The following is a 57,671-nucleotide window of genomic DNA, read 5'->3' as shown; positions in this document are numbered from 1 at the left end:
AGGTTCAGCGTGGTGGTCGAGGCGTCGTAGACCTGTCGCATCCGGCGCGGGTCCGGCCGCCGCGCCGCCGCGCTGAACTCCAGCCCGTTGACCGCGTCGCCCCGGTAGGCGGGCAGGGTGACACCGTCGCGGGTCTCGGTCGGCGCCGAGCGGGGCTTGGCGTACTGGCCGGCCATCCGGCCCACCTTGACCACCGGAACGGACGCCGCGTACGTGAGCACCACGGCCATCTGGAGCAGGGTGCGCAGGGTCGCGCCGACCGACTCGGCGGAGGTCTGCCGGAAGGTCTCCGCGCAGTCCCCGCCCTGGAGCAGGAACGCCTCGCCGCGGGCCACCGCCGTCAGCCGGTCCCGGAGCCGGTCGCACTCCTCGGCGAACACCAGCGGGGCGGCGGTGCGCAGTTCGGCGACCACCGCGTCCCGGGCCGCCTCGTCCGGCCACCGCGGCTGCTGCTCCGGCGGCGGGATCGCCGGCGAACCGGTACGGCTCTTCGGTGCGGATGCGTTCATTGCAGCCCCCAGAACGGGATCGAATTCATTATGGCGCGGCGCCCGGTGAGCTCGGATACAACCCGCCCGTGGCGGCCGGGTCAAGAAAGGTACGAGTGGCCCGTACCGGCGCCCGCCAATTGGTCTGGATCCCCTTGCGGCGCGGCTGCTTTCCTTACCGTGCCCATTCGCCCAGCTGGCTGGGGAAAACCTGAGAAACCGAGGAATCATATGCCCGGCATGACACCGGTGGCGCCCGCCGAAAAGGCGCCGGAACACGCACCGGAAGCCCGTCCGCCGGAAGCGGACCCCCGATTTTCCGTACGCGTCGTGACGGTGCCGCTGCCCGGTCACGACCCGCTCGCGCTGTACCGCGCGCTGGCCGCGGAGACCGGCCACGGCGAGACGTTCCTGACGGAGAGCCTCGCCGGCCCGCGGGCCGACCGCCGGCCCGCGGTCGTCGGACACGGCCGGCTCGCCGAGATCCGGCTGTTCGCCGGGCACGTCGAGATCGACGGCGCGGGGCCGCTGCGCCGCGCGCTCGGCGCCGCCGCCGAACGGGCCGGGCTGACACCGGACGCCACCGGGGACGGCCCGTACGACCGCTACCGCTTCGACCGGTCCGCCCGGGCGTGGGACCTGCTGCGCGCCGCCCAGCAGCTGTTCCGCGTCGAGCGCGACGCCCCGGGCGGCTACGCCTTCGGCTTCCTGGCCACCCTCGGGTACGAGGCCGCCTGGCACATGGAGCCGCTGCCCGCGCGGACCGCCTCGCGCGGCGGCCCGGACCTGACGGCCACCCTCTTCCGGGAAACCGTCTGGTACGACCAGGAGACGGACACCGCCCGGCTGCTGACCGCCGTGTGCGAGGACTTCCCGTCCGCCGGAACGGTGGACGTGGCCGCCCTGGCCCACCGCGCCGCCGGCGCCCCGCCGGACCCGGCCGCCTGCCCCGAGGCGCCCGCGCCGCTGTCCGTACGCGACAGCGTGGCGCGCGAGGACTTCCTGCGGTGGGCCGAACAGTGCCTGGAACACATCCGGATCGGCGACATCTACCAGATCCAGATCGGCCACCGCATCGACGTCCGCAGCACCCTGCGCCCCGAGCAGGTCTACCAGCGGCTGCGCGCCCGCAACCCCTCGCCGTACATGTACCTGTGCCCGCGCGGCACCGACACCCTCATCGGCGCCAGCCCAGAGCTGCACTTCCGCATCGAGCCGGAGGCCGCGGGGGCGGACGGTCCGGGCGGCCGGATCGTGATGCGCCCGATCGCCGGCACCACCCGCCGCACCCCGGACCCGCAGGAGAACGAGCGCCGCATCAAGGAGATGGTCACCAGCTCCAAGGAGCAGGCCGAACACGTCATGCTGGTGGACCTGTGCCGCAACGACATCGGCCGGGTGGCCCGCCCCGGCTCGCTCGACGAGACCGGCCTGATGACGGTCGAGACCTTCTCCCACGTCTTCCACATGGTCTCGACGATCAGCGGACGGCTGGCGCCCGGCGCCGGGGTGTGGGACGCGATGGCCGCCACCTTCCCGGCCGGCACCATGACCGGCGCGCCCAAGCTGCGCGCCATGGAGATCATCGACGGGATCGAGGAGGAGCCCCGCGGGATCTACGCCGGGGCGGTCGGACTGGTCGACGTGGCGGGCTGGGCCGAGTTCGCGCTGTGCATCCGCACCGTCGTGTACGACGGCGAGGTCTACTCCACGCAGAGCTCGGCCGGGATCGTGGCCGAGTCCACGCCGGAGGCCGAGTGGAACGAGACGCTGGCGAAGATGGCCGCCGCCCACTGGGCGCTGACGGGGAGCGAACTGCTGTGAAGATTCTGCTGGTGGACGCCTACGACAGCTTCGTCCACATCATCGACCAGTACCTGCGCACCCTCGGCGCCCGCACCGAGGTGGTGCGGGCCGGCACCCGGACCGCGGACCAGTTGGCCGCCGGCGCACCGGACGCCGTGGTGCTCGGCCCCGGCCCGGGGCACCCCCTCGACTCGGGCCACGTCGAACTGGTGCGGCACTTCGCCGGGCGCACCCCGCTGCTCGGCGTGTGCCTCGGCCACCAGGCCATCGCCCTGGCCTACGGCGGCCGCATCGAGGTGGCCGACCATCTGATGCACGGCCGGACCAGCACCGTCGAGCACGACGGGGAGGGCGTCTTCCGCGGCCTGCCCGACCGTACGGTGGCCACCCGCTACCACTCGCTGGTCGTCTCCCGGCCGCTGCCGGACGTGCTCCAGGAGACCGCGACCGCCACCGACGACGGCTATGTGATGGGCCTGCGGCACCGCACGCTGCCCGTCGAGGGCGTGCAGTTCCACCCGGAGAGCATCATGACCGGCGGCGGACTGCGGTTCTTCGAGAACTTCCTGGCCGCCGGCGTGCGGTGAGCCGCCGCCGGGGCGGGCCGCCGGTCAGGCGCAGCGGGCGGGGCGGCGGGCACCGCCGGTCAGCTCCGCGTACGCGGTCCCGATCTCGCCGAGCGCCTCGGCCAGCCCCGAGCGCGGCACCGCCGCGTACCCCAGCACCAGCGCCGGCCGGGCCCGCCACGGCCGGTCGTGGCAGTAGCGGCCGCCGCGCACCAGCACCGACCGCTGCGCCGCCAGGGCGGTCAGCGCCGCCTCGTCGGTGCGGTGGGGGAGCAGGACGTAGGCGTGCAACCCCGCGGCGGACCCGGTGATCCGGGCGTCCGGGAGGAAGGCGCGCAGGCCCCGTTCCACGGTCTCCCGGCGGGCCCGGAGGCGGGACCGCTGGCGCCGCAGGTGCCGGTCGAACACCCCGCTGCTCAGCAGGTCCGCGTAGGCGAGCTGGGTGAACACCTCGCAGCCCAGGTCCCGTTGGGAGCGGACCTGGGCCAGCAGGCCGCGCAGCGGCGCCGGCAGCGCGAGCCAGCCCAGCCGCAGACCGGGCGCCAGCGACTTGCTGGTGGTGCCCGCGTACAGCACCCGGTCGGGCGCCTGCCGCTGGAGCGCCGCCGGGCGGGCGCCGTGGGCCAGCCACAGATCGCCGTCGTAGTCGTCCTCGACGATCCACCCGTCCACGTCCTGCGCCCAGCGCACCAGGGCCTCCCGGCGCTGCGGGCTGAGCGTGACGCCGGTCGGGAACTGGTGGGTGGGGGTGACCAGGACGGCCCGGACGCCGGTGCGGGACAGGGCGTCCACGTCGATGCCCTGCGCGTCGACCATCACCGGCCGGGGCACGATCCCGGCCTCCGCCACGAACTGCCGCTGCTGCGGGTGGCACGGCTCCTCCACGCCCAGCTCGCCGATGCCCAGCTGCGGCAGCGCCGCACACACCAGGCCGAGCGCCTGGGCGAAGCCGGAGACCACCATCACCGCCTCGGCCGTGGTGTGCACCCCGCGCACCCGGCCAAGGTAACGGGCCAGTTCACCGCGGAGCGCCGGGGCCCCGGAGACCGGCGGATAGCCCACGTCGTGCCGGTCCGTGCGCTGCACGACCCGCTGGTACGCGGCCAGCCACTCCCGCTGCGGGAAGCCGCCCGAGACCGAGCCGGCGCGCAGGTCCCAGCGGACCGACGGGGCGCGGCCCGCGCCGTCCAGCAGGGTGGGCGCCTTGGGGGCGGCGTCCGGCAGGCCCGCGGCGACCCGGGTGCCGGAGCCCTGCAGCGCTTCCAGGTAGCCCTCCGCGATCAGCTGCCCGTACGCCTCCACCACCACGCTCCGCGAGACGCCCAGGTCCTCGGCGAGCTGCCGGCTGGAGGGGAGACGGGTACCGGGGTGCAGCGCGCCGCCGGTGATCTCCTGCCTGAGGTTTTCCTGGATCTGGGCGGTCAACGGGAGTCCGGAATCCCGGGACACATCGATCAGCGTATTCCAGGTCACCTTTCCGGTTCCCCTTCGCTCTGGGCGCGCCGCCGCGGAAATGGTCCGCCGACGGGCACCTCAACTGGTCTGGTTACGGATTTCCGGCGCGCCCACAATAAGAGCGGCCAATGTACGGCCCGGGCGCCCCGGCCATGGACGGCCGGCCGCACCGGAAAAACCACGGTCGGCACGCACCGGGAATTTCCCGTGCGCCGCGCCCTTTTCCACTCGTCCCGAGGAGAATTCCGTGACGCAGCCGCAGACGGCCCCCACCTGGCCCGGCGTGCTCGGCGCACTGCTGGCGCGCCGCGACCTGCCGGCCGACAGCACGGCCTGGGCCATGGACCAGGTCATGCGCGGCCGGGCCACCCCCGCCCAACTGGCCGCCTTCCTGGTCGCGCTGCGCGCCAAGGGCGAGACCGCGGGCGAGATCACCGGCCTGGTACGCGCCATGTACGCGCACGCGGTGCCGCTCGACGTACCCGGCCGCACGCTCGACATCGTCGGCACCGGCGGCGACGGCAGCGACAGCGTCAACGTCTCCACCATGTCGGCGGTGGTGGCCGCGGCGGCCGGTGCCCGGGTCGTCAAGCACGGCAACCGCTCGGCGTCCTCCGCCTGCGGCTCCGCCGACGTGCTGGAGGAACTGGGCGTGGTCCTCGAACTGGCCCCGGAACAGGTCGCGCAGACCGCCGTGGAGGCGGGCATCACCTTCTGCTTCGCGCCCGCGTTCCACCCCGCCGCCCGGCACGCCGGGCCCACCCGGCGGGAGCTGGGCGTGCCCACGGTGTTCAACTGCCTCGGCCCGCTGACCAACCCGGCCCGGCCCACCGCCCAGGCGGTCGGCGTGGCCGACGCCCGGCTCGCCCCGCTGATCGCCGAGGTGCTGGCCCGCCGCGGCGGCTCGGCGCTGGTGTTCCGTGGGGACGACGGGATGGACGAACTGACCGTCTCCGCCACCTCGTCGGTCTGGTCGGTCGCCGGCGGCACGGTACGCGCCGAGACCTTCGACCCCCGCGACATCGGCATGGCCCGCTCCCCGCGGGAGGCGCTGCGCGGCGGCGACGCGGCGTACAACGCGCGGGTGGCCAGGGACGTGTTCGCCGGGGCACGGGGGCCGGTGCGCGACGCCGTACTGCTCTCGGCCGCGGCCGGCCTCGCCGCCCTGGAACCGTCCGGCGAGCCGGTCACCGCGCGGCTCGCCGCCGGGGTGCGGCGCGCCGAACGGGCCCTGGACTCGGGCGCGGCCCGGGGGGTGCTCCAGCACTGGACGGAACTCACCGTGAAACTCGCTGCGGAGCGCTGAGCGGCGCGGTGCGGGCGGCGAGCAGCGAGGCCACCGCGTCCGCGGGGCTGCCGTGGGTGACCAGGTGCTCGCCGACCAGCACCGCGTCCGCGCCGTGGGCCGCGTAGCCGAGCACGTCGCCGGGGCCCCGGACGCCCGACTCGGCGACCGTGACCACATCGTCCGGGATGTGCGGGGCGAGCCGTTCGAATACCGTCCGGTCGATGCGCAGGGTGCGCAGGTCGCGGGCGTTGACGCCGACGACGCGGGCCCCGGCGGACAGCGCCAGGTCCAGTTCGCGCCGGTCGTGCACCTCGACCAGCGGGGTCAGCCCGATGCGCCCGGCCAGCTCGATCAGGTCCACCAGCGCGCCGCGGGACAGCGCCGCCACGATCAGCAGGGCCAGGTCGGCACCGCACGCCCGCGCCTCCCACAGCTGGTACGGCGTGACGAGGAAGTCCTTGCACAGCACCGGGACACCGACCCGGGCGCGGACCGCCGTCAGGTCCGCGTGCGCACCGCCGAAGCGGCGCCCCTCGGTGAGCACACTGACGGCCGCGGCCCCGCCGCTCTCGTACGCGGCGGCGAGGTCGGCCGGGTCCGGCACGTCCGCCAGCGCGCCCTTCGACGGGCTGCGGCGCTTGACCTCGGCGATCACCTGGACGCCCGGCCGGCGCAGGGCCGTCACCGCATCCCGGGTGGGCGGCATGGACCGCACCCGGTGGATCAGCACCTCCAGCCCGGTCTCCCGCTCGCGCCGCCGCATGTCGGCACGGGCTCCGGCCACGATCTCGTCGAGCACGCTCATCTGCTGTTCCTTCCGGTACGGGGCGGGTGCCGCCGGGCGGCGGCCGGGGGCGGCGCGCCGGTCCCCGGCCGCGCGGACGTCCTCACCGGGCGTCCCCCTCGTCGTCCCCGGCGAGCGCACGGTGGACGGCGGCACCGGCGGCGCGGGCCGCCGCGGCCTCCTCGCTGTCACCGATGCCCACGCCCCAGTACGAACGGGAGGCGACCACCAGCTCGCAGAACGCGGTCGGGGCGGCCAGCGGCGCACCGGCGCGCGTCACGTCGAGGCTGTGCACGTAGCCGTCGAGACCGGCCGCGTCCAGGGCCTGCCGCCCCACCGCCGCCCACCGGTCGCCGCCGGGGTCCGCCACGGCCGGGCCGGGCTCGGTCTCCGCGCCGGGACGGACGTAACGCTCCTCGAAGTGCTGCCACAGCTGCGTGCCGGTGACCTCGCCGCCGGCGTCCTCGCAGACCCGCTGCATCACCGCGGCGAAGTCGATCTGGAGCCGCCGCGGCAGCTCGATGCCGTATCCGGTCCGCAGCAGATGGGCGATACCGCCCTTGCCCGACTGGGTGTTGATGCGGATCAGCGCCTGGTAGTCGCGGCCGATGTCCTGCGGGTCGACGGGCAGGTACGGCACGTCCCAGACCCGCTCGCCCGACTCCTCGCGGGCCCGCAGGCCCTTGGCGATGGCGTCCTGGTGGGTGCCGGCGAAGGAGGTGTAGACGAAGTCCCCGGCCCAGGGGTGGCGGGCGCCGACCGGCAGCTGGGTGCAGTGCTCGGCCGCCCGGCGGATGCCGTCGATGTCGCTCAGGTCCAGCATCGGGTCGATGCCCTGCGAGAAGAGGTTCATGGCCAGCGTGACCAGGCAGACGTTGCCGGAGCGCTCGCCGTTGCCGAACAGGGTGCCCTCGACCCGGTCGGCGCCGGCCAGCACCGCCAGCTCGGCCGCGGCCACCCCGCTGCCCCGGTCGTTGTGCGGGTGCACGCCGAGGATGGTGCGCTCCCGGTGCAGCAGGTTGCGGTGGGTGTACTCGATCCGGTCGGCGAACTCCTGCGGCGGGAAGCACTCCACCGTGGCGGGCAGGTTGACGCGCAGGGTGTGCCGGGCCCGCGGGGCCCAGAAGTCCAGCACGGAGTTGAGGATCTCCAGCGCGAAGTCCGGCTCGGTGTGGGTGTAGGACTCCGGGGCGTACTGGAGGAAGATGTCCGTGCCCGGTATCGACTCCTGGAGTTTGAGGGCCTGTTCGGCGCCGTCCAGGGCCAGGCCGAGCGTCTGCCGGCGGTCCATGCGGAACACCACCCGGCGCTGGACGGCCGAGGTGGGGTTGAAGACCTGGAGCACCGCCCGCCGGGCCCCCTCCAGCGCCTTGACGGTCCGCTCGATGAAGTCGCCGCGGATCGGCGTCATGACCTGGATGACCACGTCCTCCGGGATGGCGTCGGTCTCGATGAGCCGGCGCAGGAAGTCGTGGTCGTCGCGGGAGGCGGTGGGGTAGCCCACCTCGATCTCCTTGAACCCCATCGCCACCAGCAGCTGGAACATCCGCATCTTGCGCTCGGGGTCCATCGGGTCGGTGAGCGCCTGGTTGCCGTCGCGCAGGTCCACGCTGCACCACAGCGGCGCCCGCTCGGCGCGGCGTCCCGGCCAGGTCCGGTCGGGCAGCCCGACCGGCTCGTACGGCGGGTACTTGTCCACCGGCATCCCGCCGGGGCGCTGGATTCCGCGGTCGGCGGTGCCCGGGGCTCGGTCCGCGCCGGTCAGGATCGTCGTCATCTCTCCTCCACTGCGGTTCTCGGGGCGGGGTGCGGTGTAGCGGTGGGGCGGAGCCGGTGTCCGGGCCCCGGGGGCCCGGCCGGGGCCCGGACACCGGATCGTCAGCGCGGACCGCGCAGTTCGAGCGTGCAGCACTTGACGCTGCCGCCGCCCTTGAGCAGTTCGGACAGGCCGACCCCGATCGGGTGGAAGCCGCGGGCGCGCAGCTGCTCGGCCAGCCCGGTGGCCGCCTCGGGCAGCAGGACGTGGTAGCCGTCGCTGACCGCGTTGAGGCCGAACACCGCGGCGTCGCGCGGCGTGGCGAGCACGGCGTCGGGGAAGAGCCGTTCCAGCACCGCGCGGCTGCCCGGGGCGAACGCGGCCGGGTTGTACATGATTTCGTCGTCGTCGAGGACGGCGAGCGCGGTGTCCAGGTGGTAGTAGGCCGGGTCGGTCAGCTCCAGGCCGATCACCGGCCGGCCGAAGAACTCCTGGGCCTCGGCGTGCCCGTCGCGGGAGCTGCGGAAGCCGTGGCCGGCCAGTACGTACCGGCCGGTGACGAGGAAGTCGCCCTCGCCCTCGTTGATGTGCTGCGGGTCGTGCACCTCGGTGAAGCCCCGCCCGCGGAACCAGTCCAGGTAGGCGGGGCCCTCCGCGGTCCGCTCCGCGTTGCGGAAGCGGGCGCCGAGGACCTTGCCGTCGATGACGGTCGCGCCGTTGGCGGCGTAGACCATGTCGGGCAGGCCGGCCACCGGCTCGATGAACTCCACGGTGTGGCCGAGGGAGAGGTAGCGGTCGCGCAGGTTCTCCCACTGCGCCACGGCCAGCCCGGTGTCGACCGGCTTGGCCGGGTCCATCCACGGGTTGATGGCGTAGGTGACGTCGAAGTGGCTGGGGCGGCACATCAGGTAACGACGCGGCCGGGGGGTGCGGTTGCGCGGGGTAGCGCTCATGACGGGGTGGTCTCCTGTTGTGGGAGGTCCGCGCGGGGGTGGTGCGCGGAGGAGGTCAGCCGGCCGGCCAGACGCTGAACCGGCGGTTTCCGTACAGCAGCGGCGGTTCGTCGGTCGGCCCGGAGGTGCGGAGGACTTCGCCGAAGACCATCCGCTGCCCGCCGACGCGGACGCTCTGGCGGACCCGGCAGTCGGCCACCGCGTGGGCGTCCCGGGACAGGTGCGGTCCCGCGGCCCCCTCGGGGATGTGCCACGGCGTGCCGTCGAAGCGGTCCGGCGCGCCGGAGGCGAACAGCTCCGCGGTCGCCTGCCCCTTGTGGTGCAGCAGGTTCACGGCGAAGACGCCGCTGAGCATGACGGCGCGCAGGGTGGGGCTCTCCAGCCGCATGCCGACCAGCAGCGTGGGCGGGTCCAGGGTGACGCTGCACAGGGACGAGCAGGTCATGCCCCAGGGCCGGGACTGGGCGTCCAGGGCCGTGATGACGGCGACCCCGCTCGGGAAGCCCGCCATGAAATCGCGGAATCCGGCCGGAGTGCTCTCCTGGCTGATGGGGGTGACGAGTTCCACGTGACTCACCGCTCGACTGGGTAGAGGGGTTTGCCCGCGGCCTCCGGGGTGTCCGGGGCGCCGCGGTCGACGGCCCACAGCAGCGGGCCGGCCAGCGCCGTCGTGACGAGTGCCATGACGACGAGTGCGAGGTAGAGGGCGGGCGTCAGGATGTCCGCCTGGTAGCCGATCTGGAGGAAGGTGATCTCCGTCAGACCGCGGGTGTTGAGGAGGGCGGCGAGCCGCATGCTGGTCGGGGTGTCCTGGCCGCCGGCCCGGGCGCCGAGGTAGGAGCCGGCCAGCTTGCCGGCCACGGCCAGCGCGGTGCCCAGGGCCGTCGCCTGCCAGGAGAAGAGCCCCGGCGGGCCGCTGCCGAGACCCGCGCCGGTCAGGACGAACAGCAGCGGCAGTCCGTGGCGGCCGCACTGCCCGACGGTCCGGGCGGCGCGGGTCCAGGGGCCGGTGCCGCCGTCCGCGGGCAGGGCCAGCGCGACCAGGACGGCGCCCAGCACGTCGGTCAGGCCCAGCCGGTCGGTGACCAGCGCCGCCGCCACCGTCGTCAGGACCACCAGCCCGGCCGGCACCGCCGGCCGCACCCGGTGGGCCCAGGCGCGGGCGGCGGGGAGCCCGCCGAGCCGGCGCAGCGCCCAGGCCAGCAGCAGCCCGGCGGTGAACACCACCGCCGGCGTGACCTGCCCGCCGCCGGTGGCCAGGCCGACGGCCACCGCCAGCAGGGCCCAGTTGACCGCGTCCATGGACACCGCGGCGGCCATCGCCAGCCGCCCGGTGTGGGTGTGCAGCATGCCGCGGTCCTGGAGGACCCCGGCGAGCACCGGGACCGCCGTGACCGACAGCGCGCCGGCGAGCATCAGCACGAACGCGGTGGCCGGCGCGGAACCGCGCAGCGCCGGATCGCCCTCGGCGAGGACCCAGACGGCCAGCAGCGTGCCGCAGCCCATCGGCAGCAGCGCGGAGCCGGCCGCCGTCCAGGCCACCGCACGGCCGCCCAGCTTGCCGGAGCCGGCCCGGATCTCCTGTACGGCGCCGACCACGAAGAGCGCGAGGGCCAGGTGCCCCGCCTTCTCCAGGACCGGCCGGCCCGCGGTGGCTTCCCCGCCCCAGCCGAACTGTCCGGCGAGCAGGGCCCCGAGGAGCAGGCAGGCCATGATCTCCCCGACGATGGCGGGCTGGCCCAGCAGCCGGGCCGCCCGCCTGCCGAGCCACACGGCGGGTGCCACCGACGCCACCAGCACCACGGCCGGGACGTACGTCAGCGCGTCCACCGCTCCTCCTTCCAGGGCGCAGCTGCCCGGCTCGTGGTCAATGCATCTGGGCCAGGTACTCGTACTGGCTGGGCAGCCGCTTCGCGAGCTCCTGCGACTGGGCGCGCAGCAGCTTGAACTCCGCCTGCGCCGCGGAGTCGTCCATCAGCGCCAGCGCGGGCGGTGCCTTGAGGTCGACGCCGCCGAGCCCCAGCAGCATCGAGTGGTACGAATACGGCTCGAAGCCGTGGTAATTCGGGAAGATCGATTCGGTGGTCGGCAGCTTGGACCGCCACATCTCCAGCCGCTCGGCGAGACCGTCCGGAAGGGCCCGCGTCTTGGCGTCCTTCCAGTACTGGTTGTCGTTGCGTCCGGCCCCGCGGTAATGCAGCGCCAGGAATTCCCGGACACCGTCGATCGCATTCCCGATGGTGCGGTTGTAGGAATCCCGCAGGCTCGGGTCCCAGTCCTCGGCCGGGTAATGCTTGACGAGCTGCTCGATGCCCTGCTGGATGAAGAAGATGCCGGTCGACTCCAGCGGCTCCACGAATCCGCTGGCGAGTCCGATGGCCACGCAGTTGTTGACCCAGGCGTTGCGGCTGCGGCCGATGCGCATGCGGATGTGGTTGGCCTCCACGTCCGCGGCGTCCGGGCCGACGAACTCGCGCAGGGTGCGCTCGGCCTCGTCCGGGGTGGTGTAGTCGCTGGCGTACACATAGCCGGTGCCGATCCGCCCGAAGAGCGGGATGGTCCAGATCCACCCGGCGTCCTGGGCGGTGGCCGTGGTGCAGGGGCGCAGCCCGCGCTTCTCCATGTCGACCGGCACCCGCAGGGCCACCGCCCGGTCGTTGGGCAGCGTGTCCTGGAAGGAGATGACGGGCTCCTCCAGGGCCTGGTTCAGCAGCAGGCCCCGGAAGCCGGTGCAGTCGATGTACAGGTCGGCGGTGACGTCACCGTGCTCGCGGGTCCGCAGGTGGCTGATCCAGCCGCGGTCGTCCCGGGCGACCTCGACGACGTCGTCCTCGATGTGCCGCGTGCCGCGCTGCGTGGAGTACTCGCAGAGGTAGTCGGCCAGCAGGCTGGCGTCGAACTGGTAGGCGTAGGGGAACTGGGTGTCCTGCTCGGTGAGCGTGCTGCGCTCCGGTTTGCGGCCCTTCGGGTCGGCCTGCTCCTTGAAGTCCTGCTCGAACAGGGTGCCGTCCATGTAGCGGGGCGAGCGCTCGGCGTCGCAGATCGCGGACATCAGGAACACGTCCTGGTCGAACCGCTCGCTGCCGCCGGGCCGGCGGTGCAGCCACCAGTCGGTGAGGGGGAACCCGTCGACGACCCGCAGCCGCTCGAACGGGTGGTAGAAGTAGCTGCCCTTGCGGTGCCAGTTCTCGAAGCGGATGCCGAGCTTGTACGTGGCGTTGCACTTCGGCATCCACACGTGTTCCGGGAGCCCGAGGTAGTCGAAGAAGTGGCGCACCGTGCTGAAGGTCGCTTCGCCGACCCCGATCGTCTTGATCCGCTTGGATTCCAGCACCGTGACCGAAATGCGTTCACCGAACGCGGCCTGCAAATACGATGCGGTCATCCAGCCGGAGGTGCCTCCACCGACGATGACGACGTTTGTGAGCACTGAGGCCCTCCCGTGTGAAGTCGAGTAACCGGCGATTCCCTCGGTCACCGGCACGGTCGGAATCTTTCAGCAGGGCACGAGATCGAGACAAGCTTTTAAGGCTCAGTGGAAACCTGCACTCCAGGTGCCCGGCGGGGCAGTCGCGGGCCGTGGTAGCCGGAAAACGGCAGCACACCGGGCGGCGCCGCAATTCGCTACGGGCGGCGCCGCCCGGTGTGCGTCATTCAGTTCTCGCTTAATGTCCCGGCAATTCCGGGCCGTTTGTGCGGTACGGGTTTCTCAGACCCCGGAGCGCAGGTACCGGTGCAGCACGGTGATGACCTGGGCGCGCTGCTCCGCCAGGAAGAAGTGCCCGCCGGGGAAGGTGTGCAGATGGAACTCCTTGCCGGCCACGCCCTCCCACCGCCGTACCCGCGCCACGCTGACGCTGGTGTCCCGGTCCCCGGTGAGCGCGGTGACGCACGCGTCGACCGGGGGCGTCTCGCGCGGGCTGTAGGAGTCGATGAGCAGGTAGTCGTTGCGCAGGATCGGCAGCACCATCTCCCGGATCTCCGGGTCGTCGAAGACGCTCATCTGCGTGCCGCCGTGCTGCTCCACCTCGCGCAGGAGGGCGCCGTCGGTCATCGCCGCGGCGGGCTCGCGGCCGATCCGCTCGTCCGGGGCCGCCTGGCCGGAGACGAACAGCCGGTCCACGCGCAGCCCGCGGGCCGCCAGGGTGCGGACCGTCTCGTACCCGATCAGGGCTCCCATGCTGTGGCCGAACAGCACCGTCTCCACCTCGGGCCGCGCCGTCTCCAGCACCGCCCCGGCGACGGCGTCGACCAGCGCCGCGGGGTCCGTCAGGAAGGGCTCGTTGACCCGTTCCTCCCGGCCGGGGTACTGGACGATCTGCAACTCGACGCCGGCGTCCAGGTGCTGGGCCCAGCGCCGGTAGAAGCTGGCGCTGCCGCCGGCGTGCGGCAGGCAGACCAGCCGGGTCCCCGCGGCGGGGCGCCTGGCCGGGGTCACCAGCCACGGGTGGGGAGTCGTCATGAGGTGTCTTCCTGTCGTGGGTGAGGGGCCGGGTCGGGTCAGCCGCACGAGCGCACCAGCTCCCGCAGACCGTCGGCGACCGTCCGCAGCAGGCCGGCGACCACCGCCGCGTCGTGCCGGGCGGGGGAGTAGGCGCAGCTCAGGTCGAGCCGGCCGGACTGCACCGCGGCGGCGATCTCCAGCTCGTACAGCCGCCGTTCGGCCGGTTCGTGGTCGTGCCCGCCGTGGTCGAGGTGGCGCGCCACCAGGGCGTCGCCGTCGGGGAGCTGGCCGTCCCACTGGCCCAGGTAGTTGAAGGCGATCCGGGCGTGGGCGGGCGGCAAGGCCGGTCCGGCCTGACCCGTACCGGGCGTCAGGTGGCGCAGCGCGCCGTAGCCGATGCCGTGCCGGGGCAGGGTGCGCAACTGGCGCTTGACGGTCCGCACGGCGTCCTTCGGCGCCGCGTCCTTGGGCACGTCGAGCGCCACCGGGTAGATGGTGGTGAACCAGCCGACGGTGCCGCTGAGGTCGACACCGTCGAGGATGTCCTCCCGGCCGTGTCCCTCCAGGTCCACGAGCGTCGGCCCGGTGCCGTCCCAGCCGCTGAGCGCCTGGCCGAGCGTGGCCAGCAGCACCTCGTCGACCTTGGCCCGCAGGACGCCCGGCACCCGGCGCAGCAGCACCTCGGTGTCGGCCGCGTCGAGCCCGTCGTGCACGGTGCGGCGGCCGGCGAAGGTGCCGGTGTCCTCCGGCGGGCCGTCGGACTTGGGAAGGCCGCGCCAGTAGGCCAGTTCGTCGTCGAACCCGCCTGCCGCGGTGTGCTCGCGCAGCCGGTGCGCCCACGTGCCGAAGGAGGTGCTGCGCGGGCCCAGGTCCGCTTCCTGCCCGGCGGCGAGCCGGGTGTAGGCCCGGCGCAGATCGTCCAGCAGGACGCGCCAGGACACCCCGTCGACCACCAAGTGGTGCACGGTGAGGAAGAGCTGCGCGGCGTGCCGGGAACCGCGGTCGAACAGGACGGCCCGTACCAGCGGCCCCTCGGTCAGATGCAGTCCGCGCTGCGCGGCCTCGATCTCCTGCCCGGTGCGCTCGGCCGCCGCCGCGTCGTCGGCCCCGGCCAGCTCCACCTCCCGGAAGTGCCAGCGGCCGTCGGCCCCGGCGCCGATCTCCTGCCGCCAGGTCCCGTCCTCCCGCACGAAACGGGTACGCAGGGCGTCGTGGCGCTCCATGAGGAGCCCGAGCGCGCCGCGCAGCGCCTGGTGATCGGCGCCGGGCACCAGCTCCAGCAGCACCGACTGGTTGAAGTGATGCGGATTGACGGTGTGATGGGCGAAGAACCAGTGCTGTACGGGCGTCAGCGGCACCGGCCCGGTCCGGTGCGCGTCGTCGTCCGTACCGTCCGCGGCACCTTCGGCGTTCTCGGCGCGCGCCACCCGGGCGAGCCCGGCGACGGTCTTGTACTGGAAGAGCTCCTTGGTGGTGATCCGCAGTCCGGCCTGCCGGGCGCGGGCGACGACCTGGGTGGACAGGATCGAGTCACCGCCCAGTTCGAAGAAGTCGTCGTCCGCGCCGACCTCCTCGACGCCCAGGACGGACGCGAACACCTCGGCCAGCGACGTTTCCACCGGGCCGCTGGGGCGGGTCGCCCGCCGCTCGGCGCCGGGCCGCTCCTCCGGCAGGGCGGCCCGGTCGACCTTGCCGTTGGTGGTCAGCGGCAGGTCCGGCAGGACGGTCAGGGTGCTGGGCACCATGAAGGCGGGCAGTTCGCCGGCCAGCAGTTCGCGCACCTCCGCCGCGAGAGCCGCTCCGTCGCCGGAGTCCGGCACCACGTAGCCCGCCAGCCGCTTGCCGCGCGGGCCCGAGCGGACCACGACCGCCGCCTGGGCGACCCGCGGGTGGCGCAGCATCGCGGCCTCGACCTCGCCCGGTTCGATCCGGAAGCCGCGGATCTTGACCTGGTCGTCCACCCGGCCGCGGAAGTCGAGCTTCCCGTCGGGCAGCCAGGCCGCCAGGTCCCCGGTCCGGTAGAGGCGGGCGTCCGGATCGTCGCTGAAGGGGTGCGCCACGAACCGCTGCGCGGTCAGGTCGGGGCGCCCCAGGTAGCCCGCGGCGACCTGGGCGCCGCCGAGGTGGATCTCGCCGGTCACCCCGGCGGGCACCGGGTTGCCGTAGGCGTCCAGGACGTAGACCTCGACGTTGGGCAGCGGGCGGCCGATCGGCAGGCGGTCGGCCGCGTCCGTGCGCTCGGTCCCGTCGCCCTCGTACATGGTCGCCCCGACGGTGTTCTCGGTTGGCCCGTAGCCGTTGATGAAGCGGTGGGTGCGCGACCAGGTGCGGGCCAGGCCGGCGGGGCAGCGGTCGCCCACCGCGAGGATCACGGACCCGCCGGGCAGCGCCCGCGGCTCCACCGCGGCCAGCGCCGCCGGGGGCAGGCTGAGCACCGTGGGGCGGCCGTCGGCGAGCCGGGTGATCTGCGCGGAGCCGAGCGCCTCCGCCGGGTCGTCCGGCAGTGCCAGTACGGCGCCCGAGGCGAGGCCGGTGAAGGTCTCCCAGACCGCGCCGTCGAAGCTGGGCGCGGACAGCTGGCACACCGTCATGCCCGGCCGGACGTCCAGCTTCCGCCGGGACGCGTCGATCATGTTGGCCAGGCCCCCGTGCCGCAGCAGCACGCCCTTCGGCGTCCCGGTGGAGCCCGAGGTGTAGATGATGTAGGCCAGGTCGTCCGGGTTGGTACGGGCGGTGTCCGGCTCCGTGGCGTCGTACTCGGCGAGGCGGGACCGCTCGGCGTCGACCGCGAGGGTGCGTACCTCCGCCCCGGCGAACCCGTCGAGCAGCGCGGTCTCGGTGAGCACCAGGGACGCGCCGGTCTCGGAGAGCATCAGGGACCGGCGGGCGGCCGGGAAGGCCGGGTGCAGGGGCAGGAACGCGGCACCGGCCTTCAGCACGGCCAGGGTGGCCAGCACCTGGTCGGGCCCGCGCTCGCAGCACACGCCGACCACGTCGCCGGGCCGGACGCCCCCGGCGCTCAGGTGGCGGGCCAGCCGGTTGGCCCCGCCGTCCAGCTCCGCGTACGTCAGCCGCCGGTCCCCGCAGCGCACCGCGAGGCCGTCGGGGCGTTCGGCGGCGCGCCGGGCCACCATGGCGTGCACCGGCCCGGTCTCGGCGGCCGGCAGCGGGTTGCGCGCCCAGTCGCGGGTCAGCCGCTCGTGCTCGGCCGGGCCGAGCAGGCCGAGCCGGCCCGTCGCGGAGTCCGGCGCCGCGGCCACCGATCCGAGCAGGTTCACCAGGTGGCCGGACATCCGGCGCACCGTCTCCGCGTCGAAGAGGTCCGCGCTGTACTCGGCCGCGGCCCACAGGGTGCCGTCGGGCCGCTCCTCGAAGGCCCACACGAGGTCGAAGCCGGTGCTGGCCTGGGGGAGTTGCAGCACCTCCACCGTCAGCCCGGTCAGCTCCAGCGTCGCCTCCGGCATGTTCTGGAGGACGACCAGGACCTGGGCCAGCGGCATCCGGCTCGGGTCGCGGTCCGGCTGCACCGCGTCCACGATCTGCTCGAAGGGCACCTCGTCGTGGCCGAACGCGGCCAGCACCGTCTCCCGGGTGCGCAGCAGGAACTCCCGGAAGGACAGCTCCGGTTCGACCCGGCCGCGCAGTACCAGGGTGTTGAGGAAGCAGCCGATCAGCTCGTCCAGCTCACCGCTGTCGCCGCGGCCGGCCACCGGGGTGCCGACGGCGATGTCCTCCTGGCGGGAGTAGCGGGCCAGCAGCAGCTGGGCCGCCGCGGTCAGCGTCATGAAGAGCGTGGCGCCGGTCTGCGCGGTGAGCGTGCGCAGCCCCGCGACCACGTCGGCGGGCACCTCGAAGACATGCGCGCCGCCCGCCCCGGACAGCACCGCGGGCCGCGGCCGGTCGGTGGGCAGCTGGAGCGGTGCCACCCCGTCCAGCTGCTGCTTCCAGTACGCGAGCGACTCGTCCAGGGCGCCGCCGGACATCCGCTCCCGCTGCCGTACGGCGAAGTCCGCGTACTGCACCGGGGCCGGCGCGGTGTGCGGGTCGCCGCCGGTCAGCGCGGTGTCGTACGCCTCGCCCAGCTGCCGGGTGAACAGCGCGAGCGACCAGCCGTCGTGAATGATGTGGTGCAGGCTCAGCACCAGGACGTGGTCCTGTTCGCCGGCCCGTACCAGCAGCGTCCGCAGCAGCGGGCCGGTCCGCAGGTCGAACGGGCGGGCGCTCTCCCGCTCCACCGCGGCGCGCAGTTCCTGCTCCCGTTCCAGGGGGCCGGCGCAGGTCAGCTCCACCACCGGCAGGTCGATGCGGACCAGCGCGTGCGGGATCTGCACGGGCGTCCCGGCGACGGAGTCGAAGGTGGTGCGCAGCGACTCGTGACGGGCCACCACCGCGTTCACCGCACGGTGCAGCGCGGCGGCGTCGAGCCGGCCGCGCAGCCGGAGCGCGAACGAGGAGTTGTAGCCGACCGCCAGCGGGTCGAACTCCTGGAGAAACCACATGCGCTGCTGGGCGAAGGACATGGGCAGCGGGCCGCCGCGCGGCACCGGGCGGACCGCGTCGGCCGCGGTGGCCTCGTCGGTCCCGGCGGCGCCGGAGAGCTTGCTGCGCAGCCGCGCCCGCAGATGCTCGGGCAGCGCCGCTATGCGTTCCTCACGCGAGGGGGACATCGGGTGACACTCCTTCCGTCAGTGCGGCACTGCCGCTATTCCGCCGCCGGTACGGCATCGCCGGCGGCCTCGGCGGCCTCCTTCTCCAGCTGCTCCAGCAGGCTGTCCTCGATCAGCTCGGCCACCCCGGAGACGGTGGGGGTGTCCAGCAGGCTGCGGAACGCCAGCCGCACCCCGAAGGTCTTCCTGATCCGGGTGAGTGCCTTGACGCTGGTCAGGGACTGCCCGCCGAGCTCGAAGAAGCTGTCGTGGGCCCCGACGTCCGCGACGCCCAGGGTTTCCGCCCAGATCTGCGCCACCAGCCGCTCGGTCTCGTTGCGCGGGGCGACCCGGGCGGTCTCGTCCGCCCGCGCGGCCTCCGGTGCGGGCAGCGCGTCCCGGTCCACCTTGCCGTTCCGGGTGAGCGGGAAGGCGTCGAGCGCGACGAACGCGGCCGGGACCAGGTAGGCGGGCAGCCGCTCGGCGAGGTGGGCCGCCAGCTCCGGTCCGGTGGGCACCGCGTCGGTGCCGTGGTGGGTGAAGTAGGCGACCAGCTGCCGCCGTTCGCCCTCGCCGCGGACCACCACCACCGACTCGGCCACCGCGGGGTGCCCGTCCAGCGTGGCGGAGATCTCGCCCGGCTCGATGCGGTAGCCGCGCAGCTTGACCTGGTCGTCGACGCGGCCCAGGAACTCGATGCGGCCGTCGGTCAGCCGCCGTACCCGGTCACCGGTCCGGTAGAGCCGCTCCGCGGGGTCGAACGGCGCGGGGGCGAACGCCCGCTCCGTCAGCTCGGGCCGGCCCAGGTAGCCGCGGGCCAGGCCGTCACCGGCCAGGTACAGCTCGCCGGGGGCGCCGACGGGCGCCGGGCGGCCCCCCTCGTCCAGGACGTAGGCGCGCATGTTCTGCACGGGGTGGCCGAGCAGCGGCACCGGGCTGTCCGCGATCCTGGTGATCAGCGCGTCCACGGTGGCCTCGGTGGGACCGTAGAAGTTGAAGCCGATCAGGTCCTCCCGCGCCCGCAGTGACGCCCACAAACCCTCGGAGATCGCCTCGCCGCCCAGCGCCACACCGCGCAGCGGGTGGTCCCCGTCCGTCAGCAGCCCGGTCTCCACCAGCTGCTGGAAGTACGACGGGGTGGTCTGGAGGAAGTCGATCCGCTCCGCCGCCCGGTACGCCGTCAGGGCGTGCGCGTCCCGGCGGACCGCGTCCGGGACGAGGTGCAGCTCGTGCCCGGCGACCAGCCACAGCACCGGGTTCCACGAGGCGTCGAACGAGGCCGGTGCCAGGTGGGCGACGCGCAGCGGGGTGCCGCCGTTGGCCTCCTGGAGCGGCCCGAAGACGGTGCGCCGGTGGCTGTCCAGCAGGTTGGCCAGGCCGCGGTGCTCGACCACCACGCCCTTGGGCTCTCCGGTGGAGCCGGAGGTGTGGATGACGTACGCGGCGTCGCCGGGCGCCGCGGTGACCTCCGGCGCGGTGTCCGGGCACGCCGCCACCGCCTCCCGGTCGGCGTCCGGCCGTACCACCGTCGTGGCCCCGGGCACCGCCGGCAGCGCCGACGCCGCCGGACCGCCGGTCACCAGCAGCCGCGGCCGGATGTCGGCCAGCAGGTACGCCGTCCGCCGCGCGGGCGCCGCCGGGTCCAGTGGCGCGTACACCGCGCCCGCCTTGAGGACCGCGAGCAGCGCGACGATCAGATCGGCGCCGCGGTCCAGGCAGACGGCGACGGTCTCCTCGGGGCCGGCGCCGAGGGCGGCGAGGTGGTGCGCCAGCCGGTTGGCCCGGCGGTCCAGCTCGCCGAAGGACAGCCGGCCCCCCTCGTGGACCAGGGCGGTCGCGTCCGGGGTGCGGGCCGCCTGCTCGGCGAACTGCCGGGCCACCGGCAGCTCGGTCAGCAGCTCGGTACCGGTCGCGTTGTAGCGGGTCAGCAGCTCGGCGCGGTGCTCCGTGCTCAGCGCGTCGAACTCCCGCAGCGCACGGTGCGGATCGCGGGCGATGTCCTCCAGCAGCGCGCGCAGGTCGGCGGTGACCCGCTCGGCGGTGCGCTCCTCGAAGAGGGCCGGGTCGTAGGCCAGCCGGAAGGAGAGCCGCTCGCCGGCGAACACCGCGAGCACCATGGCGTAGCTGGTGGGCTCGTGGGAGCGCACGTCGCGGATGCGGATGCCGCCCTCGGCGCCCATCTCACCGTCGTACGGGTAGTTCTCGAAGACCACGTAGCTGTCGAACAGATCCACCCCGGCGGGCAGTTCGGCCCAGCCGCGGATCTGCGCGAGCGAGACGTACTCGTGCTGCCGGGAGGCGACCTGGCCGCGTTGCAGCTCGGCGAGCCAGTCCAGCAGCGGCTGGTCGTCCTGGACGGTGGCCCGCACCGGCAGGTTGCTGATGAACAGCCCGATCATCGACTCGGCGCCGGGCAGGTCGGCCGGACGGCCCGATACGGCGGACCCGAAGCAGACCTGCCGCTCGCCCGCGTACCGGGACAGCAGCAGCGCCCAGGCGCCCTGTGCGAGGGTGTTGGTGGTCAGCCGGTGCTGCCGGGCCAGCGCCTCCAGCCGGGCCGTCACCTCCGCGTCGAGCTGGAAGCGCGCGGCGGCCTCGGTGCCCGCGCGGACGGTGTCCGGCGACCGGTGGTCGACCGGCAGCGGGGTGGGCGCGGTGAAGCCGTCCAGCAACCGCTTCCAGTACCGCTCGGCCTCGGCCAGGTCCTGGCGGCCCAGCCATTCCACGTAGTCGCGGAACGGCGGCCGGGCGGGCGGCTCGGGCTGCTCGTGCCCGGTCAGCAGCAGATAGTGCGCCAGGACGTCGGAGATCAGCTCGGCGGTGCTCCACCCGTCCAGGAGCAGGTGGTGCGAGGTCCACACCACCCGCAGCCCGCCGTCCGGCTCGGTGATCAGCGTCAGCCGCATCAGCGGTGCGGACGTCAGGTCGATGCCCCGCGCGCGGTCCGCGGCCAGGAACGCCTCCAGCTCGCGGGCGGCGTCCTGCGCGGACAGTGCGCCGTGGTCGCGCCGCTCCACCGGAACCCGCACGCGCTCCCGCACCACCTGGAGCGGTTCGGCGGTGTCCTCCCAGGTCACCGCGGTACGCAGGATCGGCGTGCGCTCGGCCGCACGCTGCCAGGCCGCCGCGAACGCCTCGCCGTCCACCCCGCCGTCCAGGACGAACGAGAGCTGGCCCAGATAGACGCTGTCGCCCTCCTCGGTCAGGCTGTGGAACAACAGGCCGTGCTGCATCGGCGTGACCGGGTAGAGGTCCGTCAGCGGGCCGCCGTCGGCGGCGAGCTTGTCCAGCAGCTGCTGGTCGACGGGGGCCAGCGGGAAGTCGGACGGCGTGGCACCGGCCGCCGAACCGCTCGCGTCCCGGCAGTGCGCCACGATCGCGCGGAGCGCCGTCAGCAGCGCCTCGCCCAGCCGCTCGACGGTCGCGGCGTGGTGCACCTCGGTGGAGTGGAACAGCTCGAACTCCAGCTGCCCGTCGCGCACCCAGGCCACGACGTCCAGCCCGTACTCCAGCTTCTCGGCGGGCGACAGCTCGGTGCCGAAGCCCAGCCGGACGTCCCGCAGCAGGGCGCCGTCGCGGACCGGCGCACCGGTCAGCTGCCCCAGGTAGTTGAAGCCGACCTGCGCCTGCGGGCCCTCGGCCAGCACCTCGGCCGGGGCACCGGCCGGGCTGAGGTGGCGCAGCGCGCCGTAGCCGATGCCGCGCCGCGGCACCGCCCGCAGCTGCTCCTTGACGGACCGCAGCAGCGCGCCCCAGTCGTCGCCGGCCGGGATGTCCAGGGCCACCGGGAAGCTGCTGGTGAACCAGCCGACGGTGGCGCCGATGTCCAGGTCGTCGAAGAGCTCCTCGCGGCCGTGGCCCTCCAGGTCGATCAGGACGGACCCGCGCCCGGTCCAGTCCGCCAGCATCCGGCCGGCCGCGGCCAGCAGGACGTCGTTGACCTGGGTGCGGTAGACCGCCGGCACCTCGCGCAGCAGCGCCTCGGTGTCCGCGGCGCCCAGGCGCACCCGGACGCTCGCCGCCGAGGCGACGGCCGGCGTGCCGGTGGCATCGGCCGGGAGCGAGGCGTCGGCGCGCTGGGCGACACCGGCCCAGTGGTCCAGCTCCGCGTCGAAGCCGCCGGCGACGGTGTGCTCCGACAGCCGCCGCGACCACTGGAGGAACGACGTGCTCTTCGGACCCAGGTCGACCGGAGCGCCGTCGGCCGCCTGCCGGTAGCCGCGTTCCAGGTCGGCGAGGAGCACCTGCCAGGACACCGCGTCGACCACCAGGTGGTGGGCGGTCAGGAAGAGCAGCGGGGGCCGCTCGCCCCGGTCGAACAGCAGGGCGCGCACCAGCGGCCCTTCGCCCAGGTCGAGCCCGCCCTGCGCGGCGGCGGCCACCTTCTCCACGGCCTCGTCCCCGGCGTCGCCCAGCGCGATCCGCTCCAGCGGCCACCGGTCGCCCGGCGCCGGGATCTCCTGCTGCCACCGGCCGTACACGGAGGTGAAGCGGGTGCGCAGGGCGTCGTGGTGGTCCAGCAGGGCGTCCAGCGCCGTCTGGAGCGCGGCCGTCGCCGGGGGCTCCGCGAGCTCGGCCAGCACGGACATCGTGGAGTGGTGGGGGGCGATGGTGTGCCGGCGGAAGAACGTGCGCTGAATCGGGGTCAGCGGCACCTTTCCGACGACCGGCTCCGTACTCACGTCTGCCTTCTCCTCCGGATTGCGGGCGGCCACCACCGAGGCGAGTTCGGCGACGGTCTGGTGACTGAAGATGTCCTGGGACGAGACCTGGAGGCCCGCTTCACGGGCGCGGGAGACGACCTGGATGCTGAGGATCGAATCGCCGCCCAGGTCGAAGAAGTTGTCCTCGACGCCCACCGCGGGCACCCGGAACACCTCGGCCCACACCGCGGCCAGGGCCTCCTCCGCGGGGGTACGGGGCGCGGTGCGCGCGGCGGGGCGTTCGGCGGGCGCGGGCGGGGCGGGCAGGGCGCGGCGGTCCACCTTGCCGTTGGCGTTCAGCGGCAGCCGCGGCAGCTCGACGAAGACCTGCGGGACCATGTGCCGGGGCAGCAGGCCGCCCAGCCGCTCGCGGAGCGCGGTCAGGTCCACGGCGGCGCCGGCCGCGGGGACCAGGTAGCAGGTCAGTCCACTGCCGCCGGCCTCCGGGCGCACCGCGGCCGCGGCGTCGGCGACGCCCGGGAACCGCTGGACGGCGGCCTCGATCTCGGCGAGTTCGACCCGGAAGCCACGGATCTTGACCTGGTCGTCGGACCGGCCGAGGAACTCGATGTCGCCGCCGGGCAGGAACCGGGCCCGGTCGCCGGTCCGGTAGAGCCGGGCGCCCTCCGCCTCCGGCACGAACGGATCGCTCAGGAAGCGCTCCTCGGTCAGGTCGGGGCGGTTCAGGTAGCCCCTGGCCACCCCGGGCCCGCCGATGAACAGCTCCCCGACGACGCCCGCCGGCACCGGCCGCAGACCGGCGTCCAGGACGTACAGCCGGGCGCCGGGGATCGGCCGGCCGATGGGCACCGAGGCGGTGGCGGGCAGCGCCTCCGGCAGCGCCCGGAAGACCGCGGACTCGACGGTCGCCTCGGTGACGCCGTAGCTGTTGAGCACGACGGTGCCGGGGGAGACCCGGTCCAGCAGCCGGCGGCAGTCCTCCGTACGCCAGTTGTCCGAGCCGACGACCAGGTAGCGCAGCGGCGGGAAGGTGCGGCCGGTCCGCTCGGCCTCCTCCAGGAGCGCGCCGGCCAGCGACGGCACGGTCTCCAGGTGGGTGACCCCGGCCCGCTCCATCAGGTCGAACAGCCGGGGCGGGTCGGTGGTCACCGCCGACGGGGAGATCACCAGCGCCCCGCCGTGGCACAGCGCGTGCCCGAGGTCGGAGACGAACACGTCGAAGGCCATGCTGGCCAGGTTCAGCTGGCGCGCCGGGCGGTCCGCGACGCCGTAGACCCGGCCCCAGGCGGCCACCGCCTGGCTCAGGCTGCGGTGTTCGACCATCACGCCCTTGGGGCGGCCGGTGGAGCCCGAGGTGTAGATCACGTACGCCAGGCTGTCCGGGGCGACCTCGACGGCCGGGGCGTGCGTGGGCCACTGCCCGATGGCGTCCCACTCGCCGTCCAGGCGCAGCACGGTGGCGTCGCACAGCGGCAGCCGGTCCGCCACGGCGTCCTGCGTGAGCAGCATGGCGGCGGCGCTGTCCCGCAGCACCTGCCGGTGCCGTTCGGCGGGGTGCCCGGGGTCCAGCGGCAGGAAGGCACCGCCGGCCTTGAGGACGGCGAGGGCCGCGGTGACCATGTCCGGGCCGCGTTCCACGCAGACGCCGACGATCGTCTCGGGGCCGACGCCCTGGTCCATCAGGTGGTGGGCCAGCTGGTTGGCGCGGGCCTCCAGCGCGGCGTAGCTGAGCACCCGGTCCTCGAAGACGACCGCGTCGGCGTCCGGTGTGCGCCGGGCGTGCTGGGCGACCAGTTCGTGCAGGCACAGCTCCTGCCACGGCACCGTGGCGCGGTTCCACTCGTGCACCACGCGGTCCCGCTCGCTCAGCGACAGCATCGGTACGTCGCCGACCTGCTGCCCGGGGTCCGCGGCGATGCCGTTCAGAAGCGCCAGCAGCTGGTCGGCCAGGCTCCCGGCCTGGGCCGGGGCGTAGAGCGCGGGGTCGTAGGACAGCTGGAGGACGAGTTCGCCGTCCTCGGTGAAGGCGGTCAGGTCCAGCGGGAAACTGGTGGTGTCCACCGCGGACAGCTCCCGCAGCCACAGGCCGTTGCGCTCCGCGGCCTCGTCGTTGCCCGGGTAGTTCTCGAAGACCACCACCGTGTGGAACAGCGCGGTGGCGCGCGGCAGTTCGCTCCAGTTCTGGATCTGGCCGAGCGCGGCGTACTCGTAGTCGCGCGCCGCGACCTGGGCCTCCTGGAGATTCCGCAGCCAGTCGGCCAGCCGGTCGGACGCGGTCACCTGCGTACGCACCGGCAGCGTGTTGAGGAAGTTGCCCACCACGGCGTCGGCGCCGGCCAGGCCGGTGGGGCGGCCGGCGACGGTGGCGCCGAAGCAGACGTCGCCGCTGCCCGCGTGGCGCGCCAGCAGCATCGCCCAGGCGCCCTGTACGGCGGTGTTCAGGGTCAGCCGGTGGGTGCGGACCGTGGTGGTCAGCGCCTCGGTCTCGGCGCGGGTCAGCTCCACCCGGACCTGGGCCGAGGACTTGGACTGGTAGCCGGGCGGCAGGCTCTGCCCGTACGGCAGCGGGGTCGGCGCGTACATGCCCGCGAGCGCCGCCCGCCAGTGCTTCTCGGCCGCCGCGGGGTCCTGCCGGCCGAGCCAGGCCACGTAGTCCCGGAAGGGCGGGCGCCGCGTCTCCGGGGCCGCCGGGGTGGTGCCGCCGTCGGCCAGCGCGCGGTAGCGGGCGAACACGTCGGCGAACAGGTGGGACGTGCTCCAGCCGTCCAGGATGACGTGGTGGAAGCTCCACACGACCCGTACCGCGCCGGGCCGTTCCCGTACGAGCACCACGCGCATGAGCGGGGCCCGCGTCAGGTCGATGCCGGCCCGCTGCTCGGCCGCGGTCAGCTCGTCCAGCCGCTGCCGGCGGCCGGCCGCGTCGGTGTCCGTCCAGTCCAGGTGGCGGACGTCCAGGGTGGCTTCGCGGTCCACGATCTGCACGGGCTGCGGGACGCCCTCCCACCGCAGCCGGGTGCGCAGCGCCGGGGTGCGGTCCACCGTGTGCTGCCAGGCCGCGCCGAGGGCCTGGATGTCGTCCACGCCCTCCAGCAGGAAGCTGACCTGGTCGAAGTAGGCGCCGCCGGTGGGCTGGTTGAGGGCGTGGTAGAGCATGCCGGACTGCATCGGCGTCAGCGGGTAGACGTCCTCGACCGCCGAGCCCGGCGGCACCAGCGCGTCCACGGTGGCCTGGTCGAGCGCCACGAGCGGGAAGTCGCCGGGCACCGCGCCGCCCGTGCCGGGGCGCAGGCAGTGCTCGACCAGCTCGTCCAGCGCGGCGGCCAGCCCGTCGGCCAGCGCCTGGGCGGTCGCCCGGTCGTGGCGCTCGGACGAGTAGTGGACGGTGAACGTCAGCCGTCCGTCGCGCACTTCGCCGGTGATGTCGATGAGGTGCGGGCGCTCCTCGGCCGGACTGTGCTCCTGCCCGTAGTCGAAGAGCTGCTCGCGGTAGAGGGCGCTGCCGGCGGTGCCGTCCGCCCACTGGCCGAGGTAGTTGAAGCTGACCTGCGGCTGCGGTCCGGCGGCCAGTGCCTCTCGCTGGGCGGCGTCCGCGCCGAGGTAGCGCAGCGGCCCGTAACCGAAGCCGCGCCGCGGTACGTTCCGCAGCCGCTCCTTGGTGCTCAGCACCAGCTCGCGCCACGGCCGGTCGGCCGGGGACTCCAGGACGAGCGGGAAGACGGAGGTGAACCAGCCGACCGTGCGCGAGAGGTCCGTGCCCGGCAGGACCTCCTCGCGGCCGTGTCCCTCCAGGGTGATGAGGGTGCGGTCCTGCCCGGTGTGCCGGGCCAGTGCGCGGCCGAGCGCGGTGAGCAGGATGTCGTTGATCTGGGTGCGGTAGACCTTGGGCACGTCCTGGAGCAGCTGCCGGGTGCGCCGCTCGTCCAGCCCCGCGTGCACCTCGCGGGTGACCCCGAAGGTGTTGCGGCCGTCGTGGTCGGTGGGAAGGCCGGCCGTCTCCACGGCGGCGACCTCCGCCCAGTACGCGAACTCCTCCTGGAAACCGCCCTGTTCCGCGTGCTCGGCCAGCCTCCGGGCCCAGCTGAGGTACGGGGTGGACGCGCTCCCGAGGTCGATCGCCGCGCCGCCCACCGCCTGCCGGTAGGCGCTCTCCAGGTCGTCCAGCAGGATGCGCCAGGAGACGCCGTCCACCGCGAGGTGGTGCACGGTCAGCAGGAGCCGCGGCCGGTCCCGGTCGTCGCGGTCGAACAGCAGGCAGCGCAGCAGCTCGCCCCGCTCGGGGGCGAGGCCGGCCTGCGCCGCCTCGGACAGCTGCCGCATGACCGCCGGGCGCTCCGCGGGCGCGGCCTCGCCGAGGGTGATCCGCTCGATGTCCGGCCCCGGGGCGTCCGGGCCGGGGCCCTGCTGGACCAGCCGGCCGTCCACCGTGGTGAAGCGGGTGCGCAGCGCGGCGTGCCGCCGCACCACGTGCCGGAACGCCTCCGACAGTGCCTGCTCGTCCACGTCCGTGGGCAGGGTGAGCAGCACCGACTGGTTGAAGTGCGCGGGGCGGACGGTGTGGTGGTCGAAGAACCAGCGCTGGACGGGGGTGAGCGGCGCGGTGCCGCTGTCCTGCGCCTGGTCGTCGGCGTCCGGGCCCGCCGCCGGCGTGGCGGCGCGCGCCAGGTCGGCCAGCGTCTGCCGGGAGAAGATGTCCCGGGAGCTGATGACCAGCCCGGCCTGCCGGGCCCTGGCCACCACCTGGATGCTCAGGATCGAGTCCCCGCCGAGTTCGAAGAAGTTGTCCGTCGCGCCCACCCGGTCCACGCCCAGGACCTGCGACCACACCTGGGCGAGGGTCTCCTCGGCCGCGTCGGCCGGCGCCCGGTAGCCCGCGCGCTCCGCGGTCTGCTCCTCGGGGGCGGGCAGCGCCCGATGGTCCACCTTGCCGTTGGCGGTGAGCGGGAACTCGTCCAGGGCGACCAGCGCGGACGGCACGGTGTAGCCGGGCAGCCGGGCCTCGGCGAACGCGCGCAGCTCCGCCGTGTCCGGCGCCGCCCCGGCCTGCGGGCGTACGTAGCCGACCAGGCGCTTGTGCTCGCCGTCCGTGCGGGCGACCACCAGGGCGGCGGCGACCGCCGGATGGGCTTCGAGGACGGCCTCGACCTCGCCCGGCTCGATGCGGTAGCCGCGCACCTTGACCTGGGTGTCCACCCGGCCCAGGAAGTCCAGCGTGCCGTCCGGCAGCCACCGGACCCGGTCGCCGGTGCGGTAGACGCGCTCACCGGGCACCGAGGAGAACGGCGCCGGGAGGAAGCGCTCCTCGGTCAGCTCGGGCCGGTTCAGGTAGCCGCGGGCGACGCCCGGACCGCCGATGTACAGCTCGCCCGGGGAGCCGGCCGGCACCGGCCGCTGCCGCTCGTCGAGCACGTACGTGGTGGTGTTGCGGATCGGGCGGCCGATCGGCAGCGCCCGTACGCCGTCCGTGGCGTCGATCTCGTGGAACGTGGCGAAGGTCGTCGTCTCGGTCGGCCCGTAGATGTTGACGAAGCGGCCCGGCCGTTCCCCCGCGAGCAGCTGGGCGACCCGCCGCGGGCTCTGCGCCTCGCCGCCCACCAGCAGGTGGCGCAGGGTGCGGAAGGCACCCGGCGCGACGTCGACCACCTGGTTGAACAGCGCGGTGGTCAGGAACAGCGTGGTGACGCCCAGCTCTTCCAGCGCGCGGGCGAAGGACCGCGGCTCCAGCAGGACGTCCTTGGGGATCACGGCGATCCGCGCGCCCGCCGCCAGCGGCGCCCACACCTCGAACGTCGCCGCGTCGAAGGTGGCGTCGGCGGCCTGCGCCACCACGTCGTCCGCGGTCAGCGGCGCGTAGTCGGGGTCGCTGATCAGCCGGACGATCGAGCGGTGCCCGACCACCACGCCCTTGGGGCGCCCGGTGGAGCCGGAGGTGTAGATGACGTACGCGGCGGTGTCCCCGTCCACCGGCACCCGCGGGCCGTCCGCGGGGAGCGCGGCGAGGGCCGCGGCCTCCTCGTCCAGGCAGACGTACGAGGTGCCGCCCTCCGGGAGCCGGCCGCGCAGCGGCCGTTCGGTCAGGCACAGCGGAGCAGCGGTGTCCTCCAGGACGAACGCGATGCGGTCGGCCGGGTAGTCGGCCGCGATCGGCACGTACGTGCAGCCCGCCTTGAGCGTGGCCAGCAGGGCGACGACCAGCTCCGCGCCGCGCGGCAGGCACACCGCGACGTGGTCGCCGGGCGTGGCGCCCCGCTCCAGGAGCAGGTGCGCGAGCCTGCCGGAGCGCTCGTCCAGCTCCCGGTAGGTCAGCCGGGCACCGGCGCCGGTCACCGCGATCCGGTCCGGGGTGGCGGCGGCCTGCGCGGAGACCAGGGTGTGGACGGGCGTGCCGGCCGGGTAGTCGGCGCGGTTCTCGGTCCAGCCCGTGGTCAGCGCCGTGTACTCGTCGTCGGTCAGCAGCGGCAGGTCGCCGACGGCGCGGCCGGCGTCCGCGACGATCCCGGCGAGCAGCACCAGGAGCCGGTTGCACAGCGCGTCGATGGTCGCGGCGTCGAACAGGTCGGTGTTGTACTCGACCGACCCGGCCAGCCCGCCGTCGGCGTCCGGGGCGAACTCCACGGTCAGGTCGAAGATCGAGGAGACCGACGGCGGCCGGAAGTCGGTCACCCGCAGCCCGGGGAAGGCGGGCGCGCCGCCGGGGGCGTTCTGGAGGACGAGGGCCGCCTGCACCAGGGGCGTACGGCTCGGGTCGCGCTCGGTGCCCAGCGCGTCCACCAGCCGGTGGAAGGGCACGTCCTGGTTGCCCAGCGCGTCCCAGATCCGGTCGGTGGTCCGCTCCACCAGCTCCTCGAAGGGCAGCTCCCCATCGATCCGGCCGCGCAGCACGAGCGTGTTGACGAAGAAGCCGACCAGCGGCTCCAGTTCGGTGCGGTCCCGGCCCACCGAGACGGTGCCCAGCGCGATGTCCCGCTGTCCGCTGTGCCGCGCCAGCAGCACCTGGGTCGCGGCCGTCAGCACCGCGAACAGGGTGCCGCCGCACCGGGCGGCGAGCGCGTCCAGGCCCTCGGCCACGTCCCGGGGCACCGCGAAGGTGTGCAGCGCGCCCACCGTCGTCCGCACCAGCGGCCGGGGCCGGTCGGTGGGCATCTCCAGCACCGGTACGCCGTCCAGCTCGCCCTTCCAGTAGTCCAGCTGGGCGTCCAGCTCTTCCTCGGTGCAGTGCTCGCGCTGCCAGACCGCGTAATCGCGGTAGCTCACCGGCAGCGGGGCGAGGTCCGCTTCGCGTCCCTCCAGCGCGGCGGCGTACAGCTCGCCCAGCTCCGCCAGCAGCACGCCCTTCGACCAGCCGTCCGCCGCGATGTGGTGCATGTTCAGGAACAGCACATGCTCCTGGTCGCCGTCCGCACCGGTGCCCAGCGCGACGAGCAGGACCCGCAGGACCGGGCCCGCCGCGAGGTCGAAGGGGGTGCCGAGTTCGGCGCGCAGCAGCCGGTCCAGCTCCGCCTCGCGATCCCCGCCGGGCAGCCCGCCGAGGTCCGCGCGCTGGATCTCCGGGACGGTGGCGGGCCGTACGACCTGGTGCGCCCGCCCGTTCGTCGTCGCGAACGTGGTGCGCAGCGGCTCGTGCCGGGCGACGAGCCCGCCGAGCGCGCTCCGGAGGGCGTCCACGCGCAGCGGGCCGGCCATCCGCAGCGCGATCGACGAGGTGTATTCCACGCTGCCGGGCTGGAACTCGTGCAGGAACCACAGCCGCTCCTGCCCGAAGGACAGCGGCGCGTCGGGCAGGTCGCCCAGCGGGCGCAGCTCGCCGGGACCGCCGCCCGCCGCGCCCACGCGTCCGGCCAGCTGCTGCTCCAGCAGCTCGTCCGGGCTCAACTGGCTTGCGCCGTCCGGTTGTCCACCGCTCATCTGCTCACCCATCGTTCACTCCCCCCGCGCGCTGCCGCGCGTCATGGTGTCGGCCGGCACGCGGCGCGAGTCGTCGAGTACTTTGCGGCGGACGTCCTCCGCCAGTGCGGCTACGGTGCGTGCGGTGAAGATCTCCCGCACAGAGACCCGGATGCCGAACCGCTCCCGGATGCGGGAGGTGATCTGCAGGGTCAGGACGGAGTTGGCGCCGAGGTCGAACAGGTCGTCCTCGACCCCCACCGCCTCCTCGCCGAGAACCTCGGCCCACATCCGGGCCAGCGCCTCCTCGGTGGGGTTGCGCGGCGCGGTCCCCTCCCCGGCGGCAGCGGCCGGCTCCTCGGGCAGCGGCAGCGCGCGCCGGTCGATCTTGCCGGTCGTGGTCATCGGGAACGCGTCGAGCACGACGAGCACCGACGGCACCATGTAGTCCGGCAGTTCCGCCGCGAGCCGGGCGCGGAGGGCCTCCGGGTCCACGGGCTCCGTCCCCTGGCCGGTCACGTAGCCGACCAGGTCGTAGTGGCCGCTGCGCTGCTGCCGGGCCAGCACCGCGGCCTGCGCCACGTTCGCCTCGCGCAGCAGTACGGTCTCCACCTCGCCCGGCTCCACGCGGTAGCCGCGCACCTTGACCTGGTTGTCGATCCGGCCCAGGAACTCCAGCTCGCCCTCGGGCAGCCACCGGACCAGGTCGCCGGTGCGGTAGAGCCGCCCGTCCGGGTCCGGCCCCAGGTGGTCGGGGACGAAGCGCTCCTTGGTCAGCTCCGGGCGCTCCAGATAGCCGCGCGCCACCCCGATGCCGCCGATGTACAGCTCGCCGGGCACCCCGACCGGCACCGGGTCGCGGTTCTCGTCCAGCACATACGTCCGGGTGTTGGTGACCGGCGCGCCGATCGAGGGCAGCCGGCCGGGCGCCGCCTCGTCCTGCGGCTTGAGGAAGACGGCGGTGGCCAGCACCGTGATCTCGGTCGGCCCGTACTGGTTGACCAGGGTGAACGGGGCGTCCGCGGGCAGTCGGCGGCGCACCACGTCCGCGCCGGTCAGCACGTACCGCAGCGAGCCGTGCCACAGCGCGGGCCGGTCCAGCACGGACTCCAGCCGCGGCGCCGGCACCAGCGTCACGGTGATGCCCTCCGCGACCAGCCAGTCCGCGAACTCGTGCGGGTCGTCCAGCGCGGTCTGCGGGGCGAAGTGCACCGCGGCCCCGCAGGCGAGGTTCGCCCACACTTCGAGCACCGTCGGGTCGAAGCCCGGGCCGACGATCTGCGACGCCCGGTCACCGGGGCCGATGCGGTAGTAGTCCCGGTACCAGTCGCAGAGGTTGACCACGCCGCGGTGCTCGATGAGCACGCCCTTGGCCCGTCCGGTGGACCCGGACGTGTAGATGACGTAGGCGAGGTCACCGGCCGACACCGGCACCCGGACCGGCCCGGCCGGCGGCGCACCGCCGTCGGACTCGTCCTCGGCACCGTCGGCGCGGAGCACCGTCACGCCCTCCGGCACCAGCACGTCCGCCAGTTCGCCCCTGGCCAGCAGCAGCCGTACGGAGGCGTCCTGGAGCATGTACGCGGTGCGGTCGTCCGGCAGCGCGGGGTCCAGCGGCAGGTAGGCCGCCCCGGCCTTGAGCACCGCGAGCTGGGCGGTGACCATCCCGGCGCCGCGCCCGGTGCGCACCGCGACCACCTCGCCCGGCCGTACGCCGTGCGCCAGCAGCCGGCGCGCCAGCCGGTCGGCTGCGTCCTCCAGCTCCGCGAAGGTCAGCCGGGCGTCCGGCGCGACCACGGCCGTGGCGTCCGGGGTACGGGCCGCCTGCTCGGCCACCAGCCGGTGCACGGTCGTACGGTCCGCGCGGCCCGGCACATCGGTGGCGTTCCAGGCGGTGGTGACCAGGTGCCGCTCCGCGTCGTCCATCATCGGCAGCTGCCCCAGGAGCCGCTGCGGACCGGCGGCCATGTTCTCCAGCAGCACCACCAGGTGCCGCGCGAGCCGGGCGACCGTCTCCTCGTCGAAGAGCGCCGTGCTGTACTCGATCAGTCCGGCCAGCGCCCCGTCCCGCTCCTCGAACTCGAAGCCGAGGTCGAACAGTGCGTTGAGCCGGGGCAGCCCGAATTCCGCCATGCGCAGGCCTCCGGGGCCCGGCACCGGCCCCTGCGGGCGCTTGAGGAGCAGCGCCGCCTGGATCAGCGGGGTCCGGCTGGGGTCGCGGTCCGGCCGCAGCTCCTCCACCAGCCGGTCGTACGGCACGTTCTGGTGGGTGAAGGCGTCCAGGACGGTGCCGCGGACCTCCGCCAGGAACTCCGCGACGGTCAGCTCGGGCCGCACCTGGGCGCGCAGCACCAGCGTGTTGACGAAGAAGCCGAGCACGTTCTCCAGTTCGCTGTGGTCGCGGCCGGAGACGATGGTGCCGAGCGCGATGTCCTGCTGCCGGGCGTAGCGCGACAGCAGCAGCTGCACACCGGCGGTCAGCGTCGCGAAGAGGGTGACGCCCTCCCGCCGGCACAGCGCGGTCAGTTCGGCGACCAGACCGGGGCGGAGCGTGTAGCGGTGTGCCGCGCCCCGGGTGCTGCGGGTGGCCGGGCGGGGCCGGTCGGTGGGCATCTCCAGCGGCACGACACCGTCCAACTGGCGCTTCCAGTAGTCCAGGTCGGCCGCGTAGGCGTCCGCGCGTGTGGCGCGCTGCCAGACGGCGAAGTCCGGGTACTGGACCGGCAGCGGTTCCAGCGCCGCGGGCCGGCCGTGGTGCGCCGCCTCGTAGAGGACGCCCAGCTCGCGGGCCATGACGTCCTTGGACCAGCCGTCGGTGACGATGTGGTGCATGTCGAGGACCAGGACGTGGTCCTCCTCGGCGACCCGGACCAGCAGCGGACGCAGCACCGGGCCCGTGCGCAGGTCGAACGGCTCGCTCAGGGCGGTCCGCAGCACCCGCGTCAGCGCGGCCTCGCGGTCCTCCCCGTCGTCGGGCCCTCCCGCACCGTCCGCGAGATTGATCAGCCGGACCGGCACCTCGGCCGGCTCGTGCACGGTCTGCACGCCCTGCCCGCCGCGCGAGCCGAACGTGGTGCGCAGCGCCTCGTGCCGGGCCACGAGCCCGGTGACCGCGGCGCGCAGCGCGGGCACGTCGAGCGGCCCGGTCAGCCGCAGCCCGAAGGCGGAGTTGTACTCGCTGCCCTGGGACTCGTAGTCGTAGAGGAACCACAGCCGCTGCTGCCCGTACGAGAGCGGCAGGTCCCGGTCCCGGCCCACCGGCTTCAGCCCGGTCTCCCGGGCCCGGGCGCCGTCCAGCCGCCCGGCCAGCCCCGCCACCGTCGGCGTCTCGAACAGCGCCCGGATGGGCACCTCCACACCCAGCACCGAGCGGATGCGGCCGATCAGCCGGGTGGCCAGCAGGGAGTGGCCGCCCAGGTCGAAGAAGCTGTCGTCCACGCCGACCGCGCTCAGCCCCAGGACCTCGCTGAAGAGGTCGCACAACTGCTCCTCGCGGGCGATCCGCGGGCCGCGCCCGCGCGGCGCCGGGTCGGTGCCGGGCGCGGGCAGGGCGGCGCGGTCGGTCTTGCCGTTCGGCGTCAGCGGGATCTCGTCCAGCGCCACCACGGCCGCCGGGACCATGTACGCGGGCAGCTGGGTGCCGGCGAAGGCACGCAGCGCCGCGACGTCGGCGCCGGCCGGAGCCACGTACGCCACCAGCCGGGTGTCCCCGGGCCGGTACGTGTGGGCCACCGCGACCGCCTTGCCGACGTCTGGGTGCCGCTCCAGCACCGCCTCGATCTCGCCGAGTTCGATCCGGAACCCGCGGATCTTGACCTGGAAGTCGGACCGGCCCAGGAACTCCAGGTTGCCGTCGGCGGCCCAGCGCGCCAGGTCACCGGTGCGGTACATCCTCCCCCAGCCTTCGGCCGGGGGGACCCCCATGCCGGGCGCGAACGGGTCCGGTACGAAGCGTTCCCGGGTCAGCTCCTCCTGGTGGAGGTAGCCGATCGCCACCCCCGCGCCGGCGATGTACAGGTCGCCCGCGACGCCCACCGGGACGGGCCGCCGGGCCTCGTCGAGCACATAGACCCGGGTGTTGCCGACCGGGCGCCCGATGGCGGGCGGGCCCGGGCGGTCGTCGAGCCGGGCGGCGGTCGACCAGATGGTGGTCTCGGTGGGCCCGTAGAGATTGGTGACCTCCGACCCGAGCGCGCGCATCCGGGCCGCCAGCGCGGCCGGCAGCGCCTCACCGCCCACCAGCATCCGCAGGCCGCGCAGCGCCTGCGGCGCGGCCTCGCACAGCGCCTGCCACAGGCTCGGCGTGGCCTGCATGACGGTGGCCCCGGACGCGGTCAGCAGCCGGGCCAGCGCACCGGGGTCGGTGGTGGTCTCCCGGTCGGCCAGCACCACGGAGGCGCCGCTGACCAGCGGCAGGTACAGCTCCAGGGCGGCGATGTCGAAGGCGATGGTGGTGACGGACAGCCAGACGTCGTCCCCGGTCAGCGGGAACAGATCGCCCATCGACACCAGGAAGTTGGTCAGGGCGTGCCGGCCGACGGCCACCCCCTTCGGGCGCCCGGTGGAGCCGGAGGTGTAGATGACGTACGCGGGGTCGTCGCCGGTGGCGGCGGCCGGCAGCTCGTCCGGGGCCAGACCGGTGCCGGGCAGCGCCGCCAGCCGGTCCCGCAGCGCGGGGTCGTCCAGGACGAACAGCCGCTCCGGCGCCCCGGACAGCCGCTGCGCGGTGGCGCCGTCGGTGACCAGCGCGAACGGGGCGGCGTGGCCGAGGATGTAGCCGATCCGGTCGGCCGGGTACTCCGGGTCGAGCGGGATGTACGCCGCCCCCGCCTTGGCCGTCGCGAGCAGCGCGACCACCAGCTCCGGGCCGCGCGGCAGCGCCAGCGCCACCAGCGTGCCCGGCTTCGCGCCGCCGGCCACCAGGGCGCGGGCCAGCCGGTTGGCCCGCGCGTCGAGCTCCGCGTACGACAGGCGGGTGTTCCCGCAGACCAGGGCGGTGCGGTCGGCGTGGTCGCGTACCCGCTCCTCGAACAGCCGGGCCACCCCGGCGTCCGGCACCGGCCGCGCGGTGGCGTTCCAGTCGGTCAGCAGCCGCCGCCGCTCTTCGGGGCCGAGCACGTCGTACCCGGCGTACGCGGCGCCGGGCGCCTCGACGGCCGCCCGCAGCAGCCGCAGCAGCCCGTCGGTCAGCCGGCGCACGGTGGCCGGTGTGAACAGCGCGGTGGCGAAGTCGACGACCAGGTCGATGCCGTGCGTACCGTCCGTGGCACCGGCACCGGCACCGGCACCGGCACCAGCACCGGCACCGGTCCCGTCCGGCGCGGTGGCACCGGCCCGCAGCCGGAAGCCGAAGCGCAGGTCGAAGCGGCAGTGCTGCACCGGCAGCCGGGTGATCCGCGCGGTGAGCGGGCCGAAGGCCATCCGCGCCGCCTCCGCGTCCCGCACCTCCACGGCCACCTGCGCCAACGGGTGCCGGTTGAGGGCCCGTTCGGGCCGCAGCGCGTCCACCACCTGCTCGAACGGGACCGCGCCGTGCTCCAGCGCCGCCGTACCGGCCGCGGCGCAGTCCCGCACCAGGTCACGGAAGCCGTGGCCGGGCGCCGGGGCCGTCCGCAGGACGGCGGTGTTCGCCAGCGGCCCGATGACCGCGGCCGATCCGGCGTCCGTCCGGCCGGGCAGGGTGACGGCCAGCGGGACGTCGGTGCCCGCGCCGAAGCGGTGCAGCAGCGCCGAGACCCCGGCCAGCAGCACCGCGTCGAGCGGTACGCCGGTGCTGCGCGCCAGCCCGTCCAGCTTGCGGTGCAGGGCGGCGTCCAGGAAGCCGTGGTACGTGGTGCTCCGGTAGTCGGTGACGGCGGGCCTGGGGTGGTCCAGCGGCAGCTGGAGCTGTTCCGGGGCCCCTTCGAGCGTGCGGCGCCAGTAGGCGAGCTGTCCGGCGGCCGGACTGCCCGGCTCCTGCGCATCGCCGAGCGCGGCGCTTGCCGCGGCGGCGACGGCCGCGTACTGCGGGCCGGGGACGGTACGCGGCGTGCCACCGGTCCGGACAGCCTCCTCGTACGCCCCGGCCAGCTCCTCGGCCAGCAGCGTCAGCGACCGCTCGTCGGCCGCGATCTCGTGCACGACCAGGACCAGGACGTGGTCGTCCGGCGCGAGGCCCAGCAGCCGGACGCGCAGCGGGCACCCGGCGGTGAGGTCCAGGCCCTCGCCGGCCGCCTGCGCCAGGACGCGGTTGAGCCGGGCCGGCGGCACCGGCTCGGCAGCCAGCGCGGCGAAGGTCCGCTCCGGCGGGAGGAACTCCGGGCGGCAGCGCCCCTCCACCTCGCGGTGCACGGTGCCCAGGACCCGGTGCCGGTGGACGACGGCTGCCAGCGCGGCGCGCAGCGCGGCCAGGTCCAGGGCACCGCCCAGCCGGACCGACAGCGTGCGGGTCTGCCCCGACCGCCCTTCCTGGAACCGGTTGAGGAACCACAGCTGCCGCTGCACGGGGGAGAGTTCGGCCGCGCCGTCCGCGATGCCCACGGACTCCCGCACACCGTCGCGAGGAAAACCGTCACTTGTTGCTGTCACGTCTGCTCTCCAAAGGATTGCGGGACGCCCGGCCGGTGCATTCCCGGCCGGGCCGCGGTGCGCCGGAAAGGATCACGCGGCGCGCTGCATCAACCGGCCGCCGAATTGCATGAGCGTGGTCCGCCCGGTTTCCGGGTCGACCAGGAAACGCCCCAGGTGCTCGATCGCCGGTTTCTCGGTGTGCCGGGCGGAAAACACCTGGACGCCGTGACCGGAGAGGTGGTATTCGGTCCCGTCGTCGTCCTCCAGCACCGCGGTGCCGGCGGCGGTACGGGAAATCCGGTAGACCGTTTCGCCGTTGACCCAGCGGCCGGTGCAGTCGGGCAGCGGCCGGTCGCCGCCGGGCGCCCTGCCCGCGGGCGGCATGCCCACCGCCAGGCCCTCGGCGCGCAGCAGCGCGACCAGGTCGTCCCAGGCCGCCGCACCGGCGGTGGAATCGGCCTGGAAGGCGAGCACCGTGCCGCTCGCGGGGTGCACCCGCACCTGGCAGGTGGTGCCCGCGCCGGCCGCGTCCAGCCCCAGCCACCGGCCGGGACCCGCCCCGTACAGGGCCCAGCCCAGGCCCCAGGCGTCGGCCAGCCCGAACGGCACGGCGTCGAACGGCGGCCGCCGCATGGCCGCCACCGCCTCGTCGTCGAGCAGGGCGCGGTGGGCGTCGCCGCGGTCGTCCAGGAAGAGGCTGCCGAAGGCGGTCAGGTCCTCGACCCGGCCGGCCAGCGCCGCGGCCGGCTCCGCGGCCCGGGGGACGGCCGGTTCGACCGGTACCGGCCCGTTCCGCGTGGTGACGTGCCCGCGCCGGACGCCGCCGCTGCCCGGGCCCCCGCCGAGGAACGCGGGCGCGATGTCCAGCGGGCCCAGCAGGAAGTCGGTCACGGCGTCCCGCCAGGACATCCCGGTGGCCGCCTCGATCAGCCGGCCCACCACGGTGAACCCGGCGTTGGAGTACGAGAAGGCGCTGCCGGGCGGGAAGAGCAGACCGGCCTCGGCGGTGGCCGCCGCGGCCCGCGCGGCCGTGCCGGGCTCACCCGGAGGGTCGCAGACCAGCCCGGAACTGTGGCTCAGCAGGTGCCGCAGCGTCACGTCCGCGGCGGCGCCGGCCCACGGCGACAGCCGGTCGCGTACCGGTTCGTCGAGGCCGAGGTCGCCGTCGGTCACCAACTGCAGGGCCACGGTGGCGGTGAACAGCTTGGTGACCGAGGCGAAGGGCAGCACCACGGATTCCCCGGGGCCGCCCGCGCCGGGCACACCGCTCGCCCGCGCCACGGAAGTGCCGCCCGGTTCGCGCACGGCGCACTGCGCCATCGGAATTCCATGGCGGTGCGCCAGTTCGCCAAGCATTTCGCCCAGCCGTCGTGAATCCACGGCACATCCCCCAGAAGGCAGTAGGCAGTGAGCCCGGAATCCGGAAAGGCGCGGCAGACGGTCCGCGGCGCTGAATGTCCCGGGAAAGTGAAGGCCCGTCGGTGCGAGCTCGTTGGTGAAAGCAGGCTAACACCGGGGAGTTGGGCCAGGTAGGGACGTTAAGCGGCAGGCAAATAGCGCAGGTTGCCGAACCGGGCGGGTACGGGACGGGACCGCGCCCGGGAAACGGAACGGCCGGCGGCCCCACTGGGGGACCGCCGGCCGGAGTGCGTACGGGCGCGCGCTATTCGCGCATGCCGATGGCGTCGGCGGGACGCGAGCGCAGGGCGAGCCTGGTCGGCAGCAGCACCGCCGCCGCGGCCAGCGCCGCCGTCGCCCCGACGATGCCCAGGTACAGCAGCGGCGGGATGTACGGGACGGGGGATGAGGTCAGCCCGAGGCTCACCGTCATCAGCGGCAGCAGCGGGACGACGGTGCCCACCACCACGGCGATGAGGATGACCATCAAGGTCTCGGTACGCATCATGCGCATCACCTGGTCCGGTGTCGCGCCGACCAGCCGCAGCAGCGCGAACTCCCTGATCCGGCCCAGCGTCGTCATCACCAGGGTGTTGGCCACCGCCACGGCGATGTAGCCGAAGACCAGCACCAGCGGCAGCGCACTGCCGACCAGTCCGGCCATCGCGGTCTTCTCCCGTGCCACGCCGTCCTCGTCGGAGACCTTCAGCCCCGGGTAGCGCTTGGCCAGTCCGGCCAGGCCGTCGGCGACCTTGTCCCGGTCCGCGTCCGGTGCCAGCCGGACCAGGACCGAGTCGTCCAGCCGCTTGGAGCTGTGCCGGAGCACCGTGTCGTGCGGCAGGGTCACGTCCCCGAAGCCCAGCCCGCGCCGGTAGACGGCGACGACCTTGGACTCCTGCTGCGCGCCGTCCGGCAGGTGCAGCCGCACCCGGTCGCCCACCCCGGCTCCCAGGGTGCTCGCCGCGCCGCTGCTCAGGGCCACCGCGTCCGGCGACGCGCCCAGCCCGTTCAGGTCGCCCTTCTCCACATCCAGGTCGAACAGCCGGTCCAGCTTCCCCGGTGTCACGCCCTGGGCCTCGTAGTCGAAGACCTCGGGGGAGTCCAGCAGCTTCCGGGAGGCGAACAGCTTGGTCTTCACCACCCCGGCCGCGGCCGAGACACCGGGCAGCCGCGCGATGTCCGGGGCCGCCCCCACCGGCACCCCGCCGAGGTCGCTGCCGAGCGTGTAGTCGGCGATCACCCCCGCCGCGGCCTGGTCCTCGGCCGCCGCGGAGGTCGTGGTGGGGATGAACAGCTGGACGGAGGCGAAGCCGATCGCCAGGATCAGCGGCCCGATCCCGGCGGCCAGCCGGCGGGCGTTGGCGCGGGTGTTGGCCACCGCCAGGTAGCCCAGCGTGCCGAACCTCCGCTGGAACGGCCGGGCCAGCAGCCGGGTCGCCCGGCCCACCACCGGCGGCGCCAGCATCAGGATCGCGATGACCATGATCAGGCCGCCGCTGCCCGCCCCCGCGACGGCGAAGATGCTGCCGAAGAACAGCGGGAGCATCGACGCGGCCAGCCCGAGCACCAGCAGGACGACACCGAAGGTGATCCGCGCCTTCCCGAGCGTGGGCTCTTCCGTACGGGACTGGCTCAGCGCCTCCACCGGGCGGATGGACACCACCTTGCGGGCCACCGCGAACCCCGCGATCTGGGCGGTGGCCACCCCGATGGCCACCGCGGCGATCATCGGCACCGGCCCGTAGGAGAACGCGAAGTCGTCCGGCACCACGCCGATCACGGAGAGCGCGCCGCGCAGCACGCCGGCCGCCAGCGCCCCCGGCAGACAGCCGATGACCGACGCCAGCAGAGAGATCACCAGCGCCTCACCGGCGATCATCTTGTGGATCTGCTTGGGAGTCGCGCCCACCGCGCGCAGCAGCGCCAGCTCCCGGCGCCGCTGGTGGACGCCGAGCGCGAGCGTGCTGCTCACCACCATCAGGGTGATCAGGACGACGGTGCCGCCCAGCGAACCGGCCAGCTCCTTCAGACTGCCCCGCGCGGAGGCCACGTCCGGGTTCTCGACGCTGCTCAGCCCGTCCCCGGTGTACAGGTCCGCCGGGGTGCCACCGAGCCTGCCCTCGATGCGCTCCGCCAGTTCCTCCGGGTCGGTGCCTTCCTTGGCGAGCACGCCGATCGCCGAGACCTGGTCGTCCCGGCCGTACAACTGCCGTGCCTGCGCCTCGGAGAAGAACACCGGTGGGGTGCGCAGCCCGTCACCGGGACCGCGGTACTCGACCACGCCGACGACGGTGTAGACCGCGGCGGCCTGCGTCGTGGCGAGCCGGACGGTGCCGCCCGCCTTGACCCCGGCCCGCTCGGCCAGCGACTTCTCCAGGACGACCTCGCCGGGCCGCTCCGCGCCCCGCCCGCCGGCCAGGTGGAACGGGCCGAGGACCGAGCCGGGCCACGAGGTGCCCAACGCCCCCTCGCCGTCCTCGCCCTTGAGCACCCCGCCGTCCTTGTCCACCAGCTGGGTGGGGAAACGCAGATCGGCCACGGCCTGCCGGACCCCCGGCACCGCCGCGATCTTGTCCACCAGCGTGCGCGGCACCCCGACGGCGTCGTCCAGCGACTTGGTCTTGGTGCTCTTGCCCTCGGTGACCGAGAACTCCTGCTTGCCGGCCACCACCACCGCGGCGTCGCGGTACCGCTGCACCGGGACGCCGGAGTCGATGCCCGACTGGAGGATGATGCCGAAGGCGGTGATGAGCATGGAGGCGCCGAGGAGCGCGACGAACGCCCCCACGAAGCCGCTCTTGCGCTCCTTGACCGTCTTCAGCACGAGCGCGAACACGGGATCACCACTCTCCCAGCCGGGTCATCCGCTCGGCGATCAGCTCCGGCGTCGCCCGCGTCATCTCCTCCGCGTACCGCCCGTCCGCCAGGAAGACCACGCGGTGCGCGTAGGACGCGGCGACCGGGTCGTGGGTGACCATGACCACGGTCTGCCCCGTCGAGTCGACGATGTCGCGCAGCAGTTGCAGCACCTGCTTGGCGGTACGGGTGTCCAGCGCGCCGGTGGGCTCGTCGGCGAAGACCACCTCGGGACGGGCCGCCAGGGCGCGCGCGATGGCCACTCGCTGCTGCTGGCCGCCGGAGAGTTCGGACGGCCGGTGCCCGAGCCGGTCGCTCAGCCCGACCTGGGCCACCACCCGGTCCAGCCAGGCGGGGTCCGGCCGGCGGTCCGCCAGCATCAGCGGCAGGGTGATGTTGTCCGCCACGGTCAGCGCCGACATCAGGTTGTACGCCTGGAAGACGAAGCCGACGCGCTCCCGGCGCAGCATGGTCAGCTCGACCTCGTTCAGGCTCGCGAGGTCGGTACCGCCCAGCACCACCGTCCCGGCGTCCGGCCGGTCCAGGCCCGCGGCGCAGTGCAGGAAGGTGCTCTTGCCCGCGCCCGAGGGGCCCATCACCGCGGTGAAGGAGCCCCGGGCGAAGCTCAGGGACAGATCGCGCAGGGCGTGCACCGCGCCGGCGCCTCTGCCGTAGGTCTTGCGGACCCCGCTGAGGCTGACCACCGGGCCGTCGCCCGCCCGCCGGCCGTCACCGTTGCCCAGGGGCGTGGCCTCGTCCGTCCGCGGAGGCGGCGCCTCCGCGGCGCCCCGTGCCGCCCGGTCCCTTCTGCTCACGTCCGACCCCTCGCTGCGCGGTGTGTAGTCCGGTCCTTCTGCCCCAGCACGCTAGATCTTCGGCCATATCGCGGACCACCACGTGAACTGGAGGTTGAAAGGTGCAGATAAGTGCCCCTGCCGCTTCCGGACAGCCCCAGGACCGCCGTCCGTCGCGGGCCCGGCACCCCGGCCCCGGCGTCACCGCCGGTGGTACGGTGATCGCGCCGTTGCGTCGGGGGGTTCACTCAGCCATGTCCTTATCGCTGTTCACGACACTGCGACGGATGCCCGCACGGGAACTCGCACACCGGCTGTTCGGCCGCTTCCCGCAGGCCATCGGCTACATCCTGCTCTGCCTGGGCACCGGCCTGGCCGGCCTCGTGCTCTTCTACCTGCTCGTCGTCGCCCTCGCCCTGTGCCTGGTGGGCACCGGCTTCCTGCTGCTGCCGGTCGTGCTGCGGCTGCTGCGCCGGGTGGCCGAGTTCCACCGCCGCCGGGTCTCCCGCATCCTGGGCACCGAAGTCGTCACGTACTACCGCGGGGTGGACGGCGACACCCGCCGTCCGCGGCTGTCGCTGCGCGACCCGGCCGTGCGCAAGGACGTCGTGTGGCTGCTCGCGCACAGCGTGCCGGGCACCGTCCTGTGCGTCGCCGCCGTCAGCGCCTGCGGCGGCGCGGTCAACTGGCTCTCGGCGCCCCTGTGGTGGCGGCTCGCCCCGCGCGAGCGGGACGCCGTCATCATGATCACCGTTGATTCCTGGCCGAAGGCGTTCGGCGCCATGTTCGTCGGGATGGTCTACGCGGCGGTGGCCGCCGCGATCGTCGTGGCGCTGGCCCGGGTGCACGCACTGGGCTCCCGGGCCTGTCTGGTCGCCCGCGCCCGGGTCCCGCTGGAGCAGCGGGTCCAGGAGCTGTCGGTCACCCGCGCCGAGGCGCTGGACGCGCACGACGCGGAGCTGCGCCGCATCGAACGGGACCTGCACGACGGGGCGCAGGCCGGCATCGTCGCGGTGTCGCTGCGCCTGGGCATGATCAAACGGGCGCTCAAGGCCCGCCCCGAACAGGTCCCCGAGATGGTCGACGCCACCCAGCAACTCGCCCAGCAGGCCCTGGAGTCGCTGCGCCAGCTGGTGCGCGGCATCTACCCGCCGGTCCTGATCGACCGCGGGCTGATCGACGCGGTGCGGGCGCTGACCGCGCTGAACGAGGTGCCCACCTCGATCGACATCGAGGACGACGCGGCGACCGTGCCGCGGGCCCCGGCCGCCGTGGAGGCGGCCGCGTACTTCGTCGTCTCCGAGGCGCTGACCAACGTGGCCAAGCACAGCGGCGCCGCCGGCGCGCTCGTGCGGCTGCGGATCACCGAGCGGAGCATCTCCATCCACGTGGAGGACGACGGCCGGGGCGGCGCCTCCGAACACGCGGGCAGCGGGATCATGGGCGTACGCCGCCGGGTCGCGGCCTTCGACGGCACCACGGAACTGGTCAGCCCGCCCGGGGGCCCGACCGTACTCAGAGTGGAGATTCCATGCGGATCCTGATCGCCGAAGACAACGCGCTGCTCCGGGAGGGGCTGGTCCTGTTGCTGGCCGGCGAGGGCCACGAGATCTGCGCCACCGTCGACAACGGCACCGACCTGCTGCCCGCCCTGCTCGAACACCGGCCCGACGCCGCGGTGGTGGACGTCCGGCTGCCCCCGTCCTTCCGCGACGAGGGCCTGCGCGCGGTGGTCGAGGCCCGCCGGCAGATCCCCGAACTCCCCGTCCTGGTGCTGTCGCAGTACGTGGAACGGGCGTACGCGGGCGAACTGCTGGCCCAGAGCGCCTCGGGCGTCGGCTACCTGCTCAAGGACCGGGTGGGCAACACCGAGGAGTTCCTGGAGGCGCTGGACCGGATCGCGGCCGGGGGCACCGCCATGGACCCCGAGGTGATCTCCCAGCTGATGATCCGCCGGGCCGGCGACGACCCCCTGAGCACCCTGACCCAGCGGGAGCGCGAGGTGCTGGCGCTGATGGCCGAGGGGCAGAGCAACAGCGTCATCGCCAAGACGCTGTTCATCGCCGAGAGTTCGGTCAACAAGCACATCGGCAGCATCTTCACCAAGCTCGACCTGCCCACCTCGGCCAGCGGCCACCGGCGGGTCCTGGCGGTCCTGACGTACCTGCGGGCGTAGGCCCGGCCGGCACACGACGGCGGGGACCGGTCCGCCCCCTTCCTCAGGGGCGGGCCGGTCCCCGCCGTCGTCTGCCGGGCCGTACCGCCTACCCGGCCCCTTCCAGCTCCTTCGGCCGCGGGAACGTCCGTACGGTGGGCGCGAGGGTCACCACCAGCGCGAGGGCCCCGAACACCGCCGTGCACACCAGGACGGTGGCCGTGCCGCCCGCCGTCTCCAGCAGCAGGCCGCCGAACAGCGGGCCCAGCGCCGAGGCGGCGCTCATGGAGATGCCGATCACCCCGGCCAGCCGGCCGCGCATCCGGTCCGGGGTGATGAGCATCTGGTACGTCGTCACGATCGCGCTGGCGGTGGGGGCCAGCAGGGCGACCCCGGCCAGCACCAGCCCGCTCGCGTACCCCAGCGGCAGCACCGCCAGCAGCGGCACCAGCGCCGCCGCGCCCCAGGTCAGCAGCATCAGGGCGGTGTACGGCGTCAGCACGTGGCGCAGCCGGGGCGCCAGAATTGCGCCCACCACCCCGCCGGCGCCCAGCAGCGCGCCGATCGCGCCGATCTCACCGGCCGGGCGGCCGGCCTGCTGCGCCATCACCACGACCACCAGCAGCAGACCGCTGAAGGCCAGGTTGAAGGCGGTGGCGACCAGCACCGTGGTGCGCACCGGCCGGTTGGCGGCCAGCCACCGCAGGCCCGAGCGCAGCGCACCCGACATGCCCTCACGGGGCTCCGGTCCGCCGGACGGCTGCCGCGGCATCCGCAGGAACAGCAGCGTGACGAAGGACAGCAGGGAGGCCGCCGACTGGGCCACGAAGGGCAGCAGCCGGTGCACCCCGTACAGGAGACCGCCGAGTCCCGGACCGACCACCGTGGCGAGGTGGTAGCGCGCGGTGTTGCGGGCCACCGCCGTACCCAGCTGGGAGCGCGGCACGACGCCGGGCAGCAGCGCCTGGTCGGTGGTGGTGAACAGCGCCGTGCACACCCCCTCGACCACCGCCACGGCAAGGATCGCCCCGAAGCTGCCCGGCCCGAGCGCGACCGTCAGGGCGAGCAGCCCGAGGGCCACCGCCCGGCCGAGTTCGGCCGCCAGCAGCACCTTCTTGCGGTTCCAGCGGTCCGCCATGGCCCCGGCCGGCACCGCCGCCAGCGCCCGTGACGTCCCGATGGCGAACTCCACCAGCGACGCCTGGAGGGCCGAGCCGCCCAGCGCCAGCACCAGCATCGGGTAGGCGATCAAGGTGCCCTGGGCGCCCAGCTGGGAGACCATGTTGGCGCTCCACAGCAGGTTGTACTCCCGGTTGCGGGAGAGCGGGCGGGGTGCCGGGACGGTACGTCCGGCGGGCACGGCAGGCGCCGCGTCGCCGTCGGCGGGCCCGCCGGCCGGGGTGCCCGGCAGCTCCAGGGCGCCGCCCGCGGCCCCGGAGCCCCCGTCCGCGCCGCTGCTCATCCGGCCGGCGCCGTGACTCCGCCCAGGGGGGCGGAGGTCCGCTCCACCGGGCGCAGCTGCGACCACGGCAGCGCGTCCGACATGCTCACGAACAGCTCACGCGGCGGCACGAACGGCAGCCTGCCGTGTGCCACACTGAGGTTGTCCACGATCAGCACCTCGCCGGTGCGGGCCGTCACCTCGATCGCGTGGTCGCGGTACGCCTGCTGGAGGGTGGCCACCACGTCGTCGGGGATCTCCGAGCCGTCGGCGTGGAAGGTGTTGGTCGGCATCCCCCAGGGCCCGTACTCCTCCAGCAGGAACTCGCCCACCTCGGCACGCAGGGTGCGGGCGTGGAAGAACGTCAGGTGGTTGAACCAGGAGCGCCGGCCGGTCGTCGGGTGGGTGGCCACCGCCCAGCGCCGCTGCTTGGTGCGCAGGTGGTCCTCGTCGACCCATTCGACCTCGATGGCGTTCGCGTCGCAGTACGCCTGCACCTGTGCGCGGTCCTCGGTGCCGAACGCGTCCTGCCACGACAGGCCGAGCCCCGGGAGGAAGTTGCGGACCAGCAGATAGCCCTCCTCGTCGAAGCGGTCGGCGATCCGGCGCGGCAGCGCGTCGTACAGGGCCCGGCAGTCGGCGAGGGTGTTGGCCCCGCCTTCCGGCGCCCCCTGGCGGCAGAAGAAGAACAGGTGGTGCGGGACGTTGAGGTTGTAGGACTGTTCGGTGTGGAGGAAGATCTCCTCGGTCGGCGGGTGGTCGGTGGCGGTGAACACCCCGGGGTGCAGCTCCGTCCGCGGGGACGAGCGCTCGGTGTAGTCCAGCGCCCGGCCGACGACGCTGTTGACGAAGGCGTCCAGCTCCGGCCAGTCGGCCCAGCCGAACCCGCTGAGCAGGGCGGCACCGTGCTCGATCACGCCGTCCCGGATGCGGGCGCCGTGCCGCGCCCCCAGCTCCGTCAGGGCGGTGCCGGGGGAGCCGGCCTCGATGCCGAGCACCAGGCCGCCGTGCCGGGGTCCGGTCACCAGATCCATCGTGCTTGTCACGTTCATTCACCTTCCTGAATGCGGTGCGGGAGGCCGGCGCGCGGACGGGCGAGCAGGCGCCGCCGGGCGGTGCCGAGGGTCTCGGCCGGCCTGTTGAACGCCACCCGCACATGCCGCTCACCGCGCCGCGGGTCGGCGAAGAAGGGGGTGGCGGGGGCCAGCAGCACCCCGGACTCCTGGAGCAGGGTGCGGACGAAGACCGGGCTCGGCTCGTCCGTCAGGCCGTCGATGCCCGCCAGGACGTAGCAGCCGCCGGCGGGCGCGGGGCAGTGGAAGCCGGCCTCGCGCAGCATGGCCACGGCGGTGTCGCGCCGTGTGGCCATGGCCGCCGACCGGAGCTGCCGGCCGGGTCCGAACAGGTCCACGGCGGCCGCGGCGTGCTGGAAGGCGGCGGGGGCGCCGGCCGTCGTGGCGACGTGGATCTGGCGCAGCAGCTCCGTCCACCGGGCCGGGGCCCGCAGGAAGCCCAGCCGCCAGCCGCTGATCGCATGGCTCTTGGAGAAGCTGCCCACGACGACGGAGCGCTCGGCCAGACCGGGCACCTCGGCCACCGAGCAGTGCCGGCGCCCGTCGTAGACGTAGTCCGCGTACACCTCGTCGGAGACGACGGTGACGTCCCACTGCTCGCACAACTCGGCGATCACCGCGAGGTCCTGGCGGTCCAGCAGCTGCCCGGTGGGGTTGCCGGGACTGTTGATGATGATCGCGCGGGTCCGGGGGCCCATGGCGGCGGCCAGCTCCGCCGGGTCCAGGCGCCAGTCCGGCGCGCGCAGCGGCACCGGGCGCACCCGGCCGCCGGCCAGCGCGACGGCGCTGAGGAAGTTCTCGTAGCACGGCTCCAGCACGATCACCTCGTCACCGGGATCGACGGCCGCCAGCAGGGCCACGCACAGCCCCTCGCTGCCGCCCACCGTCACCGTCACCTCGGTGTCCGGATCGGGAGCCGCCGGCAGCCCGGCGGCGATCCGCTCGCGCAGGGCCGGCACCCCGGCCGGGTCCTGGTACTGGTGCACGCCCGCGCGCAGCGCCGCACAGGCCGCGTCCACCAGCTCGGGAGGGGTGTCGGGGAACGCCGGGGTGCCCACCGCGAGGTTCACCGTGCCGGCCGGGACGCCGTCGCGCAGCAGACCGGCCAGGCCGCCACCGGGCAACTGGCGGACCCGCGCGGCCCCGAGCAGCGCGCGCGGGTGCTGGACGGCGGCCATCAGCGGGCCCCCGCCGCGGACACGCTGTCGAACGCGCCGCGCGGGACGGCCGGCAGCCAGGGGGCGCGGCGCGCCTCGTACGCGGCGATGGCGTCCTGCCGCAGCAGGGTCTGTTCGATCGCGTCCTTGCCCTCCAGCAGCATCCGGCGCGCCCGGTCGTCGACCACGAAGCCGGCCTCGCCGTCCGCCCAGCGCAGCCGGCAGGCCCGCAGGTCGACGGTGAGCCGGAACCCGGGGTCGGCCTCCACCCGGTCCATCAGCCCTTCGACCACCGGCGCCGGGAGGTCGACCGGGATCAGCCCGTTGTTCAGCGCGTTGCGCCGGAAGATGTCGCCGAAGCCGGTGGCCGCCACGGCCAGGAACCCGCCGTCCCGCAGCGCCCAGACGGCGTGTTCGCGGGAGCTGCCGATGCCGAAGTCCTTGCCCGCGAGCAGGATCGTCGCGCCACGGTGCTCGGGCCGGTCGATGACGCAGTCGCCCTGCTCCCGCCAGCGCTTGAACAGGGCGTCCGCGTAACCGGACTTGACGACCCGCTTGCAGAACTCCGCGGGCAGGATCTGGTCGGTGTCGATGTCGTCGCGGCGCACGGCCACCGCGGTGCCGGTGTGCTCGGTGAAGGGGTGCACGGGTGCGGTACCTCTCATGCCAGGTCGGCGGGGGCGGTGAGCCGGCCGGTGACCGCCGTGGCGGCGGCCACCTCCGGGGAGACGAGGTGGGTGCGGGCGGTGGCGCCCTGCCGGCCCTCGTAGTTGCGGTTGGACGTGGACGCGCTGCGCACCGCACCGACCAGCCGGTCGGTGTTCATGCCCAGGCACATCGAGCAGCCGGGGGAGCGCCATTCGGCGCCGGACGCCAGGAAGACCTCGTGCAGCCCTTCCGCCTCGGCCTCCGCGCGGACCTCCATCGAGCCGGGCACGACGAGCAGCCGGGTGCCGTCGGCGACGCTGCGGCCCTTGAGCACGGCGGCCGCGGCCCGCAGGTCCTCCAGCCGGCCGTTGGTGCACGAGCCGAGGAAGACGACGTCGATGGGGATGTCGCGGAGCGGTGTGCCCGGGGCCAGGTCCATGTAGCGCAGGGCGCGCTGTGCGGACGCGCGGTCCAGCGGGTCGGCGAAGGCGTCCGGGGCGGGCACCTCGGCGGCGATGGGCGCCGCCTGGGCCGGGTTGGTGCCCCACGTCACCCACGGGGTGAGCGACGAGACGTCGATCCGCACGGACCGGTCGAAGCGCGCGCCGGGGTCGCTGCGCAGCGTCGCCCAGTGCGCGGCCGCCGCCTCCCAGTGGGCGGTGTCCGGCGCGTACGGCCGGTCCTTGAGGTAGGCGAGCGTCGTCGCGTCCGGCGCGACCAGACCGGCCCGCGCGCCCGCCTCGATGCTCATGTTGCACAGCGTCATCCGGGACTCCATCGACAGGCCCCGGACGGCCGCGCCGCGGTACTCCACCATGTGCCCCTGCGCGCCGTTGGGGCCGATCTCCGCGATGAGGGCCAGCACCAGGTCCTTGGCGCCCACCCCCGGGGGCAGCTCGCCGGTGAACTCCACCGCCATGGTCTTCGGACGCGGCAGCTCCAGGCACTGGGTGGCGAGCACGTGCTCGACGTCGCTGGTGCCGATGCCGAAGGCCAGCGCCCCGAAGGCGCCGTGCGTCGAGGTGTGGCTGTCGCCGCACACCACGGTCATGCCGGGGTGGACGAGGCCGAGTTCGGGCCCGACGACGTGCACGATGCCCTGCCGGCGGTGCCCGAGGGAGTACAGCTCGATGCCGTGGGTCGCGCAGTTGCGGCGCAGCGTCTCCAACTGCGTACGGCTGACCGGGTCCACGACGCTCAGCGGACTGGTCGGTACGTTGTGGTCCTCCAGGGCCAGCGTCAGCTCCGGCCGCCGGACCGGCCGGCCGGCCAGCCGCAGGCCGTCGAACGCCTGCGGCGAGGTCGCCTCGTGGGTCAGGTGCAGGTCGATGTACAGGAGATCCGGTCCACCGGGCGGCGAGTCGACCACGTGGCTTTCCCACAATTTCGCCGCCAGAGTCATCGGTGAACCCATGGGACCTCTCCTCCGTCACTTCACCGGCCGCGCATTCCGGGCCGGTCCCCAGCCTGCGGCCTGGAACCCCGGATCACCACGTCTTTAAGCTGGCGCGAAATACACCTGGCCGGGCCCCTCCGGGCGTCGGCGGCCCCCCCTCGGACCGGCGGTGGGCACGCCCGTCCTGGTGCAGTTCTCTGCACCTCGATCGGGCAGCCTGTCCCACTGCGCGGCGGCGTCCGGCGGCGCAGCATGGAGACATCGCAGAACGGTCCGCCACCAGCGCCGGACCACGACAGGGAGGCCGCAGGTGATACCGAAGGAACCGAGCGCCGGGGGCGGCGGTCGCCGTACGCGGACGGGTGCCGTGGTGGCCGCGGTCCTCACCGCGGCGGCACTGACCGCGGGCGCCACCGGCTGCCAGGACGTCAGTGCCAAGACCGCCGGCCGCGTGGAACTGTGCGCGCGGATCGTGGGCAAGACCTTCACCAATCCGTTCCCGGACGACGTGGAGAAGACGAAGAAGCAGATCCGGGAACGGGCCGACGAACTGGATTCCATGGCCGCACAGGCGTCGGACGAGAAGCTCCGTACGGCCATCAAGGAAACTGCTCGCAAAATGCGCGCCGCGGAAGTCAAGGGGAAGGGTTCGAGCCGGACGGTGGTCGGTTACCTCGCCGACCAGAACGAGCTGCTCGAAGACCTCCGCAACACCTGTCTGAACCGCGACGACTACAAGTAACCATCGAGCCGGGCTCGGCGGCGGCACGCCCGTGTGCCTGTGCCACCGAAGCCTCCACAGCCGGGCCCCTTGGGTGTCCCCCGTCGCCCGAGGGGCCCGGTCCCTCATCACCGTACGAACCAGCGTCAGGAGCAGTCATGCCGGAGTCCACCGGTTGGAAGCCGTCCCAGGAGCGCCCGATGTGGCCCTGGGTGGTGGCCGCCATCGTCGCCGTGGCCGTGGTCATCAACGTCCTCATCACCATCTGAGGGCGGCGTTCCCCCCGTCCGCGACCGCATGAACCGGGGCCGGCCGGCCCTCCCCGCACCGTTGGGCGAGGAGGCGCCGCCGGGCCGCGGAGCGTTCCGCATGGTGCAGAGAACTGCACCAGTGAACGGGCACGAGCTCTACTGCTGCCCACCGGGCCGCCGCGTACCGTCGTTCCTGTTGAGGTCGTCCACAGCAGGATCTCGACGCACTGGCAGCACAGCACCGGCCCCGGTTCCCGCACCCCCTCACCCCTCACCCGCGGGACCGCGGCGCCGGCGCTGACCGAGTTCATGGGGGACCCGTGCCGCACCTTCAGTTCACCACCGACAGCCTCCGCAGAACCCGGATCCTGCCCGAGGCCGACCGCATCAGGGAATCCCTCTTCGCCCTGGAGCTGCTCGCCTCCGGTGGCGGGGGACCGGACGTCGCGCGGTGGCGGCGGGCGGTCGGCCACCGGCCGCCGGCCCGGCGCCTGACCGAACTGGCCAAGGTCATCCGCCCGTTCCCCGACATCGACGGCATGGTGCAGCGCGCCCACTGGGGCGAAGGGGCGCCGGCCGGCACCCGCCCGAACCGGGTCACCGAAGCGCTCCAGCACTTCTACCACGCCTGTGTGGCGCCCTACTGGGACCAGATCGCCAGGAGTCTGGAGCGGGACCGCGCGGCCCGGATGACCGTGCTCCGCGAGCAGGGCGCCGACGGACTGCTGGGCAGTCTGCACCCGAAGGTGTCCTGGTCCGCCGCCGGCCTCGAAGTGCCCGGCCGCGGCGGGGACCTGAGCCTGGACCGGGTGGGCCTGACCATCGCCCCGTCCTTCTTCCTGTCGCCCGGGATCACCGTGCTCATCCGGCAGACCCCGCTGCGCCCCGGGCCGATGCTCTTCTACCCGATCCGCTCGGACCACGAGCCGGTGCCGGCGCGCACGGCCTTGGCGGGCGCGATCGGCGGCTGACCGCCGCCGCGGTTCTCCGCAGCCCGTTCCGCCCCTCAGAACGCTGGTACGGCGCCGCGCGCCGGGACCCGACTCCGGCGCACGGCGCGGCACTTCAGAGCGCTTCGAGGCATTGCAGACAGTCGGTGATCTCGTCGACCGACGCCTTCGCCACCGCGTCCACGAGGCGGCCGTCCCGCAGGAAGACGACGCTGTCCGCGCGGGAGGCGGCGAGCGGGTCGTCCGTCGCCATGACCGCCGTGACGTCGAGGGTCCGTACGGCCCGGCGCACGATGTCCCCGAGGACCCGGGAATACCCGTCCCCCGTCGCACCGGCGGGTTCGTCCACCAGCAGGAGACGCGGGGAATCGGCGAGCGCCCGGGCCAGGGTGGCCTTCTTCAGCTGGACCGTGGTCAGTTCCCGTACGTCGCGCCGCCGCGGCCACAGCCGGGCGAGCCGGCAGGCGTCGCGCACCTCGCGGTCGCTGCGCTCCGGGCCGTCCGGCCGCGCGGAGACGAAGTCACGGACGCTGGTGGCGGGCCGCGGCAGGTCGTCGGTGCGGACCACGCCGATCGAGCCGGCCTCCGCGGGGCCCCAGCGGACGGTCCCGGAGGACGGGCGGACGACACCGGCCATGCATTGCAGGAGGGTGGTCTTCCCGGACCGGGGAGTCCCCATCACGGCGCAGAACCGCCCCTTCTGCACCCCCAGCGAAAGATCGTCCAACGCGAAATGATCCGGTTCCGCGTCCAGATATCTCTTCGACACGTTGTCGAGCGTGACCGCGTATTCCTGAGATTCAAAAGGAGTAGGACAACCCTCGAATCCCCCCATTACTGATTCACCCGCACAATCCGGCTCCCGGCCTTCGTCGGCGCGTGGCGCCCTGCCGGCCCCACGGACCAAAACTACAATGCGGCGGTCCGTAAACACCATGATGCTGGCAGTAGTGGGAGGGTGCAGTAACCTTCACCCCCGATATGGGCCCGGAATGCTAGCCTCCGGGCCCTTTCACGCCAGGCGCGGATCAGGACATTTCGCCCCGCAGCAGCGCCCCGCCGAGGGGGGTGAGGGTGTGCTGGACCTTGTTCAGGGTGCGCAGGGTGCTGATCAGCCCGGCGGCGCGCAGCACGGCGGTGTGCTGGCTGGCGGCGGCGGTGGAGATCCCCACCCGCTCGCCGACCTGGGTCGTCGTGCAGGTCAGGGTCAGCGTCTGGAGCACCGCGGCGCGGGTCCGGCCGACGAGCGCGCGCAGCGCCTGGTCGCTGCCGGCGCTCCCGCCCTGCGGGTCGTCGCTCCAGTCCTGCTTGACCGGAATCGGATACGACAGCAGGGGCGGCAGCCCGCTCCGCTGCTCGATGAGCACGGGGGCGCGGGCGAAGAGGAAGAAGGCCGGCGCGAGGAGCAGTCCGGTGTCCTCCAGTTTGATGTCCTCGCCCTCGCCGGGGACTTCGAGGACCGGCGGTTCCCAGCGGATGGCCGGGTGCAGGGTGCCGAGCAATTGGTCGATGCCGCCGCTCAGCGTGATCTGCCCGCGGACATTGCGGTCCGCCTCCAGATGACTGGTTATCCGTGACCAGTAGGGGGCCACCGCGACCCGGTGAAATGCCTCCAGGTCCTTCAGCAGCCGCGGTTTGAAATCGGCGGGCACCGTCGCGGTGGCGGCCCGCGCGGCGGCGTCCTCCGCGGAGGCTTTTTCGGCGACCCGGTAAAGGTCGGGGAAGGTCCGGACCGTGCGGGCCAGTCCGACGATCCCGCCGGCCCCGGCCCAGGCGCCCACCCGTCTTCGCCAGGCGTTGAAGGGGGCGCCGCCGCTGCCGGTGCTCAGCATCCCCAGGGCGAACAGGGTCTCCCGGAACTGCTCGGGACGGGGAGCCAGCCGTAACTTCGCAAGGCTTTCCGGCGTGAAAACGATCCGCTGCACAATCATCCCCCTTGATATGCATGGTGGAGCTGCTACGTCGGGCCGGGCGTCCTGGAATGCCAAGGAAAGCGAACTAGCCATTACCGGGCAGCGTGGAAAAGGGTAGCACAGAGGTCATCCGGACGGGTCGCTCAGAAAGATCATGTAAAGGCCGTTCGACAGGGTGTCAATAATGTTGTCCCGGGTGTTTTCTGATTTCTCCCGCACGCTGACGGCAGCTGTCGTACGGGCCCCTCCAATGCCGTACGGGATGCCGCGGACCGGTACCTCCCGGGCGCCGTTCATGTGGCGTTCCGATGGCGGGCGGATGAATATGCGTAATGCGAAGTCACCCAATTCGTGAGCGTCGTGGCGGACGTCCGGGCGTGCTTGTCCGGCGCGTCCGGGTGTGCCCGGTGCGGGCGTTCGCCGGCCGCGGTGCCGGCCCGTGTGACTCCGGGGGTCATGGCCGGTCTGCAAGGGCCTCGGTAGGGTCGGCCGTATGGGAGCCGACCAACAGCCGCGGGCCGGGCTGCTGCTGCGCGAATGGCGGCTGCGGCGCAAGCTCAGCCAGCTCGAACTGGCCCTGCGTGCGGACACCTCGACACGGCACCTGTCCTGCGTGGAGACCGGGCGGGCCCGCCCCAGCCGGCAGATGGTGCTGCGCCTGGCCCACCATCTGGACGTACCGCTGCGCGAGCGCAACAGCCTGCTGCTGGCGGCCGGTTACGCACCGGTGTACCAGGAACGGCCCTTGGACGGTGAGGGGATGCGCTCGGCGCGCGCGGCGGTGGAGATGCTGCTGCGCGGACACGAACCGTACCCGGCGGTCGTCGTCGACCGGCTGTGGAACGTGGTGCGCGCCAATCGGGGGATGGACGTCCTGCTCGGCGTGGCCCCGCCGGAACTGGTGGCGTCCGAGCCGAACGTGATGCGACTGGCCCTGCACCCCGAGGGGCTTCCGGCGCACGCGATCGGCTTCGGCGAGGCGCGCGCGTACATCCTCGGCGGACTGCTGCGACAGGTCCACGCCACCGGTGATCCCCAACTGCGCGCGCTGTACGACGAGGTGAGCGCTTACGAGGTGCCCGCGAGCGAGGCGCCGGCCCCGCCGCAGGAACACGTCCCGCGCGAAGCGGTGGTGCCGATACGATTTTGCACCCCGCACGGCGAGCTGGCCCTGTTCAGCACCGTCGCCACTTTCGGCGCGCCGGCCGACGTCACCCTCTCGGAGCTGGCGATCGAGCTGTTCTTCCCGCTGGACGAGCACACCGCACGGGTCCTGCGGGCACATGCGGACGCACCGGTTCCCGCCGGGGAGCCGGATGTCCTGTCGGCGGACCGGGCGGGCCGGGCGGACCCGGCGGTTCCGGTGGGGCGAACGGGGCGATGACGGACGCCACTTGGTGACTTCCGGGCGCGCGCGGGGCCCGGCCGGCCCCAGGACGCCGAACTCCATGGTCGTCGCTCTTCCTTTCGCCCGCTGCTGACAAACCGCTCCGGTGCAAGGGTGGCGCAGTTGCGCGGCCCCTCGCCGGTACGCGTGGTCCGGTAGGGGCCGGCCGGTGGGGGAGACCTCGGCCGGGGGTCCGGCGGTCGTGCGGCTGCGCCCGTACCGCCGGTGTCAACGCTGTGTCAAGCCCGGCGGTGCGAACGTACGGCACGGTTGAGGCACGGCGTAGGAACAGTAGCCCGGCACCTGACGCGTTTCAACTGCGGTGAAGGAAACTTGTGGTGCTGTCCATCTGTGCGTACGCCGAAGTCGGTGTGCCGGCGAACGGGCCGGACAACACGCCGGAGTCGCCGGGGTTCCTGGTGGTATGTCCGTAACTCTCCGTTTATGGTGTTGGCGCTGGTCAGCGGCGCATGTGCCGGTGACGGCCCGATGGGGCGGCCGGACGGGGCGGTATCTGGTCGACTCGTGCCGGTGCGGCTGCTTCCGGTTCGCCACCGAAGCACCGTTATGAGGAATTAGTTATCTTAATTCTGATTCGCCCGTATGCCGCAGTCACCCGCTCTGTTCCCTGTTCGTTGACGACGTATGACCGAGACGAGCATTTCCCCCACCCGTCAGCTCGGCGCCTGGCAGCTGCGCGCGACGGTGCCGCTGGCCACGCCCGGCGTCCGGCCCGACGTCCACCTGCTCCGCCCCGGGCAGCGCGTCCGGCTGGAGTACACCGGCGACCTGCTGGAACAGCTGCTGGCCACCCTCGACGGCAGCGACGACGACCGGTAACGGCACCTCCGGCGCCCGCCGCCCCCCGCGGGCGGCGCGTCGGCCGGCCCCTTCCCCACCGGCCACCACCGATCCCAGTGAGAGCTGTTGTGAACGACATCCCGCGGGTCCCCGTGCCTCCCGGTACCGGCCGGCACCGGCTGCCACGCCAGAGCACGGACGAGGCCATCCCCTACCCCGGTGGTGCCGACGTGCGGTTCCCGCACGACCAGCCCCTGGGCCAGGAGGTGGCCGGCGACGGGTGGGACGCCGCCGTCCTGCAGGAACTCGGCCCCGAAATGGCGGAACTGTGGGACACGGCCGAGCAGCCCGCCGTGGCCGACGGCCCGGACCCCGGTTTCCCGCCGGCCGAGGCGGTGTACGGCGTCGCCGAGCCCGGGTTCCCCTCCGCGGAGGCCGTGTACGGCCCCGTCGAGGCCGTCTTCCCGTCCGCCGAGGCCATATACGGTCCCGCCGAAGCCGGGTACCCGCCCGCCGAGGACGTCCACCGCCCCGCCGGACCGGGCATCCCCGGCCCGCGGGACGCCGAGGTGCGGGCGCCCGGCCCGCGCGCGCCCGCCGCCACCGGGTCCGCGGGCTGGTCCTGGCGGCGGCTGCTCAGCGCCTCCTCGGTGCTGCTGACGGCGGTGATCGCGATCTCCGTCTCCGCGCTGGGCGCCGTGGCGTCCTACCCGCCCCTGCGCTCCATCGCGGACGGCGTCGCCCCGGCGGACATCGCGGTGCTGTGGCCGCTGCTGATCTACGGCCCCTGGGTGGTCGCCACGCTGTCCATCCTGCGCGCCCGTGTCCACCGCCGCCGCACCCTGCACTCCTGGGCCGTCGTCATCTTCTTCGCCGTCGTCGCCATGCTGCTGTGCATCGCCCACGTCCACCCCTCGCCGGCGGGCATCGCCGTCGCGGGCCTGCCGCCGCTGACCGTGCTGCTCTGCTTCCACCAGTTCGTACGCCAACTGGACCTCGCCGCCGCTCCGCAGCCCGCGGCCCGGCACGCGCACAGCAGCCGGGGGCAGCACCGGCACCGTTCCTCGGGGTGAGGGCGGTACGGGCAGGGGTGCGCGAACCGGTGCCCGCGGGCGGGCCGTCGGGTCAGGCGGCCCGCTGCCAGCTGCCGGGCGGGCGGTAGGCGCGGCGGCGCCAGGCGGTCACCGGTCCGGCGGGCGCCGGGGGCGGCGGCGCCTGGGTGGCCCGGGCCATCAGGACGGCGGTCAGCGCCGCCAGTTCGGCGGCGTCGGCCGTGCCGCGGACGATGCGGAAGAGGGGCTCGGGCGGTGTGGACGGGGGCACGGGGGCTCCTTGGGCGGGTGGCTCATTGCGGTGGGTTGCCGTGTTTGCGGGCGGGCAGGTCGGCGTGCTTGCTGCGGAGCATCTCCAGGGAGCGGATGAGCACCTCGCGGGTCTCGGCGGGGTCGAT

34 protein-coding genes (1 of these 34 running past the window's edge) are annotated in these 57,671 nt (G+C 74.0%); 10 read left to right on the top strand and 24 right to left on the bottom strand.

Going from position 1 to position 57,671, the window contains the following annotated elements; all coding sequences use genetic code 11:
• Window positions 1-509, bottom strand: partial view of a class II 3-deoxy-7-phosphoheptulonate synthase gene (locus ACH4FX_RS20915; RefSeq protein ID WP_398481014.1) — the 5' portion only. 835 nt of this gene lie to the left of the window's left edge; the window shows 509 of its 1,344 coding nt (coding positions 1-509); its start codon is at window positions 507-509; its stop codon lies off the left edge, out of view.
• A 210-nt stretch (window positions 510-719) separates the two neighbouring features.
• Between ACH4FX_RS20915 and ACH4FX_RS20910 the strand changes: the two genes are divergently transcribed.
• Together ACH4FX_RS20910 and ACH4FX_RS20905 are read left to right on the top strand one after the other, a co-directional pair.
• A complete protein-coding gene (locus tag ACH4FX_RS20910) occupies window positions 720-2,312 on the top strand; it encodes an anthranilate synthase component I family protein (RefSeq protein ID WP_398481013.1) in 1,593 nt (530 codons plus the stop codon).
• Complete coding sequence (locus ACH4FX_RS20905; protein ID WP_398481011.1) at window positions 2,309-2,881, top strand: anthranilate synthase component II; 573 nt, start codon at window positions 2,309-2,311, stop codon at window positions 2,879-2,881. The genes ACH4FX_RS20910 and ACH4FX_RS20905 overlap by 4 nt, the downstream gene beginning before the upstream one ends.
• A 24-nt stretch (window positions 2,882-2,905) precedes the next feature.
• On the opposite strand, the gene ACH4FX_RS20900 is transcribed toward ACH4FX_RS20905, so the two are convergent.
• Entirely contained in the window at window positions 2,906-4,333 is a 1,428-nt protein-coding gene (locus ACH4FX_RS20900; protein ID WP_398481009.1) for a PLP-dependent aminotransferase family protein, read from the bottom strand.
• A gap of 229 nt (window positions 4,334-4,562) precedes the next feature.
• On the opposite strand from ACH4FX_RS20900, the gene trpD reads away from it, so the two are divergent.
• Window positions 4,563-5,621 (top strand): anthranilate phosphoribosyltransferase, encoded by a 1,059-nt coding sequence (gene trpD, locus ACH4FX_RS20895; protein WP_398481007.1) that lies wholly within the window; start codon window positions 4,563-4,565, stop codon window positions 5,619-5,621.
• Here the strand turns inward: trpD and trpC are convergent.
• From trpC to ACH4FX_RS20830, 13 genes are all read right to left on the bottom strand, one after another.
• A complete protein-coding gene (gene trpC / locus ACH4FX_RS20890; protein WP_398481006.1) occupies window positions 5,593-6,408 on the bottom strand; it encodes an indole-3-glycerol phosphate synthase TrpC in 816 nt (271 codons plus the stop codon). The genes trpD and trpC overlap by 29 nt on opposite strands.
• Window positions 6,409-6,490: 82 nt before the next feature.
• Complete coding sequence (locus ACH4FX_RS20885) at window positions 6,491-8,164, bottom strand: 2-isopropylmalate synthase (RefSeq protein ID WP_398481004.1); 1,674 nt, start codon at window positions 8,162-8,164, stop codon at window positions 6,491-6,493.
• A 101-nt stretch (window positions 8,165-8,265) separates the two neighbouring features.
• Window positions 8,266-9,096 carry a dimethylargininase gene (gene ddaH / locus ACH4FX_RS20880; RefSeq protein WP_398481002.1) on the bottom strand — a complete coding sequence of 277 codons (831 nt, stop codon included), beginning with the start codon at window positions 9,094-9,096 and terminating at the stop codon, window positions 8,266-8,268.
• Window positions 9,097-9,151: 55 nt separating this feature from the next.
• Window positions 9,152-9,673, bottom strand: a complete 522-nt coding sequence (locus ACH4FX_RS20875) for a flavin reductase family protein (protein WP_398481000.1) — start codon at window positions 9,671-9,673, stop codon at window positions 9,152-9,154.
• A complete protein-coding gene (locus tag ACH4FX_RS20870) occupies window positions 9,670-10,926 on the bottom strand; it encodes a cation:proton antiporter (RefSeq protein ID WP_398480998.1) in 1,257 nt (418 codons plus the stop codon). The genes ACH4FX_RS20875 and ACH4FX_RS20870 overlap by 4 nt, the downstream gene beginning before the upstream one ends.
• 37 nt (window positions 10,927-10,963) lie before the next feature.
• Complete coding sequence (locus ACH4FX_RS20865) at window positions 10,964-12,526, bottom strand: tryptophan halogenase family protein (protein ID WP_398480996.1); 1,563 nt, start codon at window positions 12,524-12,526, stop codon at window positions 10,964-10,966.
• Window positions 12,527-12,805: 279 nt separating this feature from the next.
• Window positions 12,806-13,558 carry a thioesterase II family protein gene (locus ACH4FX_RS20860; RefSeq protein WP_398480994.1) on the bottom strand — a complete coding sequence of 251 codons (753 nt, stop codon included), beginning with the start codon at window positions 13,556-13,558 and terminating at the stop codon, window positions 12,806-12,808.
• 38 nt (window positions 13,559-13,596) lie between these two features.
• Window positions 13,597-18,207: an amino acid adenylation domain-containing protein gene (locus ACH4FX_RS20855; RefSeq protein ID WP_398480992.1), complete on the bottom strand. Its 4,611-nt coding sequence runs from the start codon at window positions 18,205-18,207 to the stop codon at window positions 13,597-13,599.
• Between the two features lie 35 nt (window positions 18,208-18,242).
• Entirely contained in the window at window positions 18,243-30,764 is a 12,522-nt protein-coding gene (locus ACH4FX_RS20850) for an amino acid adenylation domain-containing protein (protein ID WP_398480990.1), read from the bottom strand.
• A gap of 3 nt (window positions 30,765-30,767) precedes the next feature.
• A complete protein-coding gene (locus ACH4FX_RS20845; RefSeq protein WP_398480988.1) occupies window positions 30,768-37,298 on the bottom strand; it encodes an amino acid adenylation domain-containing protein in 6,531 nt (2,176 codons plus the stop codon).
• A 72-nt stretch (window positions 37,299-37,370) separates the two neighbouring features.
• A complete protein-coding gene (locus ACH4FX_RS20840) occupies window positions 37,371-38,660 on the bottom strand; it encodes a serine hydrolase domain-containing protein (RefSeq protein WP_398480986.1) in 1,290 nt (429 codons plus the stop codon).
• Between the two features lie 283 nt (window positions 38,661-38,943).
• Complete coding sequence (locus ACH4FX_RS20835; protein WP_398480985.1) at window positions 38,944-41,514, bottom strand: ABC transporter permease; 2,571 nt, start codon at window positions 41,512-41,514, stop codon at window positions 38,944-38,946.
• A 4-nt stretch (window positions 41,515-41,518) separates the two neighbouring features.
• Window positions 41,519-42,277 (bottom strand): ABC transporter ATP-binding protein, encoded by a 759-nt coding sequence (locus tag ACH4FX_RS20830; protein ID WP_398481248.1) that lies wholly within the window; start codon window positions 42,275-42,277, stop codon window positions 41,519-41,521.
• A gap of 338 nt (window positions 42,278-42,615) precedes the next feature.
• Here ACH4FX_RS20830 and ACH4FX_RS20825 point away from each other — a divergent pair, with 338 nt between their 5' ends.
• Complete coding sequence (locus ACH4FX_RS20825; protein ID WP_398480983.1) at window positions 42,616-43,872, top strand: sensor histidine kinase; 1,257 nt, start codon at window positions 42,616-42,618, stop codon at window positions 43,870-43,872.
• Entirely contained in the window at window positions 43,860-44,504 is a 645-nt protein-coding gene (locus tag ACH4FX_RS20820; RefSeq protein WP_398480982.1) for a LuxR C-terminal-related transcriptional regulator, read from the top strand. The genes ACH4FX_RS20825 and ACH4FX_RS20820 overlap by 13 nt, the downstream gene beginning before the upstream one ends.
• 88 nt (window positions 44,505-44,592) lie before the next feature.
• On the opposite strand, the gene ACH4FX_RS20815 is transcribed toward ACH4FX_RS20820, so the two are convergent.
• From ACH4FX_RS20815 to leuC, 5 genes are read right to left on the bottom strand one after another with little or no spacing between them, the layout of a single operon-like run.
• Complete coding sequence (locus tag ACH4FX_RS20815) at window positions 44,593-45,945, bottom strand: MFS transporter (RefSeq protein WP_398480980.1); 1,353 nt, start codon at window positions 45,943-45,945, stop codon at window positions 44,593-44,595.
• Window positions 45,942-46,970: a TauD/TfdA family dioxygenase gene (locus ACH4FX_RS20810; protein WP_398480978.1), complete on the bottom strand. Its 1,029-nt coding sequence runs from the start codon at window positions 46,968-46,970 to the stop codon at window positions 45,942-45,944. Before ACH4FX_RS20810 ends, ACH4FX_RS20815 begins: the two co-directional genes overlap by 4 nt.
• A 2-nt stretch (window positions 46,971-46,972) precedes the next feature.
• The gene (locus ACH4FX_RS20805; RefSeq protein ID WP_398480976.1) at window positions 46,973-48,175 is read right to left on the bottom strand and encodes a pyridoxal phosphate-dependent aminotransferase; all 1,203 of its coding nucleotides are present in this window, start codon (window positions 48,173-48,175) and stop codon (window positions 46,973-46,975) included.
• A complete protein-coding gene (gene leuD / locus ACH4FX_RS20800) occupies window positions 48,175-48,801 on the bottom strand; it encodes a 3-isopropylmalate dehydratase small subunit (protein WP_398480975.1) in 627 nt (208 codons plus the stop codon). The genes ACH4FX_RS20805 and leuD overlap by 1 nt, the downstream gene beginning before the upstream one ends.
• A 14-nt stretch (window positions 48,802-48,815) precedes the next feature.
• Window positions 48,816-50,216 carry a 3-isopropylmalate dehydratase large subunit gene (leuC, locus tag ACH4FX_RS20795; RefSeq protein WP_398480973.1) on the bottom strand — a complete coding sequence of 467 codons (1,401 nt, stop codon included), beginning with the start codon at window positions 50,214-50,216 and terminating at the stop codon, window positions 48,816-48,818.
• Window positions 50,217-50,508: 292 nt separating this feature from the next.
• Between leuC and ACH4FX_RS20790 the strand changes: the two genes are divergently transcribed.
• Window positions 50,509-50,940, top strand: a complete 432-nt coding sequence (locus tag ACH4FX_RS20790; protein WP_398480971.1) for a hypothetical protein — start codon at window positions 50,509-50,511, stop codon at window positions 50,938-50,940.
• Between the two features lie 550 nt (window positions 50,941-51,490).
• Window positions 51,491-52,141 carry a hypothetical protein gene (locus tag ACH4FX_RS20785; RefSeq protein ID WP_398480969.1) on the top strand — a complete coding sequence of 217 codons (651 nt, stop codon included), beginning with the start codon at window positions 51,491-51,493 and terminating at the stop codon, window positions 52,139-52,141.
• 94 nt (window positions 52,142-52,235) lie between these two features.
• On the opposite strand, the gene ACH4FX_RS20780 is transcribed toward ACH4FX_RS20785, so the two are convergent.
• From ACH4FX_RS20780 to ACH4FX_RS20770, 3 genes are all read right to left on the bottom strand, one after another.
• Window positions 52,236-52,889: an ATP-binding cassette domain-containing protein gene (locus tag ACH4FX_RS20780; RefSeq protein WP_398480968.1), complete on the bottom strand. Its 654-nt coding sequence runs from the start codon at window positions 52,887-52,889 to the stop codon at window positions 52,236-52,238.
• A 259-nt stretch (window positions 52,890-53,148) separates the two neighbouring features.
• A complete protein-coding gene (locus ACH4FX_RS20775) occupies window positions 53,149-54,045 on the bottom strand; it encodes an ArsR family transcriptional regulator (protein ID WP_398480966.1) in 897 nt (298 codons plus the stop codon).
• 114 nt (window positions 54,046-54,159) lie between these two features.
• On the bottom strand, window positions 54,160-54,381 hold the full coding sequence (locus tag ACH4FX_RS20770) for a hypothetical protein (RefSeq protein WP_398480965.1): 222 nt from the start codon (window positions 54,379-54,381) through the stop codon (window positions 54,160-54,162).
• A 145-nt stretch (window positions 54,382-54,526) separates the two neighbouring features.
• On the opposite strand from ACH4FX_RS20770, the gene ACH4FX_RS20765 reads away from it, so the two are divergent.
• The 3 genes from ACH4FX_RS20765 (at window position 54,527) to ACH4FX_RS20755 (ending at window position 57,294) form a co-directional block, all read left to right on the top strand.
• Window positions 54,527-55,417 carry a helix-turn-helix domain-containing protein gene (locus ACH4FX_RS20765; protein WP_398480963.1) on the top strand — a complete coding sequence of 297 codons (891 nt, stop codon included), beginning with the start codon at window positions 54,527-54,529 and terminating at the stop codon, window positions 55,415-55,417.
• A 648-nt stretch (window positions 55,418-56,065) separates the two neighbouring features.
• Window positions 56,066-56,260 (top strand): hypothetical protein, encoded by a 195-nt coding sequence (locus ACH4FX_RS20760; protein ID WP_398480961.1) that lies wholly within the window; start codon window positions 56,066-56,068, stop codon window positions 56,258-56,260.
• 89 nt (window positions 56,261-56,349) lie between these two features.
• Entirely contained in the window at window positions 56,350-57,294 is a 945-nt protein-coding gene (locus ACH4FX_RS20755) for a DUF2637 domain-containing protein (RefSeq protein ID WP_398480960.1), read from the top strand.
• 52 nt (window positions 57,295-57,346) lie between these two features.
• On the opposite strand, the gene ACH4FX_RS20750 is transcribed toward ACH4FX_RS20755, so the two are convergent.
• Window positions 57,347-57,544 carry an acyl-CoA carboxylase subunit epsilon gene (locus ACH4FX_RS20750; RefSeq protein WP_398480958.1) on the bottom strand — a complete coding sequence of 66 codons (198 nt, stop codon included), beginning with the start codon at window positions 57,542-57,544 and terminating at the stop codon, window positions 57,347-57,349.
• Window positions 57,545-57,671: the final 127 nt, after the last annotated feature.

The sequence above is a fragment of the Streptomyces sp. NPDC018019 genome (assembly GCF_044327805.1).
GTDB lineage: Bacteria > Actinomycetota > Actinomycetes > Streptomycetales > Streptomycetaceae > Streptomyces.
The sequence above is the reverse complement of the archived record's forward strand: the minus strand, read 5'-3'. Positions and strand labels throughout refer to the sequence as shown.

What these genes read in the sequence shown, in the direction of transcription:
- ACH4FX_RS20815 (WP_398480980.1), bottom strand. Translation starts at nt 45,945, where the DNA reads ATGAGCAGCGGCGCGGACGGGGGCTCCGGGGCCGCGGGCGGCGCCCTG.
- ACH4FX_RS20820 (WP_398480982.1), top strand. Translation starts at nt 43,860, where the DNA reads ATGCGGATCCTGATCGCCGAAGACAACGCGCTGCTCCGGGAGGGGCTG.
- ACH4FX_RS20805 (WP_398480976.1), bottom strand. Translation starts at nt 48,175, where the DNA reads ATGGCCGCCGTCCAGCACCCGCGCGCGCTGCTCGGGGCCGCGCGGGTC.
- ACH4FX_RS20910 (WP_398481013.1), top strand. Translation starts at nt 720, where the DNA reads ATGCCCGGCATGACACCGGTGGCGCCCGCCGAAAAGGCGCCGGAACAC.
- leuC (WP_398480973.1), bottom strand. Translation starts at nt 50,216, where the DNA reads ATGGGTTCACCGATGACTCTGGCGGCGAAATTGTGGGAAAGCCACGTG.
- trpC (WP_398481006.1), bottom strand. Translation starts at nt 6,408, where the DNA reads ATGAGCGTGCTCGACGAGATCGTGGCCGGAGCCCGTGCCGACATGCGG.
- ACH4FX_RS20850 (WP_398480990.1), bottom strand. Translation starts at nt 30,764, where the DNA reads ATGGGTGAGCAGATGAGCGGTGGACAACCGGACGGCGCAAGCCAGTTG.
- ACH4FX_RS20885 (WP_398481004.1), bottom strand. Translation starts at nt 8,164, where the DNA reads ATGACGACGATCCTGACCGGCGCGGACCGAGCCCCGGGCACCGCCGAC.
- ACH4FX_RS20855 (WP_398480992.1), bottom strand. Translation starts at nt 18,207, where the DNA reads ATGTCCCCCTCGCGTGAGGAACGCATAGCGGCGCTGCCCGAGCATCTG.
- ACH4FX_RS20765 (WP_398480963.1), top strand. Translation starts at nt 54,527, where the DNA reads ATGGGAGCCGACCAACAGCCGCGGGCCGGGCTGCTGCTGCGCGAATGG.
- ACH4FX_RS20860 (WP_398480994.1), bottom strand. Translation starts at nt 13,558, where the DNA reads ATGACGACTCCCCACCCGTGGCTGGTGACCCCGGCCAGGCGCCCCGCC.
- ddaH (WP_398481002.1), bottom strand. Translation starts at nt 9,096, where the DNA reads ATGAGCGCTACCCCGCGCAACCGCACCCCCCGGCCGCGTCGTTACCTG.
- ACH4FX_RS20760 (WP_398480961.1), top strand. Translation starts at nt 56,066, where the DNA reads ATGACCGAGACGAGCATTTCCCCCACCCGTCAGCTCGGCGCCTGGCAG.
- ACH4FX_RS20825 (WP_398480983.1), top strand. Translation starts at nt 42,616, where the DNA reads ATGCCCGCACGGGAACTCGCACACCGGCTGTTCGGCCGCTTCCCGCAG.